Origin of the sequence: Flavobacterium sp., from assembly GCF_039595935.1 — a bacterium.
Taxonomy (GTDB): domain Bacteria; phylum Bacteroidota; class Bacteroidia; order Flavobacteriales; family Flavobacteriaceae; genus Flavobacterium.
This window is the reverse complement of the sequence record NZ_JBCNKR010000006.1, coordinates 2,635,074-2,692,744: the sequence shown is the minus strand read 5'-3', so window position 1 is coordinate 2,692,744 and position 57,671 is coordinate 2,635,074. Positions and strand designations below refer to the sequence as shown.

The following is a 57,671-nucleotide window of genomic DNA, read 5'->3' as shown; positions in this document are numbered from 1 at the left end:
CAACAGCCCAATCGTGTGGTAAATCTAACTTTCGCCAGGCGCGGTCATCAAAATCTTTTGCCGCCGGACCATCACCAAATCCGGTTTTGGTTAAATAAGAGAAATAACCCTCTGCATGTCCGAAATCTTTTTGTGTATCATATATGTGACCGAATGAAAAACGCCAGTCTTTATCTAGTAAAATTTGTTCTCTTTCTGATTTATTCTGAGCCAAAGACAAACTGGAAATCACAAAAACAGAAAGTAAAAGAGTTCTTTTTAAGGAATTCATTTTCATAAAAAAGCGGTTAGGTAAAGTTAGAAGGCTAAAATTATGATATAAAAACGACTTAGCTTAATAGTATTTTGTCAAAAACTGCACAATAACGTTCTGCAATATGCCTGAAAATGGTGCTTAAAAATTTAGAATCATTCTATTGGCTATACTTTTTAAAATGATTTTTAATTGATGTAATTTTATATAAAAATTTCAAAAACAGAGAGTATATGAGTGTTATTAAAGATGAAAAAAAGCTTCTTAGCACCATTAAACGTATCGATGAAAAGATCGATAAGAATAATGATCAAAAGATTTTGGCCTTTTTTGAATCTCTTGGATTAACAGAAAGAGAGGACGTTCCCAAGAATTTTCTGGATTGGGACACGATTCTTATTATCGTACCCGACCGCCACATTTCGCATGAATTAAAATACTATAAATTCTCTATATCAAGACTTTTCTTTGTAACAAATCCGTATGCAGATCAAATTCATATTTATGATTTTGACCAATGGAAAAACGTTACCCGAAATAAAACACAATTTCAGATAAGAGAAATGATGAAAACGAATTTTGGCGGTGTCAGGAAAACTACAACAGAAAAAGATTAATCATTTTTATGATTTAAATCAAAAGTCCATTTCAATCGATTTGGACTTTTTTTTATGTTTTTAAATATCGCAAATCTGTTTTTCAAATAACGAAATACAGTTTTTTTTCTCTGTAATACATTTAAAATCATTAAATTTCAATGCCTCAAAACAAAGGCATATTCATTGCTTATTCTTCAAGCAAAATGTTCTTTAATTTTTTAAAAACTTCATTTATGGAAACAAAATTCGATATCGTTGTTATTGGTTCTGGTCCGGGCGGGTACGCTTCGGCAATTCGTTGTTCACAATTAGGTTACAAAACGGCTCTTGTAGAAAAATATAAAGCGCTGGGCGGAACGTGTACCAACGTAGGCTGTATTCCCACAAAAGCATTACTCGACAGCACAGAACATTATCATACAGCTGAAACCAAATTTGCAGCTCACGGAATTCTAACTGGAAAATTGGATTTAGATTTTCAACAGTTAATTAAAAGAAAAGGTGAAGTTGTAGAGCAGAATATTGCCGGACTTAACTTTTTAATGAAAAAAAATAAAATTGAAGTTTTTGAAGGAATTGGTTCTTTTATCAATAATTCAGAAATCAGTGTAAAGCATAACGACGGAAATTCTACTAAAATTTCATCTACTTATTTTATTATTGCAACAGGCTCAAAACCAGCTACAATTCCCGGAGTTGAGATTGATAAAAAACGTATTATTACCTCAACAGAAGCACTTTCATTACCCGAAAAACCAAAAAGCATTATTATTATTGGCGGAGGCGTAATTGGTGTTGAAATGGCTTCTATTTATGCCAGAATTGGTGTTGAAATTACTATAATAGAATATTTTGACAGCCTGATTCCAACTATGGATAAAGACCTCGGAAAAGAACTTAAAAAGATTTTTACCAAACAAGGCATCAAAATTTTATTAAGTCATAAAGTACAATCTGCTAAAAATAATGGCAAAAATGCAACGGTAAGTTTTTTAGATGCTTCTAATAATCCCCAAGAAATTACAGCCGATTATTGTTTGGTTGCTGTTGGAAGAAAACCCTATACAGAAGGTTTAGGCTTAGAAAATACTAATATTGAAGTCGATCCAAAAGGCCGAATCGTAACTAATGAAAAACTGCAGACAAAAGTCGAGAATATTTATGCTATTGGCGATGTTGTTGCCGGAGCCATGCTGGCACACAAAGCGGAAGAAGAAGGCATTTTTGTCGCCGAAACTATCAACGGGCAAAAACCACATATTAATTATAAATTAATTCCCGGCGTTGTTTATACCTGGCCTGAAGTTGCTTCTGTGGGTTATACCGAAGAAGAACTGAAAGAAAAAGGAGTTGAATATCGTGTTGGAAAATTTCCTTTTTCGGCCAGTGCACGTGCAAGAGCAGCTATGGAAAAAGAAGGTTTTTCAAAAATTTTATCTGATCCTAAATACGGTGAACTTCTGGGTATGCATGTAATTGGTCCGCGAGCAGCCGATTTAATCGCCCAAGGTGTAATAGGAATGGAATATGAAGTTACAGACGAAGATATGTTCAGAATTTCATACGCTCATCCAACTTATTCTGAAACCCTAAAAGAAGCTTATATGATTGCTTCCGGTCAAGGAGCTATTAATATTTAGCTTTTGTTTGTTTCAGGTTTTAGGTTTTAGGTTATTTGTAGCGACTAATCTTTGTCAAAGTTTGAAACTTTGACAAAGATATTATAACGTGAAACTTGAAACTTGAAACCTGAAACAAACAAAAACTCAAAATAATCACTGAGCTGTCAGCAAACTATTAACCATATCTTCTAAAGCTTTTCCGTGAATATTTTTAGCCAGGATAATTCCGTTTTTATCTATTAAAAAGTTTAACGGAACTGATTGAAGCATATAAGCTCCAACAACCGGAGACTGCCAGTATTTTAAATCACTTACTTGTATCCAAGGCAATTTTCCTTTTGCGATTGCACCTAACCAAAGCGGTTTTTTAGTATCCATCGAAACGCTGTAAATCGAAAATTTATCTGGATAAGCAGCATACAATTTTTGCAAAGTCGGCTGTTCTTTTATACAAGGTCCGCACCACGAAGCCCAAAAATCAATTAAGGTTAAAGAACCTCTTAAAGATGAAAGTGCTACATTTTCTCCTTTCGTATTTGGCAGATCAATTTCCGGAGCGATATCTCCAACATCAACGCCTACAACCTGTGCTTTTGTATTGGTAATTACACAACATAAAAATGCTAAAATTAGTAGAGTTTTTTTCATAAATGATTAAGTTTATTGGTTTGGGGAACATTTTTAATACATAAAACAAATATAGGATTTCTCTACCTCTATCATAAAATTATGCTAAAAATATTTTTCTTAATTGGTATATCGGGAAAAGTCGATATATTTGCAACATGGAAAATATAGAACTTTTTAAAGCCTTGTCAAACAAGTCCAGACTGCAAATGCTGGAGTGGCTAAAAGAACCTGAAATAAACTTTCCCGGCCAGCTTGAACATGGCGGATTTGAACACGGTGTATGCGTGGGACAAATTCAGGCCAAAGCCGGTTTGACACAATCAACCGTATCAGAATACCTGTCTATTTTGCAACGCGCGGGTTTTATCGAAGCCAAACGTGTTGGACAATGGACTTATTATAAACGTAACGAAGGTGCCTTTGAAGCACTCAGTAAATTAATTCAATCTAATTTGTAAAATTACTATGAGTACAAACAACCTGTTTTCGCCATTTAACCTGAAATCGTTAAATCTGAAAAACCGAATCGTAATGGCGCCAATGACGCGCTCTTTTTCTCCAAACGGAGTTCCAACTGATGATGTAGCAGCTTATTACCAAAAAAGAGCTGAAGGAGAAGTTGGTTTAATATTATCTGAAGGAACTGTTATCGACAGACCTTCTTCATCAAATGATGCAAATGTTCCGCATTTTTATGGTGAAACATCTTTAAACGGATGGAAAAAAGTTATTGACGGAGTTCACGCTGCGGGCGGAAAAATGGGACCGCAGATCTGGCATATGGGAATTATGGATAATCACCATTCAGGATGGGTTCCGCCAGTTCCTTTTGAAGGCCCTTCTGGATTAAACCGTCCTGATTTTAGAAACGGTGTTGCCATGACCGAAAAAGATATCGAAGATACCATTCTTGCTTTTGGTAAAGCTGCGGCTGATGCTAAAAGATTAGGTTTTGATACGATCGAAATTCACGGTGCGCACGGTTATTTAATCGATCAGTTCTTTAGAGCTGAAACTAATTTACGTGAAGATATTTATGGTGGAAAAACTTTACCGGAACGTAACCGTTTTGCTATTGAAGTTATCAAAGAAATTAGAAAACAAGTTGGGAATGATTTTGCGGTTATTATGCGCTTTTCTCAATTTAAACCTTCTGATTACAATTATAAACTAGCTAAAAATCCACAGGAATTAGAAGCTTGGCTTACGCCGCTTGTTGATGCCGGAGTTGATATTATACATGCTTCGCAACGCAGATTCTGGGAACCTGAATTCGAAGATTCTGATTTGAATTTTGCAGGATGGGCTAAAAAAGTAACGGGAGCTCCAACTATTACAGTAGGTTCTGTTGGTCTTTCAAGTGATTTCTTTGGTGCTTTTGCCGGAGAAAGTTCTGAACCAACTTCTTTAGAAGAACTAAACAGACGTTTCGACAGAGGCGATTTTGATTTGGTTGCTGTTGGTAGACCTCTTTTATCTGATCCTAGCTGGACTGCTAAAATTAAAGCAGGAAAAACTGATCAGTTAAAAGGTTTCAGTAAAGAAGCTTTGGGTGCATTGGTTTTAGAATAATTTTTTAAGATGCTAAGGTTCTAAGATTCTGAGGTTCTAAGTTTTTTTATTTACCTCTATAGATTTTTAGAATGAAGTTAAATACAAAAGGGATAAACAATTATGTTTATCCCTTTTTTGAATATCTATAACTAACAAATTAGAAATTCAATATTTTTATGGCAGTAATTAAGGCTTTACTTAAAATCTCTATCAAAGTAATTTATATCCTAGAACCTTAGTTGCTTAGAACCTCAGAACCTTTCTTTCTCTGAAATTTATTCTGAAGCCAGTTCCTAACAGGTTCGTCATATAATTTTAAACATAAATACGCCAATAAAATACTAGCTATTAAAACTCCTATTCCTAATGGATAACCTTCCTGAAGAGAGACTTTATTATCGACAACCCAAGCTGTATACCAGTAAATTAATGGATAATGTGTAATGTAAATAGGATACGAAATATCGCCTAAAAGCTTACAGATTTTAGCTGAAAATGGACTTTTAATCTGTCCGCCTGCCCCTATTGCAACGATAACCGGAAAAACTAAAATGATGCAGAAAGATTCGTATAAACCGTTTATCCATAAAGTGTCTTCATTTCCAAATCTTGGCAGTGCCAAAACAATTGTGATTAAAATACTGCAAACCCAGAATGCACCTTTTATGTGAATTAGTTTTCCTAAACGGGAAAGCAAAATTCCGGCAAAAAACGGATATAATAATCGGGTGAATCCAATATTCATTTGTTCCAGATTTAAAGACCACCCGCCTATAACATCGCCTTTGGGGCCAAAAACCGTGTAATTAATTAACAGTCCGGCAAATATCAGCACGAAAACTGACAGCACTTTATTCGAAAATCTGCGAAAAATTAGGGCGTACAAGATGTTTGCGATGTATTCGAAAAAAAGTGACCATGCCGGACCATTTAAAGGATGCATTTCTCCCCAGCCTCTGATTTCCATTGATGGTGGAATTGGCAGAAGAGTGAAACCTATAAGCATTGTTACAATTACTTTCCACACTTCCATTCCTGCAATTTGTGGAAACAATATATCTGAGGCCTGAAAATAGTAAAATACAGCACCAATGATCATTCCCATAATTACCATTGGCTGAAGGCGGATTAATCGGCGTTTGTAGAATTCCCATTGCGTCATTTTCCCCCAACGGTCGTCATACGCATAAGCGACAACAAATCCGGATAAAAGAAAAAAGAAATCAACGGCTAAATATCCGTGATTGATAATTTGTACAAAACGATTTCCTCCGCTAAATGATTCAAAAATGTGAAAGGTAACAACTAATATAGCCGCAACTCCACGCAAACCATCCAGAATTTCGTAATGTTTTTTTGCTTTAATATACATTTGGTTGATAGTTTATAGTTGGTGGTTGATGGTTAATTCATAATTAACCATTAACAATTATTACTGGTGATTTTTAAGCCATTCTAATCTTCTTTGATCTGGCAGATGTTTTACAGAGAAGTTTTCGAATTTAGCTTCAAAACCTTTTCCGTCAGGTGATGCAGCCATTAATCCAACCATAACAGGAGTATTATCTTGCAAAGGCGCATTTCTTGTCATGATATAATTTTTATCATCAAAAGAATAAAAGACCTCAACAGCATCCAATCTTCTCACAACTTTAATCCATACGAATGGCGGCGCTTTTTCAAGAGTTAACACGCTCCAATCGCTTTTATCGTGTGTTACAACGGTGCTGATATTGAATTTTCCGTCAACAAATTCTACTCCTGTTTTAATGTAATTTTTTTCGTCAACACGGATCATTAAACCCATTTGGTCAAAACGTGCGATATAATTTCCGGTAATTTTTACTTTAGCTTCAAATTCTCCGCCGTAAGTTGCATAATAAAACGGTGCATCATCAACCGTGAATCCATAGTGAGAAATTCTCCAGTAATCGCTGTTTGCTGTTACATTCATGACTAAGGCATTGTTTTTAATTTCCCATTTTTCAGGTTCATTAAACCATTGCATTTTTTCAAGGCTTTGTGCTGAAATTTTTTGCGCTAAAAACAAAAAAACGACACCAAGTACAATTTTTTTCATAGTAAATAATTTAAACAATAAAGTTTTTATCTTTTCACCATTAAGATATTAAGGATCATTAAGTAAAGCTTATTTTATTTCTTTGAACACATTAAGAAATTAAGTTCAAAGCTTAATTAACTTAATATCTTAATGGTAAAAACATCTAAACGGTAAAACTCAAAAAGCAAAGCTGCAACTTTTTACACTTGCAGCTTTACAACCAACCAAATTTAGAAATAATGAAATTATTGAAGTGAGAAGCCCACTTTAGATTTTATATCAGTTGAAGATGCACCAACGATTGCTTCAAAAGCTCCCGGTTCTGCAACCCAGTCGTGTTTTTTATCATCGAAGAAACTTAAAGCCGTTTTGTCGATTGTAAACGTAACTGTTTTCTCTTCTCCTGCTTTTAGGGCAACTTTTTCAAATCCTTTTAATTCTTTTACCGGACGAGGTAATGAAGATTTTAAATCGCTGATATAAAGCTGAACAACTTCAGATCCTTCTCTGTTTCCGGTATTTTTTACCGTTACAGAAAATGTGATTTTATCATTGCCTGACATTTGTTTTTTGTCAGCAGTTACTTTTCCGTATGCAAAAGTCGTATAGCTTAATCCGTGTCCAAAAGAGAATAATGGTTTTATTTTGTTTTTGTCTGCCCAACGGTATCCAACAAAAATTCCTTCATTATATTTTACTTCGTCTCCGCCCGGGAATTCTCCTAAAGCGTGTGCTCCGTTATCAGATAATTTTACTGGGAAAGTGAAAGATAATTTTCCAGAAGGATTTACATCTCCAACTAAAACTGAAGCCAAAGCATTTCCTGCTTCTGTTCCTAAAAACCATCCCTGAACAATTCCCGGAACTTCTTTTACCCACGGCATTGCTACTGCATTTCCAGAAATGTTTACGTAAACAATATTCTTATTTACTTTTGCTAATTCGCTGATTAATTTATCCTGACCATAAGAAAGTTCTAATCCTTTACGATCGTGTCCTTCATCATCCTGATTTGGAGCTTTATTTAAACCTCCAATAAATAATACAATATCAGCATCCTTAGCTACTTTTAAAGCCTCAGCAGTTAATTCAGCAGGAGAACGTTTTTCTTCTAAACTTACTTTTGCAACCACTCCGTTATAATTACTTGTTGGGTCTCCCACATAACCACGAGCGTATACAATTTCAGCCTGATTGCCAATTCTTTTCTTTAAACCTTCAAGCGGCGTAATTTCGTAACGTGCTTTTAGAGAAGAACTTCCTCCCCCAACAGTCATCATTTTAATAGCATTTTCTCCAATTACAGCAATCTTTTTAGTTTTAGAAAGATTGATTGGCAGAATATTATTATTGTTTTGTAGTAAAACAATTCCTTCCTGAGCGATTTTTAAACCTGCTTTTGCGTGTTCTTCTGTTCCAAAAGATCCAAAAGGACGATTTCTATCCATTGTAGTAAGGAAAGCCAAACGTAAAACACGACGTACTTTTTCGTCTAATTCTTTTGTTCCAACTTCACCTTTTCTGATCATTTCAGAATATGGTTTTGCTAAGTAATAATTGTCATATGCATTACTTGTTCCCCATGAAAGTCCGTTTGTCCAAGAACCAAATTCCATATCCAAACCATTATGAATGGCTTGTTTTGTATCATTTACTCCTCCCCAGTCAGAAACTACAACTCCTTTAAAGCCCCATTCTCCACGAAGAATATCGTTTAATAAATATTCGTTGTGGCAGCATTGCTGACCTTTATATTTATTGTAAGCTCCCATAATCGCCCAAACTTCACCTTCTTGTACAGCCGCTTTAAAGGCCGGAAGATAGATTTCGTACAAGGCACGATCATCCACTACAACATTTACAGTATTTCGGTTTGTTTCCTGATTGTTTAGGGCAAAATGTTTAACGCAGGCAGCAACTCCATTTGACTGAACTCCTTTAATATAAGGAACCACCATTTTTGAAGTTAAGAAAGGATCCTCTCCCATATATTCGAAATTACGTCCGTTTAATGGGCTTCTGTAAATGTTAACTCCAGGTCCTAATAGTACGTTTTTGTTTCGGTAACGTGCTTCTTCTCCAATTGATTTTCCGTATAAAGAAGCTAATTCTTTATTCCATGTTGAAGAAAGTGCCGTTAAAGCCGGAAATGCAATACAAGAATCATTTGTCCATCCTGCCTGATCCCATTCGTCCCATTTTACTTCAGTACGAATTCCGTGTGGTCCGTCGGTCATCCAGTTTTCCGGAATTCCTAAACGTTTTACACCAGGTGAACTAAATTTAGACTGCGCATGAATTATGGCAATTTTTTCTTCGGTTGTCATTCGCGAAAGCGCATCTTCTACACGCTCATTAATTGGCTTTTTATCATCAAGATAAACCGGAACTTTATTTTGTGCATTCAATCCGAATGAACTCAATAAAACTAAAACAACGATTGTTTTAACGTTTTTAAACATAACTATTAATTTATTTAAGCATTCAATTTTTGGTAGAGATACAAGTGGTCAATTGTACCTTTAATAATATTGTAAAGCTAAAACGTTATAGTTCGTTTTGAATTTTTAAACGAAAAAAAGTAGTGAATTAAAAATTTAAAATATTGACTATCAGTTTTTTAATAAAAAATAAACATCAAAAAAAGTAGTGATTTTAAAACGAATCTTTAGATTTTCAACGTAATTAAACCGATTTTCATGACCATTTCTTCAAAATCATTTCTCGAAACGGCAGCTTTATTTCTGGCTCTTGTTCGATAATTGTAAATTGTACTTAAAGAGTAACGAAGAAAGGCTGCAATTTTTACGCTGTCGTTAATTCCTAAACGAATTAAAGCAAAAATTCTAAGCTCGGTATTGAGTAATTCTCCTTGTTTTAAAACTACTTGTTCTTCTTTAATTAAAAGCGCATTGAAGTCTTTTACAAAAGTTGGATAGAGATTCAGGAAAATAATATCAAAGTTTTTATACAATTCTTCCAATTCAGTATCAACCAAAGTAGTTGATTTTAGCATTTTGTAGATTTCGTCAAATTGTTTTGCCGTTGCTTTTTTATTTAAAATGATGCGGTAATTCTCCAGTTTATTAATGTAAGTTGAACAAAGGCTGAAAAAATGCGCAATATATTCTTCTTTAATATGATTTGACTCTGATAATTGTGCGTTACGTTCCTGTAATTGATTATTAGTTTCGGTAATATCCTGATTTAATTCGGCCAGTTTTTGACTCGTTTCATACAATTCTCCACGAATTCTCGAAACTTTTTTCATTTGTTTGTAAACGTAAATTACAGCAATGATCAAAAATACCGAAAGAATACTGATACAGATTAAATACAACTGCAATTCGGTTTTTCGTTTGGCTTCTTTTTCTAAATAAACAGTATTAATGATCGAATAAACTTCTGACATTAAAAGCGTTCGAAACTGCACATTGCAATAAAGCGCATCTTCAATAGCCGATTGTGTAAGTTTATAAGCCATGTCGACATCTTCTATTTCATAAAAAACTAAAGCCAGTTCCTGCAGCGAAGCATTGTCCTTATTGGCATTTTTAATATCTGCAGTTGCAGAAAGCGCATAATACTTTTTTCGTAATTCCAACTGATGTGTATGCTCATAAATACTTCCAAGTAAATATGTTATCATGGCATATTGCGGATCTGCTTCTTCAGTATTTTTTAGCAGATTCATTAAATCTTTTTGGGCACCAATAAGTTTTTTATGATACATATCGTGCTGAATTTTATTGATTTTGTAGTTCATAGATTTTGGATCTAAAACCATCAATAAAGAATCACGGTATTTTTGAATCTGCTCTAAATAATGTATGCTGTAGCTGTTTGCGGCATAATGTTCGAAAAATTCGCGATAGGAAACATAATAATTCGGAAGCAGCGATTTTGACAATTTATTTTTGTCAATACTTTTTAAAATCGCTTCTGATTCGCGGTATTTTCCGGAAGATGAATAAAGGGTAACTAATTGAAGATTGGCTAAATCGGCTAAATCTTTGTCATGAAGTTCATCGGCAATTTTCAAATTCTTTTTTACATATAAAATAGCTGAATCTGAATTGAATTTTTGGTATTCTGTATATAACGTTTTGTTGTAATTGTACTCCTGCTCTTTCGTTAAATTTTCAGATTTGATTTTCTTGAAATTGAGAATTCTTTCTTCTTTTAACTGAACATAATGTTCTTTGTTTTTTAGCGCCAGATTTAATTTGTCTATAATATCATCCGTACTTTCCGAAGCAAAAACCGGAAAGCTGATCAACATTATTAAAAGTAACAAAAATGATTTTTTCAACTGAGTAAAAATAAATGAAACGTACAAATATAATAAAGTGTAAATAGAAAAATGAATTATTTATCAGATCAGAAAAATAAACGGAAACCTGGTATTGTTTTCATAATTTTGTTTGAACTGAATTTTTAATTTAAACCTATAGAAAATGCCAAATTTCATTATTGACTGCTCAGAAAATGTATTACGATTAAAATCTGCAGATGAAATTATGCAGGAAGTTTTTGATTCAGCTTTATCTACCAGTCTTTTCACTGCGTCTGAAATTAAAGTGAGAATAAATTCTTTCTCCTATTATAACAACGGTGGCACTTTAGATGATTTTATTCATGTTTTTGGATACATTATGGAAGGACGAAATGAAGAACAAAAAAACAATTTATCTAAAATAATTGTAACGAAATTAAAAAGTATTCTTCCTGAAGTGAAGTCAATTTCTATGAATATTGATGATTTTCAAAAGGCCGGTTATTTTAATAGTAAAATGATTTGATTTTGTTTTTTAGTATAAATAAATTTATTGCATTATTTAATTGTTATAACAAAAACATCAAACACAATCTTGTCATTCTGAGGAACGAAGAATCTTCGTTAGTAATTCCGTAAACAAAATCGACAATCTTTGTCGAGTCACTTACGAAGATTCTTCGTTCCTCAGGATGACAAACTTTGCGTTATAAATCAAACTTTGTCAAAGTTTAAAACTTTGACAAAGTTCCTCTAAAAACTTACAAACCTTATATCACTTATATGGTTTAAAAAAAATTACACCGCAATTGGCGCCGCCAGACAACTCTCCGGAATATCAAAAGCGTTTACCAATGCAACCGCATCCGGGCGAATATCCCAGCAAAGCTGATTGACAATTTTACGGACTGCTTTGGTTTTCACAGCTTCCATATAACCGTCTTCAAGATACCAAGCTTTGTTTTTTTCTATCTGCGAAAGCGCATATAATTGATATAATTTGGTTAAAATATTTTTTGAATTCTGATCTTCAATCGCTTTGATTGCTTCCTGAAATTGCTCTAAAACAATACGTTCTAAATACGCCTGCGCAACGTCAATCATTTGATGCTGAACCACATTAAAAGCATCATAAGCTTCTAAACCACCATCAACTAATTTCTTTATACGTCGCGCTGCCGAAGCCAGAATTGTTTTTTCTCTGTGAACAAAAGCCTGTAAATGAAATTCGCCATCCAATAAATGTTCGTCATCTGACCTTCTTGTTGCGATTGGATTTTTTTCTGTAATCGCCGTTTTGGCATTTTCATAAACATAATTGATGATGCCCAAAGATCCCATTTCTCCAAAAGATTTTCTAAATTCAGACAAACGGTTTTTGGCCACTAATTGCATTAAAACGGTATTATCTCCTTCAAAAGTGGTGTAGATTTCAGTATCATTTTTTAAAGCATCGATTCGGTTTTCAGATAAATACCCTTTTCCACCACATGCTTCACGACATTCTTGCAGAATATCTCTTGTACTCCAGGTTGAATAAGATTTCATTCCAGCTGCAAGCGCTTCGATTTCCTGCATTTCTGCTTCTGTCCTGTTCAAAAATCTTTTCGTCAGATATTGAAGTGCAAAATGAACGGCGTAGGTTTTAGCCAAATGCGGCAACAATCTGCGCTGATGCATTCTGTAATTTAAAATCGGAACTTCTGATCCGCCTTCAGGGCCAAATTGTCGACGTTGGTCGCTGTAGCGAATGGCAATTGTCAATCCAGATTTGGCTGCAGCCAAAGCCGAACGCGGAATCCCGATTCTTCCTCCAACCAAAGTGCCTAACATGGTAAAAAATCTTCTGTTATCACTCGGAATCGGACTTTCAAATTCTCCTTTCTCATTTACAGATGCAAAACGATCGAGCATATCTTCTTTCGGAATCACAACATTATCAAAACTTATTGTTCCGTTATCAACTCCGTTTAAACCCATTTTATGTCCGCAATCGCCTATCGTAACGCCTTTTACGACATTTCCGTTTGTATCTCGTAACGGTACTACAAAAGCATTTACGCCATAATCATGTCCATCGATAATCAGCTTTGCAAAAACTGTTGCTTTTTGTCCGTGAACTGCTGCGTTTCCGATATATTCTTTTTGGGCATTTTTATTTGGCGTATGAATCGTAAAAGTCTGATCGTTATGATTGTAAGTTGCTGTAGTTTCAAGACCTTTTACGTTAGATCCGTGATGTGTTTCGGTCATGGCAAAGCAACCCGGAAGTTTTAAAGAACCAATATCTTTTAAGTATTTTGCATAATGTTTTTCTGTTCCAAGAGACTGAACGCTCATTCCCCAAAGTCCAAACTGAACTCCAAATTTTATCACTAAACTTAAATCGTGATAACTCAGCGTTTCCATAATGGCAAAATAATCTTCTACATTTCCTCCGCCTCCATATTCCTTTGGATAGGCCATGTTTCCTAAGTTTTCATCGGCTAGAATTTTACACCAATTGTAAACCGTTTGACGAAAAATATTAATATCTGTAGAAGTTTCATAAGCAAATTCAGGTCTTGAAATAACTTCCTTAACTCTTTTTATAATTGGTGCTTCTTTTCCGTCCAGAAATTCGGTTATTTTTTTAATATCAAAATTGCTGGTGGTCTGCGAATTTGCAGTAAAAGAACCGGCTTTTGTTTTGAAGTTTTGAAGTGCTTCTTCGCCTAAAATTCCGAGGTCATTTTCGAGTTTTGTAAAATCTGATTCTAAGGATGAAATATCCAAATCTTTATCTGAAAGAGCTACAGCAATATCAAAAATAGATTTTATGGATGACTTATCCTGAATGCTTTTTTCGATGTCCAGTTTCCATTGCGCAACTTCATTTCGCGAAGGCGGATTTGAAATGTCTACTTTAGAAAGCAGATATTCCTGTTCTTCGGCAGAAAGTGCTTTTTGGGATTTTATAAATTCCTGTAATGTGGCAAATTCTTTTTGAGTCAAAAGATCATCAGACCACACTAAATAAAATAACGGAGTAAAGGCTTGCAGCTTGGCTGGTTTCATATAATAGAGATTCGGTTATAAATTATTTATTTGCCACAGATTACACAGATTAAACGGATTTTTTTTGTTGAAGATTAGCCACGAATTCACGAATTTTATTTATTTGACAATTCGTGAATTCGTGGCTAAAAAAATCATTTTACTGCATAAAAAAGCAGGAATGAAAAATACTCATTCCTGCTTAAAAATCCTGTTAAGATTCTCGTAATTTTATACCTTAAACCAATAAAAATACAGAGTTACTTTATTGAGAATCTTTAGAGGACAGGATATATTTCTGTTTTATGGCAAAAATATGATTGGAATTAAAAACTAACACTGCAATAAAAATAATGCCATAAGCACTGATTTGCAAAGCGCTGATTTTTTCGTGATAGACAAAATTTGCCAATAAAAAAGCAATCATCGGATTAATGTTTAAAAGCATTCCAACGGTCGATGAGTTGATTCCTGAAAGTGCGTACAGGTTTAGAAACAACGGAATAATCGTAAATGCAATTGCGATGGTTTCTATACAGAAATAAAACTTAAATTCGGTTGGGATTGGTCCGCTGTATTCCGGATAAAACGGAAATAAACATATCGCTGCCAATGTAATATGAAACGTGAGGACAATAAATCTGTCAAAAGCTTTATTAACTCTTTGACTCACCAAATAACAAGCGTAAGTTAAACCAATAATAATACTGAAAAACATATCCATAATATCGGCGTAAGATAAAAGCAGACAACCAAAAATGCTTAAACCAACTGCCAGCCATTGCGTTTTTTCCAGTTTTTCTTTTAATATAAAAAAGGCTAGCAAAGTAGTCAAAATTGGGCATACTAAATACGCCAAAGAAGTTGCTTTAACACTAACATGATTCATTACATAAATAAATGTAAACCAGTTTGCCATTAAAAAGAAGCTTCCGCCGATATTCAATAAAACAGCTTTTTTCTTTTCTGAAGAAGATAATCCTTTGAAAATATTTAGAGTTTCCTGCAATGCTTTTCTTTTAAACAAAAATGTTATTAAAAGCATTAAAATACTGCAGCTAAAAACACGATAAAATAAAATATCGAGTGCAGGATAATCGTGAATAGGTTTTAAAACCAAACTGAAAAATCCCCAAACGGTGTAAGCGGTAATAGCTGCGATATAATATTTTGTTGGTTTCACGACTGTTTTTCTTTTATTTTTTTGATGAAACAAATTTCTAAAAAATAAAATAGCAATACAGATACAGTTTTTGTAAATTGCAGCATAACAGTTTATTTTTATGAAGAGTTCAAATTACTTATACCTACAGTTTGCCGATGTTATAGAAAATCAGATAAAATCGGGACTTTTGAATGTTGGAGACAAACTGCCTTCTATACGCGAAGTCTGTGCTGAAACGGGTTACAGCATGAGCACCGTAAGCAAAGCATATTATGAAGTTGAGAGTCGATCACTGATTGAATCGCGTCCGCAATCTGGTTATTATGTGAGCAATATTTCAGCAAGAATAATTACAGAACCTTCTGCAAGCAGTCCGATATTAAAATGCGAAAATATTGATCGGGAGGATTTAATTGATCAGGTTTACGGTAATATGATGGATAAAAATATTACGATGCTTTCGTTGGGTTTTCCGTCAAATGAACTTCTTCCTATTGCAAAACTGAACAAAGGAATGGTTCAGGCGATGCGTCAATTGCCTAACAGCGGAACGAGTTATGAAGAGGTACAAGGTAATTTGAATTTAAGAAAAGAAATTGCACGCTGGTCTTTTAACTGGGGTGGTTCTTTAACAGAAAGAGATATTATTACAACTCCCGGATGCACTAGTGCCATATCGCATTGTTTAATGACGTTGACAAAACCGGGAGATACTATTATCACTGAAAGTCCTGCTTATTTTGGTATTTTACAATTGGCTAAATCTCTAGGCTTATATATTATGGAATTGCCAACCAATATGACAACCGGAATAGAATTAGATGCCTTGAAAAAAGCTCTTGCCACTAAAAAGGTTAGGCTTTGTTTATTAATGAGTAATTTTAGCAATCCCTCGGGAAGTATGATGCCTGTTGAACATAAAAAAGAGGTTGTAAAATTGATGGAGTTTTATAATATCCCACTTATTGAAGATGATATACACGGTGATTTGTATTTTGGCTCCAGCCGACCTACTAATTGCAAAACCTATGACGAAAGTGGTATTGTGCTTTGCTGCAGTTCTGTTTCTAAAACTCTGGCGCCGGGTTATCGCGCAGGATGGGTTTCACCGGGAAAATTTAAAAAAGAAATTCTTCGAAATAAAATTTACCACACACTGTCCTCTCCTACTATCACACATGAAGTTGTGGGCGATTTTTTAAAAAATGGGCGTTATGAAAATCATCTTCGTAAAATTCGTCAAATCTTAAATCAAAATTGCAATAATTATATCAATACGGTTTTAGAATCTTTTCCAGAGGGAACAAAAGTGAGCCAGCCGCAAGGAGGTTTTTTTCTTTGGGTCGAATTAGATAAAAAAATTGATACAGCTTCGTTTTATCATTTGGCTATGAAACATAACATCAGTATTGCGCCGGGAAGGATTTTTTCTTTTCAGGATCAGTTTTCGAATTGTATGCGTTTGAGTTTTGGACTTCCGTGGAGTAATGAATTAAGGGAATCTATTAGAACTTTAGGCAGATTGGCAGCGAAACAATTGTAATCTTTGCGCTTTTTTCTATTTGACATAGCCCGTGGTTTCAACCATGGGAGAGCATAATTTTCAAAAACAACTACATGTCCCCGTGGTTGAAACCACGGGTTATGTTTAGGTGATTTGTATTTCAAAAAAACTTAGAACCTTAGCAACTTAGAATCTTAGTATCTCTAAAAAAAACCGGACAGCATAACTAACAACACTGTCCGGACAACAATTAATTAAAGAAGACCAAAATTAAGGCTTTATAGAACGAAGTAAGCGTCTTTTTCTACTTTCTTAGCTTCGTCGTTTATTTCAAATTCTTTTAGGATATCAAATTCGCTTTGATATTCGTTGAGCATTTGTTTGATGTTTTTTTCAATTGTATTGGCAATTGTCGTAACAGGCGTATCTGTAGGTCTGTTTTCAAAAGGATCCTGTAAATGAATTGCCATTCTTTCGATCAAAAAGAAAGCTGCGGCAATTGCTGTAATTAACGGAATCGCAAACCAGCTTAATACACTTGTTAATCCAAAAGGCAGTAACAAAATAAACAAACATAAAGTCAGTCTAATATACATGCTGTAGGTTGTTGGGAAAATCGTATTCTTGATTCTCTCGCATTTACCCATTTCATCGCATAATCGCGATAATGTATTATCGATTTCTACCTGCTGATACATGTTGATTTTTTTCTCGTTTTTAGCATTTTTAAGATCGCGTGCATGCAGCATTAAGATAGCATTTGGAACGTTTTGATGGTTCTTGATGTATTTAATTTCTTCTTCGCTCATTAAACCTTTTAAGGGTTTTATCGCATCTTTATTTCGAAGTGCCTGACCTAAACTGTAACACCATGCGATTTGTCTTTTGGCAAAGTTTTCTTTGAATTCGCTTGCTTCTACAGAAAAATCAGGATCTTTATAAAAAGTCAAAACCTGACGAATTAAGGTTCTGGAATCGTTTACAACGGCTCCCCAAACGATTCTGGCTTCCCACCAGCGATCATAAGCCTGATTTGATTTAAAGGCTAATAATAATGAGATAATCGTTCCAATCATCGTTGGAATCGCAATTGGAATATCTACGGGAAGGTTAATAAAATAATGGTGAAATATTTCAAATAGTACGGTATAAGCCAATACTAAAGCAATTTCGACTTTAATTTTCCCGAGAACGTACTTCATTGGTATTCTTTTTCTTAATAACATATTTTCGGTTTTTAATTAAACAATTTGTGCCGTTAGGCACTACATATTGGTAGAAAACAAAAAATTGAAAATAAATTCAATCGTGCCGTAGGTACGAAAGAACTAACATTGCGTACCTACGGCACGCTTATGAAATTCCGCATATATTACTGGCTACCGATATTGTGCCTAGCGGCACATTTTAAATCAAGATTTGTATTAAGATTACTAGATCTGATTTTGAAAAAAACTAAACCAACTCTTCATATAATGAAAGCACCGGAAGTCCCAGTTTTTCATTAATGTTTTGTTTTTTTACTTTCTTAAATTTGATTTTTTCTCCTTTTCTTGTTTCTACCAAAAGGTCTATTTCATATTTTGAAATGGCTTCGGTTAAATATGGTGCAGCTTCTTCGAAATTATCATCAATTTTAGAAGTCTGGCTTACAATTTCATAAGAGAAATTTTCATTCAAAAACTGCTGAACATCTTTTACATGAACATTAGCAGAACTGTTTTCTATATAAAGTGCTTTTGTAAAATCTTCTTTAAATTCATTTCCTAAATGCAGAATCGGGCATTTTTGATTTCCTGCTAATTGCACTAAATATTGATGAATACGCTTAGTTTCCTGTTTATAAGAATGCGTCAGAATGACTAATTTTACAGAGAAATGCTCAATAATTCCTCTAAAAATTGGAGATGAAAGTCCGTATTGATTGTGAATTTTAATTTTGCAGTTTTTAGTATGATCAATCATGTATCTGCAAGTCTCTAAAACTTCTTCCTGACTTTTGGTAAGTCCGGTTCTCATTTCACGTAAAAAACTAGATGATGAAAAGGCATCCGGTGTTTCAGATACCATCATTAAAACAATTTCACAGTCTGACTCTTTTGCCTGGCTAATTGCTGATTTTACAGCTGAAATCGTATCATCTTTTAGAGTAGTAGGGATCAGGAAATTTTTCATATGTATAATCTTTTAGTTTATACATACAAAGTAACTTCCTGAATATTAGAAGGGTCTTAATCTTAAATTAGAATTTTCTAAGATTCAACATTAGAATTTTTAATATTGATTTTTTTCGTTTTTTCTTTCTTAAAAATAATTGTTACAATCGTTCCTTTATTTTGTTCCGACTGAACTTGTATTTCTCCGTCATGCATGCGAATGATTTTTGAAGCCAACGGCAATCCTAAACCGTAACCAATATATTTGGCGGCAATTTTTCCTCTAAAGAAAGGCTCGTACAAATGCGGAATATCTTCTGGCGGAATTCCGATTCCGATATCATTTATCGAAATTTTGATCGCATCCTGATTTGCCGAAAGTGTTACAAACACTTCATTATTATCAGAGTACTTTACGCCATTGGTAATGATGTTATTAATTGCCAGTTCTAAAAGCGGTTTATTACAAGGAATTAAAAGCAAATTAGAATCTTTTGGTGCAAAATTCATTTTAACACTCACACGGTTTTCCGGATAAATCTTATCTAAATCTGATTTTACGTCCAGTAATAATTCATCGATTCTGGCAATGTCCAAAACTTGTTTATTTCCGTCGTAACCTGTCTGTGTTAATTTTAATAAACTTTCGGTAAGATTTCCTAATCTTGATGCCTGACTGTAAATGTTTTGCAATGATTCTACATATTCTGCCACTTCACGTTCTTTCAGCAGCATAATTTCGGCTTCGGCAATAATAGTTGTAATTGGCGTTTTTAATTCGTGTGAAGCATTATTGATAAAATTAGCCTGAATTTCAAATGAAGTTTCGAGTCGGTCGAGCATATCGTTGAACGTTTCTGTCAAGTCTGAGATCTCATCAGAATTCTTAACTTCCGGAAGTCGGTTATGAAGATTTGACGCGCTGATTCTGTTTACTTCTTTGGTAATTCTTGCAACAGGGTTTATAACTCTTTTAGCCAGAAAACGACCTAAAAAGAAAGCAAGCAGAATAAATCCGATTCCGCCAAAAACCAATATTTTTATAATGTATATAGTTGTCGTTTTTCCTCTTCGGTCACGTGCGCCAACAATTACAATGTATTTTTGATCTCTTTCTGTAAAAACCTGACCCAGATAATATTTGCTGTTGATTTCAAAATAATCTTTTCCGGTTTGAAGGATATTAGTATAGAATTCATTGGGAAGATTTAGTTTTGTGTTATATTCAAAACTATTGGCACTGTTTATTTTAAGAACATATTCTTCTTCTTCAATAAGTTCTTCAAGTCCGTTTTTCTTTAAATTACTATAGTATTTGATTTTTTCCGGATCATGTTGAAAATGTATTGACGCGACAATTTTTGCCCTGTCATCTAATCTTTTTAAGAAATGATAGCGGTTATTTTCTCTAAATAAAACGAATACTATTACACTCAATAGCAATGTACTAAAGGTAGAAAGTGCTACATAAGTAAACGTAATTTTTTTTCTAATATCCATTTTATGTCTTTATAACATAACCTAAACCTTTCATGGTATGAATTAGTTTGGTTTTAAAAGGTTTATCAACTTTTTTCTTAAATAAGTAATATATACATCGACAACATTGGTATTCATATCAAAGTTGATATCCCAGACGTTATCTAAAATCTGGTCGCGGGAAACAATTCTTCCGGCATTTTTACCGAGATAATACAGCAATTTAAACTCTTTTGCCGTTAAAATTATCGGTTCGCCATCTCTTTTTACCGTTTTGGCACGTCCGTTAATTTCTAAATCGCCAATGGTAATAACGTCGATTTTATCGGTTTCCTGATGCGCTCTTCTGTTGAGAGCGTTTACTCTTGCGTCGAGTTCGCCAAATTTAAAAGGCTTAACCAAATAATCATCGGCGCCGGAATTAAGTCCTGTTACAATATTTTCTGAAGTTCCTAAAGCAGTTAAAAGTAAAATTGGAACGAAATTTTTGCTGGCGCGAAGTCTTCTGCAGATTTCGATTCCGTTAATATCCGGCAGCATAACGTCTAAAATGACAACATCAAAGTTATAATTATGAATCATCTCCAAGGCAGTTTTACCATCGAGAGCGACACTTACTTCGTTGTTGTTTTCCGCAAATCCTTTTCTTAAAATAGATAAAAGATTGGGTTCATCTTCGACTATTAGTAACTTCATATAATTTGTATATACAACAAAAATAAGGATTGACTTCAAAAATAGTACTCATAACGGATAGAAATTATGATTTAATTATGAACAATTACGATTGAGACACAAAAAAAGCAGCCTGATTTGGCTGCTTTTTGTTAAATATTTTCGTTTAACTCAAAATTTTATTACTTCTTAAAATTAAAGCTCAAAACTGCTCCTAATCCAAATTGAAAAGTAGAAACATAATCTTCAACTGCAACTGGTCCATACCAGTATGTCCAATAATAACTGTCTCCAACTGCAGCTGACATAGATTGTAAGTAAGCATTAATATTTACAGAAACTATTGATGCTGTTTTAATTTTTACGCCTCCTTTAATATCCCAGGCAAAGTAAGTTCCACTACCGCTTTGAGGCGTTTCAACAATACCAACACCCGCACCCGCACCTAAATAAGGCAGAAGATTTGTACCGGTATCAAAATAATGTGTAAAATCTGCAAGAATGAAGTTAAATGCTCCTTTATCATCACTTGAATTTAGTTGAGTGCCTAATGGACCATACACTGGTATTTTAACATCTGTTCTTAAATATTTTACCTCAAATGAATTATTTGTTGAAAAGAAATACTCAAATCCTGCTCCGTATTGAAAACCATCTTCAATTGTTGCAGAATAACCGTCATATTCCAACTTATCTGAAAAGTTATAACCACCATACAAATTAAGTGAAAATGACCTTGCATCCTGAGCCTGCATTCCTATCACCGACAGAAACGCAGCTAATAATAAACTGTACTGTTTCATAAATTATGTGTTTGAAAGTTAAATGGTTAGCCAAATTTAATATTTTTTATTGTAATTTCTTACATTTTTAAATATAAAATTCACAATATCAAATACTTACACTAAAAAAAAAAAAAAAAAACATGCTATTTTAGAAAGTTTCCCCGGCATTAAGATAAAATCCTTTCGAATTATTTCCCCAGGCATTATCGACAACTAAATTCGTACGTGTTTTTTTGTCAATTAATATTCGAAGTCCAAGTCCGGCTGATGGCTGAATAGCATGAAAAAGTGATACATCATTATCTTTGTTGCTTGCCGTTACAAAATTAGTAAAAGCCACACCGCTAAGCATTTGATTACAGGTTATGGGAAATCGAAATTCAGTTGAAAGGTATATAAGTCCATTTCCTCTAAATAATCCCTGTGTATAACCTTCTCCGCTCCTGCTGCGCTGATCCCAGCCTATTGCAGGCAAATTTAAATACGGAACTTCGCCTCTGGTAACAAATTGTCCGTAAGCCCAGATTCCGAGAATATATCGCTCGTTTTTCTGCGAAAGGGGAATGAAATTTCGATATTCTGCATACAAAACGTTGCTGTATTTCTGGTTATGGAATAAAACCGGATTGAAACGATAATTGATATTGGCAAACCAGCCGTGGGAAGAATTCACCTGATTATCGCGTGAGTCGTAAACAAGATTTAAACTTACTCCGGTTAAAAAATATTCTAAATCATCAAAACCGTGTTCTTTACTATAGTTATAATGATAGGTAAAATTTCCGTTTTCGACATCTAATTCTTTGTCTTTTATATTGGTATACCAATCGATATTGACACCTCCGCCAAAATAAAAATTCTTCCGCACTTCAAAAGAGGCGGTTTGATGAAATTTGAAATAATTATAATCCATCGCCTGCGCCAAAGAATCAATGCTGAAATTAGAATCCTGATCGCGTCTTGGCGGAATTATATCTGTTCCGAGTCCGTAATTTGGTTGTGAAAAAATATAAAGCCGATAATCTCCGCTGAGAAAGATTCGGTTATTTTTGAGCAGAATATTGTTTTTTACATTTATCAGCCATTGTTTTTTTACGGTATAAGTTATTCCCAAATTAGCTACCGAATATTTATCTGATTCTTGTTTTCCTTTGAAAGTATATTGCGCGACGGCACCAAAAAAGAAACCGGTTGCCGGCTGTGAACCAATTGCGGGAATTACAAGGAAGAAATTGTTTTTAGTAGGTTTTACAACTAAAGTGGAATCACTTTTTTTGAAGATTTCAAAAATGGTTTTAGGCGGACATATTTCTTTATTCTGAGAATTTGTTTCCGTTTGTGCGATTAGAAATAAAGGAAATAGAAAAAGCAGAACTGTGATTTTAATTTTATGCTGAAAACTTATTTTTTTTAATAATTTCATTCGGCAAAAATTTTAGTTTCTATTTAGAAGATCAAACCTCTTGTAAATATAATTCATTTTCAACACTTTACACAATTTAATTCTAATTAAGAAATAGAAAAAACCGTCAAAATTAGATGAATAGATATTATATTTTTTATAACTAATCTGTTTTGTGATAAATTTTTAATGAATTATATCTTTTTAAAAATAGATTTGATGTCCTTTTTTTATCATAAAATTCTAAATTTTTGTTTACAAATTTTCCACAATATTTTGGGTAAAGTAGTATCTTTTCAGTCTCAAATAATTATTAAAAGAGTTGAAAAAAGAAAGCGAATATTTTCTTGATAAAGAATACAATACTATTATTTACGCCAAAGACGATCTTAACTTTAAAGACTTTGAAGGCTGCGTTTTTAATAATTGTAATTTTTCTGCCTGCACTTTTTTAGCTGTTACTTTTATCGACTGTGTTTTTAACGATTGTATTTTCAGCGAAGCTAAAATTAATTATGTGGCGTTAAGAACGGTTACTTTTAATCGATGCGAAATTAAAGAAGTGAATTTCGCTATGTGTGATAAACTCATTTTCGAAGTTCATTTTAATGACTGTATTCTGGACTTTTCGAAATTTTATACTTTAAAATTAAAAGGAACTCCCTTTACCAATTGCAGTTTGATTGCCGTTGATTTTATGGCAGCTGATCTCACAAGTGCTATTTTTGATAATTGCGATTTGTACCGTTCAGAATTCAACAAGGCCATCGCCAACAAAGCCGATTTTAAAACGAGTTATAACTATACAATTGATCCGTCTAAAACTAAATTGAAAAAGGCTGTTTTTTCTTTGAAAGAAGTAAAAGGGTTATTGTTTAAGCATGATGTTATTGTGAGTTGAATAATATTTAATTTTAACAAAATAAGATAAATGAAAAAACTAGCTATTCTTCTTTTTTTAATCTTTCATTTAACATACGCGCAAAAAACTACTAAATTTAGAGATATTGGAGTAATATTTTCCGAAAATTATAATTGTTATCTTTTTGAAAATTTGAAACGTTTTACCCCAACTTCAAATGAAATTAATGAATTAGAAATTTTATTAGGCAAGAATATAGAAATTATCAATACTAATAAATTCAATCCATTAATACATAAAAATTTAAATAACTACAACAGACAATATTTTGGCATTTTTAACGAGAAAGGCCAAAAGATTATTTATGTAAATTTTCTCTGGAGAGAAAATACAGACCATCCTTTTAACAGAAACAAAAAAGAAAAATGGAAAACTGAATGGCAGGATATTTCAGATGGCGGAAGTTATTATTGGAATATAAAATACAATTTAATCAATAAAACTTTTTTTGATTTCCGAGTAAATACCCTTGGTTAAATTAGAGCTTTTTCCCCATTACATAATCCTCCATCAAATATCCATTTCCAATTTCAATGTCAACGGTTTCCTTAATTTCAAAACCTAATTTTTTATAGAAATTTAAAGCCGTATTAAAACGGTTTACATTTAATAAAAGGTTTTTTGAATTGTTTTCTAAAGCCATTTTTTCAATGGATTCAAAAACTGTTTTTCCGTAACCTTTTCCCTGTGTTTCCGGCAGAAGATAAATTTTATGGATTTTTGTAATGGCTTGATTGTTATAATTATGCTCAATTCCGATAAAACCAATCGTAGATTCTGAATCAGAAATTAGATAAAACAATTGTTCTTTATTCTCTATTTGCTTTGTTAGAGCTTCATCAGAATAAATTAAATCTAACATATAATCTAATTGTTCTTTTGTCAAAATTTCGCCGTAAGTAATTGGCCAGGTCATATTTGTGATTTTTTGAATTGTTTTTATATCACTTAAACCTGCGTCTGAAATAGTAATCATATTGAATTCTGAAATATTTTAATTTGTATAAACCTGATTTTCCTGCTCGCTTACGCGGATGAAGGTTGTTCGTTTTGAAAGTTCTTTTAGCCTCGGAGCGCCTACATACGTACAAGTACTGCGTAATCCTCCCAAAATATCCAGAACGGTATGAATGACATTTCCCCTAAACGGAACTTTTACTGTTTTTCCTTCACTTGCTCTGTATTCTGCAACTCCACCTGAATGTTTTTCCATTGCCGTTGCCGAACTCATTCCGTAAAATTGTTTGAATTTTTCACCGTTTATTTCGATAAGCTCACCTCCGCTTTCGGTGTGTCCGGCAAGCATTCCGCCTAACATTACAAAATCAGATCCTGCACCAAAAGCTTTTGCAACATCACCCGGAGTTGTACAGCCTCCATCACTGATAATGTGTCCGCCTAAACCGTGCGCGGCATCTGCACATTCGATAATTGCAGAAAGCTGTGGATAACCAACTCCTGTTTTTACACGTGTTGTGCATACAGAGCCCGGTCCAATACCAACTTTTACAATATCGGCTCCAGCCAAAAGTAATTCTTCGGTCATTTCACCTGTTACAACATTTCCGGCAATAATTATTTTATCCGGATATTGTGTTCGGGTTTTCTTTAGAAATTCAACAAAATGCTCTGAATATCCGTTAGCAACGTCAATACAAATAAATTTCAATGAAGGATTTGCTGTAATTACTTTTCCAATTTTCTCAAAATCTTCCTGTCCTGTTCCGGTGCTTATCGCAATATAATTATAGAAATCTGGTGTGGCATTTTTTAAGAAGTTATTCCATTCTTCTAAAGTATAGTGTTTATGAATTGCCGTGAAAAGTTTTTCTTTTGCTAAAACCTGAGCTATTTCAAAAGTTCCCACTGTATCCATATTGGCGGCCATAATTGGAATTCCTGTCCACTCTGAAGTACTGTGCAAAAACTTGAAATTTCGTTCTAAAGAAACTTCAGATCTGCTTTTGAGCGTTGATCTTTTTGGTCTGAACATTACGTCTTTAAACCCAAGCTTTAAATCCATTTCTATTCTCATAATTGAAAATTTTGGTTACTTTCAAATGTAATGATTTTAGAATTTAGATTGTAGATTTAAGATTTAAAATGCGTGTTAATTTTGGCACGCGGATGATACGCATTCACTTCGTGAAAACGCGGATTTGATGCGGATTTTTATTCTAAATATTTTACATTAAGGAAACCTATTTTATATTCAATCTTTAATGTATCGTTATTTCGCAATTTGTATAAAGACTTCAGCTTTCTTTTTAATCTTATGGAATCTATTTTGTTTAGTAGATCTTCAGACAGAATAAATTCTTTCTTATTATCATAAATATGAAATACTTTATTCTCATCATTCCTCAAAACAACATAGTTTTTACTGATTTTCTCAGCTTTTGTTTTGGAATTAAAATATAGTAAAACATTATCTGTTAATCGTTTAGAAGAAATAACAACAAAAAGAAAAACTACAAAAATGGAGAAAAAGAAAGTTTTATTAATTACATTCTTTTTCAATCCGATGATTAAAAATATTATAAATAATATCGATGGTAAAACAAATGAATATTTGCAAGATTCTTTCTTAAAAGCATCAATATCACTGTAAAAATATTTTCCTTTAACATAAGGATCTAAATAAAATACTTGCAATGCGACTATAATCCCAATAATTAAATATAACATTAAAGTAGGCCTCGATAGTTTCATATTTTGCCTGAATTAATTAATCACTATACCTTTTACCCGTGAATCGTTTCGTTTTTTCCGTAATTGGTAATAATTGATTCTTCAAAAGCCAGCCATTCTCTCCAGCGTTTTTCAACATCAATTCCTACTCCGTATTTACGTGCGTAAGTAATGAAAGTCGTATAATGTCCTGCTTCGCTTTCCATTAATTCTCTGTAAAAAACGGCAAGTTCTTCGTCCTGAATATTTTCAGAAAGTACTTTAAAACGTTCGCAGCTTCTGGCTTCGATCATTGCAGAAAACAATAATCTTTCTACAAGACCCGAAACCCGGCTTCCGTCTCCGCTTCTTTTCATGTATTGGTATAATTCGTTTACGTATTCATCTTTACGTTCACGTCCTAATTTTAATCCTCTTTTGATGATGATATTATGTACTTGTTCAAAATGATCTACTTCTTCTTTTACCAAAGCCAGTAAATCTTTAACCAAATCCTGATGCTCCGGATTGTTTGTAATAATCGTAATCGCATTTGTTGCGGCTTTCTGCTCGCACCAAGCATGATCTGTTAAGATTTCTTCTATGTTTTTCTCAACAATATTTACCCATCTTGGGTCGGTTGGCAATTGTAATCTTAATACGCCCATTTTATTTTTTGTTTAAGGTTTATTTGTTTAAAGTTTCAAGTTTTCTTTTCTAAACGAAAAAAGTTTAAAGTTTCATAATACGTTTATTTTCGCATTACAAAACTTTAAACTTAAAACCTGAAACTTTAAACTAATTAATATGCAAAAATTGGTCTTTCGCTCATTAATTCGTTTACTTCTTCAGCAACTTCTTCGATAAGATCTTCGTTTGTATGATCTGTAAGAACTTTATCAATTAAAGCTACGATTGTTTCCATATCTTTTTCAACTAAACCACGAGTTGTGATTGCAGCTGTTCCAACGCGAATTCCAGAAGTGATAAATGGTGATTTATCGTCAAAAGGAACCATGTTTTTGTTTACTGTAATTTCAGCTTTTACTAATGCGTTTTCAGCTTCTTTTCCAGAAATATTTTTATTTCTTAAATCGATAAGCATCATGTGGTTATCTGTTCCGCCAGAGATAATGTTGTAACCTCTTTTTACGAAAGCATCTGCCATTGCCTTTGCATTTTTTTGTAATTGCATTGCGTAAGTAAAGAACTCATCTTTAAGAGCTTCACCAAAAGCAACCGCTTTAGCAGCAATAATATGCATTAAAGGTCCACCTTGATTTCCTGGGAAAACAGCTAAGTCTAATAATGAAGACATCATTCTGATTTCTCCTTTTGGAGTTGTTAATCCTTGTGGATTTGGGAAATCTTTACCCATTAAAATCAAACCTCCACGTGGTCCTCTTAGTGTTTTATGTGTTGTTGTCGAAACAATGTGGCAATGTGGAATTGGATCGCTTAATAATCCTTTTGCAATAAGACCAGCTGGGTGCGAAATATCAGCAAATAAGATCGCTCCTACGCTGTCTGCAATTTGTCTGAAACGAGCAAAATCCATATCACGAGAATAAGCAGAAGCTCCAGCGATGATTAATTTTGGCTGTTCTTTAGTAGCAATTTCCTGAATTTTATCATAATCTAAACGACCAGTTTCAGCATCTACACCGTAGAAAACCGGACGGTATAAACGTCCTGAGAAGTTTACTGGTGAACCGTGAGTTAAGTGACCTCCGTGTGATAAATCAAAACCTAAAATAGTATCTCCAGGATTTAAACAAGCGTGATAAACTGCTGTATTTGCCTGAGAACCTGAGTGAGGCTGTACGTTTGCATATTCAGCTCCAAACAATTCTTTAGCTCTGTCAATTGCAATCTGCTCAATAACGTCAACTACTTCGCAGCCTCCGTAATATCTTTTGCCAGGATACCCCTCAGCATATTTATTAGTTAATACAGAGCCGGCAGCCTGCATTACCTCATCACTTACAAAGTTTTCAGAAGCAATAAGCTCTAATCCGTGAATTTGTCTTTCTTTTTCTTCTTGTATAAGATCAAAAATTTGTTCGTCGCGTTGCATTTTTTCGTTTTTCGTTAATTTCCTGCAAAAATACAAAAAAACGTTTGTGATACTGTTAGATTATGATATATTTGACATGTAATTTTTCAACAAATAATTAACATCTAAACATGCCAATAACCGCCAACGATACTAAAAGAAAATCATGGTTAGAAGTGCCAGAAAATAGCGACTTCCCCATTCAAAATATTCCTTTCGGTGTATTTCTTACCAAAGAAAATGTCGTTACCGTAGGAACGCGAATTGGCGATTATGCCATAGATTTAGGGGCTTTACAGCAACTAAACTATTTTGAAGGAATAGATTTAACCGATGATATGTTTATGCAGGATACGCTGAATGATTTTATTTCTGACGGAAAAAAAACATGGCGTTTGGTGCGAAACCGCATCGCTGATATTTTCGACGAGAACAACCCTCAGCTTAGAGATTCAACAAAAGACCGTGATATTGTTATTTTTAATATTGAAGATGTAGAGATGCAGCTTCCGGTTTTAATTGGAGATTATACCGATTTTTATTCAAGCCGCGAACATGCTACAAACGTAGGTAAAATGTTCCGTGATCCTGAAAATGCATTACTGCCAAACTGGCTTCATATTCCGGTTGGATACCACGGAAGAAGTTCTACAATTGTTCCGTCTGGAATTCCGGTTCACAGACCAATGGGACAAACTTTACCTCCTGGAGGAGATTATCCTGTTTTTGGACCATCACGTTTAGTAGATTTCGAATTAGAAACTGCTTTTATTACCACTGATGTAAACGTAATGGGCGAAAATATTTCGACTTACGAAGCCGAAGATTATATTTTCGGGATGGTTTTACTGAATGACTGGAGCGCGCGTGATATCCAGAAATGGGAATATGTGCCGCTGGGACCTTTCTTAGCTAAAAACTTTGCATCGTCAATTTCTCCATGGATTGTTACTATGGATGCTTTAGAGCCTTTTAGAACAAAAGGACCTAAACAAGATCCGTCACCGCTTCCTTATTTACAGACAAAGGGTAAAAAAGCTTTTGATATTCATTTAGAAGTTTCATTAAAACCTGAAGATGCTGTTGAAGAAACAGTAATTTCGAGATCAAATTTTAAATATTTATACTGGTCAATGGCTCAGCAGTTAACACATCACACTTCAAACGGATGCCGAATTAACTCTGGCGACATGATGGGTTCCGGAACTATTTCCGGGCCAACTCCTGACAGTTTTGGTTCTATGCTTGAATTGACTTGGGGAGGTAAAAATCCATTAAAATTAAAAGACGGCAGCGAACGTAAATTTATCGAAGATAATGATACGGTAATTATTCGCGGGTTCTGTGAAAATGCAGAAGTAAGAATTGGTTTTGGAGAAGTTTCAAGCCAGCTTTTACCTCCTTTCATTAGACAATGAAGAGTAGATAAAGATTCTGAAAAGATATAGAAATAAAAAACCTTGGCATTCACCAAGGTTTTTTTATTCTTTATGTTTTAATCTCACAAAATCGCAGAATTTTTAAACCATATAACTAATTTAAGTTCATTTAATTAGACTTTAATTTCTTGTATCACTTATATGGTTTCATATATTAAGCAGGAATCTGCTGGCTTAAACAATGTAATGTCCCGAATCCCCAAATAAAATCAATACAGCTTATTCCGATTACTTCTCTGTCTGGGAAACATTCTGATAATATATTTAAAGCTACACGGTCGTTGCTGTCATTAAATGTTGGTACTAAAACACAATTGTTTAGAATTAAGAAATTAGCATAACTTGCAGGCAGTCTTAGATCTTCAAAATCTACACGTTTTGGCATTGGCAAAGCTACAATAACAGGAGATTTTCCGTTTTCTAGTTTTGCGTTTTGTAAGCGTTTTAAGTTGTCCTGTAAAGGTTTATAATTTGAATCGTTTTTATCAGTTTCTACAATTGTTACAATTTTATCTTCGTTTACAAATCGGCATAAATCGTCGATGTGTCCGTGTGTATCGTCACCTTCAATTCCTTCACCCAACCAGATTACGTTTGTAACACCAAGATATTCTTTAAAAACAGCTTCGTAATCTTCTTTTGTAAAACCTTGATTTCGAACCTGAATCGTTGGATGCATTAAACATTCTTCAGAAGTTAAAAGAGTACCTTTTCCGTTTACATCAATCGCGCCGCCTTCAACAATTACCGGTTTTCCTTTATACATTACCTGCGTTAACGGAACATCAATGAAATCAGCTACTTTTCCGGGTACAAATTTATCTAACTGATAGTTTTTATATTTTGCCCAGCCGTTAAAATTGAAATTTAATGCTTCTCTTTTCGAACCATTTTTAACGATAATTGGTCCAGAATCGCGCATCCAGCTTCTGTTGGTTTTGTGAATTATGTATGAAACGTTTTTAATATTCACTCGGGCTCTTTCAAGCATTTCGGCAACTTTTTCTTTTAGCTTTTCATCGGCTACAACCAAAAAAACAGTTTCAAAAGCGGCTACTTTTTTAATAAATTCTACAAAAGCCCATTGAACAGCTTCGTATTTTCCCGGCCAGTCATTACCATTATGCGGAAAACACAATACAATTCCTTGCTGCTTTTCCCATTCTGCTGGAAATCTTCTATTATTTGTTGACATAAAAGGTTCTATTTTTTGAAAGTGTACAAAGATAAGCATTCGTTAGGATTATAAAACACCTCAGTCAAAATCATCTCAAATTTCACAAATAATATCTTCCAAAAATTAAGTTAAAGATTAAATAATAAAGGCTTAATATTCGCTCCAAACTTGGTAATTACATTTGGCGAAACTAAAAAACTAACAAATGAAAAAAGTAAGCCTTTCATTATTAGCAGCTTTATTTTTAATGACAAGCTGTAATAACGATGAAAACTCAAACAACGAAGAACAAGAAGTTGTTGTAAATGAAAATCCTGCCACTTTTAAAGAAATTGGTTCTATAACAATTGGCGGAGAAGCCGCTGCCGAAATCTCTGCATACTGCGAAAAAACAAAAAGACTTTTTACGGTTAACAACAGCGGAACAAATCAAATTGACATTATCGATTTAGCCGATCCTACTAAACCAGTAAAAATTGGTAAAATTGATTTAACTGCTTACGAGGGAGCTTCAAACAGTGTTTCTGTTTTTGACGGAAAACTGGCTGTGGCATTAGAATCAACTGTAAATAAACAAGGAAATGGAAAAGTAGTTATTTTTAATACTTCTGATTACAGCTTAATAAAACAAGTTACTGTTGGTGCTTTGCCTGATATGATTACATTTTCTCCAGATGGGAAATACATTATGACTGCTAATGAAGGTGAACCAAATACAGATTATTCACAAGATCCAAACGGAACAATTTCTATCATTGAAACAACCAATTATACAGTTACTACTCTTGATTTTAGCTCTTTTGCAAGTCAGGCAGAAACTTTGAAAAAAGACGGATTTAGAGTTTCAAAATTTGCTAAAAGTTTTGCTCAGGATATCGAACCGGAATACATCACTATTTCAGATGATTCTAAAACCGCTTGGGTAACTTTACAGGAAAATAATGGGGTTGCAAAAGTTGATTTAACTTCTAAAACTATTACTGCAATTTATCCGCTTGGTTTAAAAGATTTTAATAATGCGGATAATGCAATTGATGTAAGTGACAGCGACAGTAAAATTGCATTTAATCCGTGGAAAGTAAAAGGAATGTATATGCCGGATGCAATCAGTCATTTTTCTGCTAATAATGTTCCCTATTTTGTTACGGCCAATGAAGGTGATGCTAGAGAATATAATGCTTATACAGATATTAAGCGTATGAAAAACATGACTCTTGATGCAACAGTTTTTCCAGATGCTGCTAATTTAAAACTAGATGCTAATTTAGGAAGATTAAACCTTGTTGCGGATATGGGTGATACTGATGGCGATGGAGATTTAGATGAAATGGTAAGTTTTGGTGCCCGTTCTTTCTCAATCTGGAATGGTAATACAGGAAAAATCGTTTATGACAGCAAAAATGATGTTGACAAAAAAACAAATGAACTAGGAACTTATGATGACAAACGCAGTGACGATAAAGGTTCTGAACCAGAAGCGGTTTATGTGGCTAAAATGGGTTCTCAAAACATTTTGTTTGTTGGTCTTGAAAGATCTGATGCTTTTATGACTTATGATGTTACAAATCCTAATGCACCTCAATATTTACAAACTGTAAAAACAGGAGATGCTCCGGAAGGAATTCTTTTTATTCCTGCTTCTAAAAGTCCAACAAAAAGAAGTTTACTTGTAGTAAGCAGCGAAGGCGACGGAAGTATTAAAATTTATCAGCCAGACTTGAAATAACTAGAATTTTTTAGAATTGAAAAGGGTAAAATTTAGATTTTACCCTTTTTTTTTATCAAAAATCAAATTTTAATTAACGCATTTTCAGCTTTATAAGCCAAACAATGGGAATTATATAAAGCAGAATAGAACATATTCCCAAAAAGCGAGCCCTACTTTTGCTAAGAGTTTAAATAAAAGCCGAATTAAATATTTGATATTATGAAAAAGAAATTAGCATCTGTATCCCTTTTACTATTAGCCTTTGCAGCAAATGCACAAATGACTACTACGTCTACAAAACCAGCTGTCGATCAGCCTGAATATAACAAATGGTCTATTGAATTGAATGGTGGTGTAAACAAACCAACTCGAGCAATGACTCCTGGTTATGCAACAGAAAGTTTGAATTTATTTCACGGAGATTTAGGTGTAAGATATATGTTTAATCCAAAGTTTGGTGTAAAACTGGATGTGGGTTATGATCAATTTAAAGAAAAAAGCAATACTCCGGATTTTGAAAGCCGCTACGTTAGAGCAAGTTTACAAGGGGTTATTAATGTTGGACGTGCTTTGAATTTTGAAAGCTGGACGAATACAATTGGTATTTTGGCACATGGAGGTTTTGGAGTTTCGCAAATTAGTACTGAAACTGGTTTTGGCGGACAAGATTATATGGCACACGGAATTGCTGGTTTAACCGGGCAAATTAAGTTGAGCAACAGAGTGGCATTGACAGGTGATCTTACCGGAATTATTAATGGAAGACAAAACTGGAATTTTGACGGAATGGGAAATACTACTACAGGTTCTTTTGACGGGATTTTACTAAATGCTTCTGTTGGTTTGACTTTCTATTTAGGTAAGAATGAAAAACATGCTGACTGGTATTCTGAAGAAAATGAAAGATTAAACAAATTAGAAGACAGAGTTACCACTATCGAAACTAATCTTATTGATACTGACAAAGACGGAGTTGCTGATTTGTATGATTTAGAGCCAAACACAATTGCAGGAGTTGCTGTAAATACGAAAGGACAATCTATTGATAATAATCAAAATGGTGTGCCGGATGAATTGGAAAGCTATTTAGATAAAACGTACGAAAAGAAAGGTAACGGAGCTACTAATAATACTGTTGAAGAATTAATTAATGGAGGATACGTAAATGTTTATTTCGATTTTAATTCATCTAAACCTACAAATGCTTCTTTATCCGGTGTTGATTTCTTAGTAAAATATCTTAAAAATAATCCTGGAAAATCAGCTGATATTATTGGTTATGCAGATGAAATTGGAAAAACAAGTTATAATACTGAATTATCAAGAAAAAGAGCTGAAGCTGTGAAAAAAGTTGCTGTTAATGCAGGAATTGACGCTTCAAGACTAAATGTTGTTGCTAACGGAGAAGACACTTCGGTAAACAAAAATTCTAAAGAGGCACGTCAGATCGTGAGAAGAGTTACTTTCCAAGTGAAGTAAATTATATATAGATTAAAAAAGGCGGTTTCAATAATTTTGAAACCGCCTTTTTGTTTTATATCAAAATAAATAATTATTTATCGATTGCTCTTTTTGTTATGTCTCCAAAAGCATCAATTCTTCTATCTCTGAAGAATGGCCAGTTTTGACGAACATTTTCCTGTAAATCTAAATCAACCTCAGCAATTAAGATTTCTTCTTTATCATGAGAAGCCTGAGCTAAAATTTCTCCTTGTGGTCCAGCAATAAATGATGCTCCCCAAAATTGGATTCCTTCAGTTCCTTCAATATACTTTTCAAGTCCGATACGGTTTGCAGCTGCTACGAAAACACCATTTGCTACAGCATGTCCTTTCATAACATTCATCCATGCACCGTATTGGTTTTCTCCGTATTGTTCTTTTTCTTTTGGATGCCATCCAATTGCCGTTGGATAAAATAACACCTCAGCTCCTTTTAAAGCTGTAATTCTTGCAGCTTCCGGATACCATTGATCCCAGCAGATTAAAGTTCCAACTGTTCCTTTTTTAGTTTCGATTGCCTGAAATCCTAAATCACCTGGCGTGAAATAAAATTTTTCATAAAAATGCGGATCGTCCGGAATGTGCATTTTGCGGTATAAACCAGCTTCTGTACCATCTGTATCGATGATATACGCACTGTTATGGTAAATTCCCGCCATTCTTTTTTCGAAGAAAGGAACAATAATTACAACTCCTAATTCTTTTGCCAGTTCGCTAAAAGCAATAAATGAAGTACTGTAAAGTGGTTCTGCTAATGCAAAATTATCTACGTCTTCGCTTTGGCAGAAATAGTGACTGCTATATAATTCAGGCAGTAAGATAACCTCAGCTCCCTGACTTGCAGCATCTCTTACCCAGCTGATACATTTTTTCAAATTGTTTTCGGCTACATCATTCAGATTTAACTGAATTACCGATATTTTATATTTTCTTTTCGACATGACATAAAATTTAGAGTGCAAAAATAGTAATTTTTGAAGGAATGACAAAGGCCATAAGTTTTATATAACTACATATAGTTCTATCAAAAAAGAAAAACCATTTTACAAAGATTTAAAATTTCAAATCTTTGTAAAATGGTTTTATACCTCAGAATTATGTTTAAATTATTCGATAACGACTTTTTTAATAAGGAATTCTGTTTCCGATTTTCTGAATTTGATTTCAAAAGTTCCTTTTGCAATTGGAGAAAATGTATAAACTGTATGCAAAGCTGTAGGTGTTTGGTTTGCACAAGTTTCTATAGGATATTTTGCTTCTACTTGAAATCCTTCTTCTTTACCTATAGAAGTATCACCAATTCTATCAAATTGGCCACAAGCATTATCAACAGTATAAGAAATATCAAAATTAATATCAACACCAACTTTTCCTGTACCCGGACCGCTAATTGCAGTAACATTTGCTGCTCTGGAAGTAGTTTGTGGCGTTTCTTTACTATTATCATCACTGCTGCATGAAACTAGAAAAACAGTTAAAAATAATACTGCTAAAACTGATTGTAATCTAAAAATTCTCATATAAAATTAGTTAATTGTTTATTATTAAGATGGCGCTAAAATACAAAGGTTGCTTTAATAAATGCTAAATTTTATCACAACGTAAAAATAAAAGTCATCTTATCTTAACTAAAAGTTTAATTATTGCATTTAGGCTATTTTTTTAAAACTAAAAAAAGCGTCAAATATTATACTAATCAATTATAACTTTTTGAATTAAAAATTTTGTGTCTGATTTTTTATTTTTATATAATTGTAAAAAGTTAGACTTATATGAAATAATTAATTGCAAAAAACATTTTTTTTAAGCTGTAGTCTCTTTCTTTTTGAAAAGCTTTTTTAATAGATTTATAATTGCTAAAGTAACAAACCCTAAACCCAGCCCAACAACAAATTCCTTAATAATAGCAGGAATATTTATTTCTTCTGATAAATGATGAAAATAAGGAATGTAATGCACAAAAATACCTCCGGCAACTAATATTAAAGCAATTGTACCAATAACTGTTAAACTTTTAATTACTAACGGAAGCGCTTTTACTAAAATATTTCCAATAAATTTTGAGATACTTTTTTCTCTTTTACTAAATTTAATCAGTTTGTACCCAGCTTCATCCATTCGCACGATAAGAGCCACGATACCATAAACCCCGATCGTTGCTACTACAGCTATTATTGAAGTTACAATGATTTGCTGCATGATAGGTTTACCAATAACAGTTCCAAGGGCGATAATTACGATTTCTACAGATAATATGAAGTCGGTTACAATTGCTGATTTTATTTTACCTTTTTCTGCTTCCAGGATTTGTTCTTCAGTAAGTGTTTCTTCGGTAATCCCTTCTGACTCTTCATGTTCATGAGGAAAAATAAATTCGTAAATTTTTTCTGCCCCTTCATAAGCCAGAAAAAGACCTCCCAGAACCAAAATTACAATAATTGCAATAGGAAAAAATGCACTTAATACAAATGCAATTGGAAGAATTATTACTTTGTTTAATAATGAACCTTTGCTGATTGCCCACAAAACCGGAAGTTCTCTTGATGATGCAAACCCGGAAGCCTTTTCGGCATTTACGGCTAAATCATCTCCCAAAATTCCTGCTGTTTTCTTTGCTGCAACTTTACTCATTACCGCAACATCGTCCATAATTGCTGCTATATCGTCTAATAGTACGAAAAAACCTGATGCCATTATTTTATTTTTTGTTTTAAAATTTAGTTGTGCGAATCTAAGACTTTTTATCCTAATCTCTTTAACGATAAGGGGATTTAATTTTTAACTGCACTGTCCTAATAATACCCAAAGAATGATAAAAACTATAATGGTTCCGAAACAGCCTCCGCCTAATTTTTTCGCTCCATATCCTGCCAGTAAACCTCTAAATATATTGTTCATGTTTTTTTGTTTTTAAATTAATAATTTGCTGATTTTTATAATTTTAAAATTCAAGTTTTCTTCAAAATTTATTGTTATAAGAATTACACAAAAAGTTTCATTATTTACGGATATAAAAAAAGCATCAGTCTTGCGACTGATGCTTCTCCGATTTAATAATTAACTAAACAAATAACTATTAAACTTTGTGTGTCTGGTTTCTAAAAACCAATTTTCCATCAAATGCATCTAATAAAATAATGCTGTCTGTTGTAATATTTCCTGCCAAAATCTCTTTTGACAATTGATTTAAAACTTCTCTCTGAACGACACGTTTTACGGGTCTTGCTCCAAAATGCGGATCATAACCTTTGTCTGCCAAATAAGCAATTGCTTCTGGAGTCGCATCCATTGTAATGCCTTGCAATGCCAGCATTTTGGTAACGCTCTTCAATTGCAGACTCACAATTCTGGAAATATTCTCTACTGTAAGTGGTGTAAACATTACAATTTCGTCGATACGGTTGATAAACTCAGGACGAACAGTTTGTTTTAACAATCCTAAAACTTCGTTTTTAGCTGCTTCTGTTGCAGCTTCAACGCTTCCTTTTAGGTTTTCAAATTTCTCCTGAATAATATTACTTCCCATATTTGAGGTCATAATAATAATCGTATTTCTGAAATCAGCCAGACGTCCTTTATTATCTGTCAAACGTCCTTCATCTAAAACCTGCAATAAAATATTGAAAGTATCCGGATGTGCTTTTTCGATCTCATCTAATAACACTACAGAATATGGTTTTCTACGAACAGCTTCGGTCAATTGACCTCCTTCATCATAACCTACGTATCCCGGAGGCGCACCAACCAAACGGCTTACGCTGTGACGTTCCTGATATTCGCTCATATCAATACGAGTCATCGCGTTTTCATCATCAAAAAGATATTCTGCCAAAGCTTTTGCCAGCTCCGTTTTACCAACTCCGGTTGTTCCTAAGAATAAGAACGATCCAACAGGTTTTTTCATATCCTGCAAACCGGCACGGCTTCGGCGTACAGCGTCACTTATTGCTTCTATCGCTTCTTCCTGACCTACTACACGTTTGTGCAATTCATCTTCCAAATGCAATAGTTTTTCTCTTTCCGTCTGAAGCATTTTCATTACCGGAATACCTGTCCATTTTGCTACAACTTCGGCAATATCTTCTCTGGTTACTTCTTCTTTGATTAAAGAATTTCCAGATTGAAACTCCAGCAATTGTTTCTGCAAATTTTCCTGACGTTCCTGAGCTTCTTTTATTTTTCCGTAACGAATCTCAGCCACTTTTCCGTAATCACCATCACGTTCTGCACGTTCTGCTTCGTATTTAAAGTCTTCAATTTCGTGTTTTACAGCCTGAATTCCGTCAACGATATCTTTTTCCTGTTTCCATTTTGCATAGATTTCGTTGCGTTCTTCTTTCAGGTTGGCCAATTCCATACCTAAAATTTTCAGTTTGCTTTCCTCTTTTTCACGTTTTATGGCTTCAATTTCAATTTCCAACTGCATGATTTTACGATCCAAAACATCTAATTCTTCAGGTTTTGAATTGATTTCCATACGCAATTTAGAAGCCGCTTCGTCCATTAAGTCGATGGCTTTATCCGGTAAAAAACGGTTTGTAATATAACGCTGAGATAATTCTACAGCGGCAATAATCGCTTCGTCTTTAATCTGAACTTTATGGTGTGTTTCGTATTTTTCCTTAATTCCACGTAAAATCGAAATGGCACTTTCTGTATCCGGTTCATCGATTAAGACTTTTTGGAAACGTCTTTCAAGCGCTTTATCTTTTTCGAAATATTTTTGATATTCATCTAAAGTTGTGGCACCAATTGCTCTTAATTCTCCACGAGCCAAAGCTGGTTTCAGTATATTAGCCGCATCCATTGCGCCTTCTCCTCCACCCGCGCCTACAAGTGTGTGAATCTCATCGATAAACAAAACAATATCACCTTCTGCTGCTGTAACTTCTTTTACAACCGATTTTAAACGTTCTTCGAATTCTCCTTTGTATTTCGCTCCGGCAATCAAAGCTCCCATATCAAGTGAGAAAACGATTTTTTCTTTTAAGTTTTCCGGAACGTCTCCATCCACAATTCTGTGCGCTAAACCTTCTGCAATCGCCGTTTTACCAACTCCTGGCTCACCAATAAGCATTGGATTGTTTTTGGTTCTACGAGTCAGAATCTGCAAAACACGACGGATTTCTTCATCACGACCAATAACCGGATCTAGTTTTCCTGTTCTTGCTAATTCGTTTAAGTTTTTAGCATATTTATTTAGTGAATTATAGGTTTCTTCTGCCGAAGCCGAAGTTACTCTTTCTCCTTTACGAAGTTCTTCGATTGCCGCTTTCAAACCTTTTCCTGTAACTCCCTGATCTTTTAAGATTTGAGAAACTTTACTTTTTGAATCGAAAATTGCCAAGATTAAATGCTCGATCGAAACGTATTCGTCGTTCATTTTTTGTGCGATGATTTCTGCTTCGTTTAGAGCTTTGTTTGCGTCTCTAGAAAGCATAACATCTCCTCCGGAAACTTTTGGAAAACTCTGAATTGTACTGTCCAAAATCTGAAGAAATAATGGAACGTTTACATTTAATTTTTTCAAAATAAAAGGTGCAACGTTTTCATCAACTTCAAAAATAGCCTTGAAAATGTGTTCATTTTCAATTTGCTGCTGGCCATTTCGCTGTGCTAATTGCTGCGACAACTGAATGGCTTCCTGCGATTTAATAGTAAATTTATTTATATTCATATCTTTATATTTTGATTGATTTTTTTGTTTTAAATATTCGATAACATTAAAGTTAAGACTTATTGAGATACATTTTTAACTCAAAAGATTTAACTTTGCTATCCAATATTCAAAATATATTCCATAGTAAAAATAAAGACAAAATGACGTATAAATTCTGCTTTTTATCAAATTTAAATGTCAAAAAGTCATAAAACAAGCCAAATATGAGTTTTTTTAATTCAATCTTCGGAAGTTCAGAGAACTCAGAAGCTCAAAAAAGTAACGTAAACTGGACAGAATTAACAGATATTCTTCAGTTGATGGAAATTGAAGCTATTTCTCAGGAAAAGCCAGTTGTAATTTTTAAACACAGTACAAGATGCAGTATCAGCCGTATGGCCTTAAAACAATTTGAAAGAGAATTCGATCTTGAAAATGTTGTTGATGCTTATTTTCTTGATCTAATTGCGCATAGAGATATTTCAAATGAAATTGCGAGCCGATTTGGAGTTTATCACGAATCGCCACAATTAATTTTAATTAAAAACGGAAAAGCTGTTTATGATGTTTCACATAGTGATATTGATGCCCAAGCGTTGAAAAGTAAAGTTTAATACTCTTAAAACTTATTAAATGGATGTTCAAACGGTTTATCAAAAGACAATATTATTCGCAGCAAAAAAACATTTAGAAAACAATCAGACTATTACCGATTCTGATCTTCCATATGTTATTCATTTGAGTAATGTAACAATGGAAATCCTGATTGCTTCGAATCATACTAAAGATTTCGATTTAAATTTTACAACTCAGGTAGCTTTATTGCATGATACTTTAGAAGACACCAATACTACGTTTGAAGAACTGGAACGAGAATTTGGATTAGAAATTGCCGAAGGAGTTTCTGCTCTTACAAAAAACAGCAGTTTACCTAAAGATGAAAGAATGCCGGATAGTTTAAACCGAATTTTAAAGTTAAGAAAAGAAGTCTGGGCTGTAAAATTGGCTGATAGAATTACCAATTTGCAAAAACCACCAAAAACCTGGGATAATCTTAAAAGAAGAAATTATAAAGCTGAAGCCGAAATCATTTTAGAAAAACTAAAAGATGGAAATGCTTATTTAGAAAACCGTTTAAGGGCTAAAATAGAAGAATACGAACAATATCTTGATTAAGATTCTTCATAAAAACAAAAAAACGCTGAATCAAAAATTCAGCGTTTTTTTTATAATTAATAATTAACCATTCACAATTAACAATTAATTAAAAGCTTTCGCCAGAACCGCCGCCGCTAAAACCTCCGCCACCAAATTCCATTGGAGATTCTACTTTTGCTTCTGGTTTCATTCCTAAAGTAGAGGCTACAATTAGGGTTTCGGCATTTAAAATAGCATTTGAATGATTGATTCTATCCGGTTTAAAAGTCAAACCAGATTCTTTATTTTTTAGTTTTTGAATGGAGAAAAATGCAATGGCAAATAATACCAGTCCTCCTATCGTTAATGCAGCTTCAATTGGCAAAACTGAATAATAAAATCGGATTGTAAAAACAGTAAAAGCTAATGTTGCAAAACTAATCCACAACATTATTCTGTCTTTCGTTTTTAACGCCTGAAATAAATAAACAGCCGGCACAATAAACGTGAAGGCATAGAAGAAATAAGAAAATGGAATATCCTGACCAGGCTTAACGTCAACTCCCAAAAGTTCTGCAGAAAGTTCTCTTACAACCAAATAATTACAGGAAAGATAAAATAGAATCAAACAAAAACTATTGGCTAATAAAAGTCCGTTGTAATAATAAGATTCTTTTAAGTTTTTAATTCTGTTTTTGATAAAAAAATAAAATCCTGCTGAAACTAACATTGTAATAAACGGTAAAATTGTTTTACCAATAGTTCCTATTTCAAACATTCCTAAAAATAGAACTACAGATGAAGCCAAACAGAAAACGAGCATTGATAATAAATGCAGATATCTTCTGTAAGCTAAAAAAGAGGCTATTGAAACAAAAATAGCAGTCAATATTTCAACATAAGAGTTTGGCACAGAATTATAATCATCTGAGTAGAAATTTTGTCTATAGTAATATTCCGCAGAAATAAAAACAGCAGCCCCAATATTTAAAAGAATACCTAAAATAAAAGCATCATCAAGACCATGTCTGTAATAATTATTATTTGCCAAAATTTCTGCTCCAACAATACCAATTATGGCAAAAAGATAAAAGCAAATATTAAAAAAATAATGTTCAGAACTGCCTCCGAACAATCCCATTAAAGATATTACGCCACAAATAGACAAATACAAAAATGCCCCTAAAAGAAAAAAACCTAAACGAACCAAAATATTATTCTGAATTTTAAAAGAAGGCAGTTCATCTCTAATAATTTTCTTTTGCTCTTTGCTTATAAACCCTCCATCTTTAAGAGAATCTGCTTCTTCTGTTAAAAATAAATTGTTTAATAATTTTTTATCGTGTGCTATCATTATTCGGCTGTTTCTTTGTTAAACTTTTTAATCAATTTTATAAACATAACTATCGAGCCAATAAAATAGGCTGGTAAAAGTAAAATAAACATTACCCAAAAATCATCAAAATCAACATGTTTAAATAGGTTAAAAAGAAAAATATTGAACCCTATATAGGCATAAATAATCATGAAAACATACAATGAAATTGCTTTAAGCTGATAACTTACTTTATAAAAATAGTATGATGAAGCTGCTAAAATGATACTGAAAAAGATCCAGCTTACATCATAATCATCATACATATTACTTATTGAAGCCACACTGATTAGATGAAGTGCAAATGTTAAGTATATTAATGTAAAATGTGTTTTAAGTTTAATTTTAAAACTATAAACCGTCCATAAAATCAATAACGCTCCGAGTAAAATAGCTGAATAACTTAAACTTTGATTGGCATAAAAATCATTATTGCCATTAAAAAGTTCCTGAGGTGTTACTGTAAGTCCTACGTATGCAGCCAAACCTGTTACAGCAATTGTCAAAACACTTTTATTATCAAAATAATACGCACATACAAAACTGACGATGGTTGGAACTAAAGTAGCCAAACCGTAATGTGTACCAAAAGCTTTATACTGAACCTGAAGATATCCTATAAAAATACAGGTAAGAACATTTGCTGTCAACACTATATATTCCAGAAAATGACTCTCTGTTGTAGTTTCGGCTTTTTTAAAGCCAATTGAATTTTTAAAACAATAGTAAAAACAACCGCAGGTAAGCGCAAACAAAATAGATAGTAAAGCTATATGTCCTATACTATCAATGTTATCATAAATCAGGATTCCGATTCCTGAAGTGAACATTAATACCGAAATCGAAAGCAGTAATTTTAATTCTATATTAAGCGAAAATATGTTTCGGCTTCGATATTCTATTATTTCTTCAAACTGATTTTCAGTAATTAGATTTTTCTCATAAAGTTGCTGCGTGGCCTGCCCGTCAAATTGCGTCATATTTTTAATTTAAAAATGATCAATTCTCAAATTTAGAGAATTAGGTCGAATTTCCTTAAAGTAGAAATACTTTATTTTATAGAAATAAAAAAACCGATTTGCTGTAAATCAACAAACCGGTTTATAAATCGAAAATTAAAGTGCTTAAAAAGCGGCTTCCATTTTATCTTTTATCGCATCAAGGCATAAATTATTGATACTGCCTTCGTGCGTGTGCTTTGTTTCTTTTGGAGATTTGTAAGTTCCTGCTTCCAATTGTTCAGCAACTGCTTTGTACGCATCTCTAAATGGCATTCCTTCAACTACCATTTCATTTAAAGTATCTACAGTAAACAAATAATCGTATTTTTTATCTTCTAAAATATGATCTTTTACTGTAATATCTTTAATTGAAAATATTGCAATATCTAAACAAGATTTTAAAGTTTGAATCGCTGGAAACAAACCTTCTTTTAAAAGTTGCAAATCTCTATGATAACCACTTGGAAGATTATTTGTAATTAAAGTGATTTCATACGGAAGCGCCTGAATCTTGTTGCATTTTCCTCTGATTAATTCGAAAACATCTGGATTCTTTTTATGAGGCATAATACTAGAACCTGTTGTAAGATGCGCCGGAAGTCCAATAAAATCGAAATTCTGGCTCATATACAAACAAACATCCATTGCAAATTTTGACAACGTTCCTGCAACGCTTGTCATGGCAAAAGCAACTGTTTTCTCTGCTTTTCCACGGCTCATTTGCGCTGCAACGGCATTGTATTTTAAAGTTTCGAAACCTAACTCTTGAGTTGTAAATGTTCTGTTGATCGGAAATGAACTTCCGTAACCTGCAGCTGATCCTAACGGATTTTGATCTACAATTTTTGAGGCTGCATTCAGCATTGTAATATCATCAATTAAACTTTCAGCGTAAGCTGAAAACCACATTCCGAATGATGATGGCATTGCGATTTGCAAATGCGTATATCCTGGTAATAGGACATTTTGATGTTTTTCTGCCGATTCCATCAACAAGTCAAACAACGTTTTCACTTGTTCTTTTATAGCCTTTAATTCGTCTTTTAAATACAAATGAACGTCTACTAAAACCTGATCGTTACGAGAGCGTGCCGTGTGGATTTTCTTTCCTGCGTCGCCCAATTTTACCGTTAGAAGATATTCTATTTTAGAATGAACATCTTCAAAACTGTCTTCGATTTCGAAATTACCTACTACGATATCTGCAATGATTTCGTTTAAAGCATCAACTAAAGAGGTTGTTTCTTCAGCTGTTAATAAACCAATTTGTCCCAACATTTTGGCGTGTGCGATTGAACCTAAGGCATCGTATTTTGCTAAAACCAAATCCAGTTCACGGTCATTTCCAACAGTGAATTGTTCAATTTGTTTATCTGTTGGTATTCCTTTTTCCCAAAGTTTCATAAGATGTATGTTTTTGTTTCACAGAGTTACTCAAAGGATCTCAAAGATTCACAAAGTTTCATTTTTACTTTATGTTTCTTATTTCCTAAGTGCCCTAGCCCCGATAGTAGTGGAAATCCTTTTGTGCCGGGGTTCGGCACAAAAGATTGAAACGGATAGCGGGATTAGCTCCTAAAAAATATTATAATTTAAAGAAATCGGTTAGTATTTTAATATACAAATCGACTCCTTCTTCAATTTCATTTACAAAAATAAATTCGTCTGCTGAATGTGAACGTAATGTTTCTCCTGGTCCTAATTTTAAAGACTGACAACTTAAAACGGATTGATCTGAAAGCGTTGGCGAACCATACGTTGTTCTTCCTAATGCAATTCCAGCCTGAACTAAACCGTGCGAAACTGGAATAGACGATGCATTTAAGTGCATTGATCTTGGCGTTACTTCTGCGTTTACATTTGCTTTAACCACTTCTAGAATTTCAGCATTTGTATAACGATCTGTTACGCGAATATCTACTACCAAATCACATTCTGAAGGCACAACATTATGTTGTTTTCCTGCATTAATCTGCGTTACGGTCATTTTTACCGGACCTAAAACATCTGAGATTTTGTCGAATTTATAGTTTTTAAACCATTCCATTACCGGAATTGATTTGTATAATGCATTATCATCGTTTTGATGCGCGGCGTGACTTGCAGTTCCTTTTACTTTTACATCTAAAACTAAAAGTCCTTTTTCTGCAACTGCTAATTGCATTAAAGTCGGCTCGCCTACAATTGCGCAATCTAGTTCTGGTAAACTTTTTAAAACGCTGTTTAAACCATTTTTCCCACTGCTTTCTTCTTCCGCTGAAGCTACAATTACAATATTGTGAGAAAGTTTTTGATTTTCGTAGAAATGTACAAAAGTTGCTAATAACGAAACCAAGCAACCTCCTGCATCATTACTTCCTAAACCAAATAGTTTTCCGTCTTTTTCAATTGCTTTGAATGGATAGTTTGTATATGCCTGATTTGGACGTACTGTATCGTGATGTGAGTTTAGTAAAAGTGTTGGTTTGTTTTCGTCGAAATATTTGTTGAAAGCCCACACATTGTTGTTTTCTCTTTTGAAAGGAATTTCATTTTGATTGAACCAATTTTCGATTAAAAGAGCCGTCTGATCTTCTTCACTTGAAAATGAAGGGGTTTCGATTAAGCTTTTTAATAAACTAATTGCTTCCTGGGTAAGCGTATCTATATTTTTCATTTCTATTAGGTACTGAGATGCTAAGATTCTAAGGTTCTAAGTTTTCTCTAAACTTATGTCACTATAGTCAATCTTAACCTAAATTTAATTGGCGCAAATTTCTTAAATTAATATTTAAAAGTACCGCGAAACTCCGTTTTTTTGCCACTAATTACACGAATTTTCGCAAATTATTTTTTTGTCGCAGATTTAAAATCAAAATGAACTTTTTAATGTTCTTCTAAAATTATTTTCTCTTTTAACAGCAGAAATTAATGTCAATTCGTGGCAGCATTTTTATAATGTAATCGTTGTATGCGGAATATCTGAATTTTGGAGCATTTTGTGATGGCCAATTTTGATTTTCTGCACACCTCTTGATAAACTATTGAAACAGTTATCCAGCTTCGGAATCATTCCGGAATGGATTACTTTTTCTTCTTTTAATTTATTATATAAGGCTTCGTTGATTTCTGTAATCACAGATGAATCGTCTTCTGAATCTTGCAAAACGCCTTGTTTTTCAAAACAATATGTCAATGTAACATCAAAAACTTCAGATAGAGCAATTGATAGTTCACTTGCGATTGTATCGGCATTAGTATTTAATAGCTGTCCGTTTTTATCGTGTGTGATGGCACAGAAAACGGGAACAACTCCAGCTTCCAATAAAGTTGCCAATAACTTGGTGTTGACTTGTTTTACATCGCCTACAAATCCGTAATCGATTGTTGGGTGATTTCTTTTTGTGGACTGAATTAAATTTCCGTCAGCTCCTGAAAAACCAATTGCATTATTGTCTTTTGCCTGCAATTGAGCTACAATATGTTTGTTGATTTGTCCTGCGTAAATCATGACCACAACATCAAGCATAGGAGCATCAGTAATTCGGCGTCCGTCAATCATTTGCGGAACCAAACCAATACTCTGAGCCATTTTCGTAGCCGATTTTCCACCGCCGTGAACTAAAACTTTATAGCCTTCTATTTTAGAAAAATCAGTTAAGAATTGTTCTAATTCTGCTGGATTATCGATGATGTTTCCACCTATTTTTATTACTGATACGTTCATTTCTTTTAAGGTTCAAAGAGACAAAGTGACAAAGTTGCAAAGTTTTTTTACAAGGTTTAAGCCTCTGTCACTTTGTAACTTTATTTCTTTGTCACTTAAATTTACAATTTCTTCAAAATCTTTTGTAAAACTAATTGTGCTGAATACGTTCTGTTATTTGCTTGCTCGATTACGATTGAATTTTCGCCATCAAGAACTTCGTCGCTTACAATTACGTTACGACGAACCGGAAGACAGTGCATGAATTTCCCGTTGTTGGTTAAGGCCATTTTTTCAGCCGTAACTGTCCAATTTGAATCGCTGTTGGTTACTTTTCCGTAATCGTTGAAATTACTCCAGTTTTTTACGTAAACGAAATCAGCATTTTCGAAAGCTTTATCTTGATCGTACTCGATTGTACAGTCTTTTGTGATTTCTGGACTTAGCTCATAACCTTCTGGGTGCGTGATTACAAAATCCATATCCTTTTGCATTTGCATCATTTCTACGAATGAATTGGCAACTGCTTGAGGCAAAGCTTTTGGATGCGGCGCCCAAGAAAGAACCACTTTTGGTTTGTTTTTGTGTCTAGGTTTGAATTCTTCCATTGTAATTGCATCTGCCAACGATTGTAATGGGTGACGAATAGCGCTTTCCATATTTACAATTGGCACTGTAGCATATTTCAAGAATCCTGAAATTACAGTTTCCTGATAATCTTTTTCTTTGTCAACTAAACCTCCAAAAGCACGAATGGCAATAATATCACAATATTGCGAAACTACTTCTGCAGCTTCTTTAATATGTTCTGAAGCGCCAGAATTCATAACTGCTCCATCTTCGAACTCCAATGTCCATCCTTCATTGGTAAAGTTCATTACCATAACGTTCATTCCTAAGTTCATTGCCGCTTTCTGAGTACTTAAGCGCGTTCTTAAACTTGGATTGAAGAATAACATTCCAAGAGTTTTATTCTTTCCTAAACTCTGATTTTTAAGCGGGTTCTTTTTGATTTTGATCGCTTGTTTTACCCATTTTGATAATGAGTTGATTTCTTTTATTGATATATAGTTCATTTGTTTTTTTGTTTAATCGGTTAATCGTTGATTTGTTTAATTGTTTTGTTGCTTAAACAAATCTAACTTTATCCTTTTGCTTTTTTATGTTCATTTTCTAATCGATTAACCGAATTAACGATTAAACAGTTAAACGATTTTCGTAAAAGGAATCTCGTCCTTCAACGCCTTTAAAATAAAATTATCATTCAATCCATTTACAATCCAGGTTTCGATGTTGGCTGCTTTTGAAATTGCGGCCGCTTCTATTTTAGACTGCATCCCTCCTGTTCCATGTGATGATTTTGATTCTCCGATTTCTTTTTCTAGCGTTTTTAAATCATTTACCAATTTAATTGTTTCTGGAACTTCATTATGAATTGATTCTTTCGTGTAAATTCCGTTTGTGTTGGTTGCAATTATCAGAATATCAACATTTAGTAATACCGCAGTTAAAGCCGCTAATTTGTCATTATCTCCAAACCGAATCTCATCTGTGGCAACGGTATCATTTTCATTGATAATCGGAATGTAATTGTTTTTGACTAATACATTAATCGTATTTACAATGTTCTTTTGGGTCTGTTCTTTTTCAAAATCAGAATAAGAAAGTAAACACTGCGAGGTATTTAATCCTAAATCTTTAAAATTCTCATTGTAAATCCGCATCAAATGTGGCTGTCCGATTGAAGCTAAAGCTTGTTTTACAAAAACATCTTTATCTTGGTTATCCAGTTTTACAAACTGTTTTGCTGCCGCAATTGCTCCAGAACTTACTATGATAAATTCATATTCATCGTTTAAAGCCGCAATCTGAACTCCAAGATCTTCAATCTTTCCCCGCGAAATATGATTGGTTTCTTTGGTTAAAGTATTACTTCCTATTTTTAATAAAATCCTTTTTTTGCTCATTGTTGTTGTTTTGTTGCGATTTTTTAACCGCAAAGTGCGCAAGGTTTTTTTATGTTGTTTGTGTTTACAAAACGCTAAGTTCGCAAAGCTTTATCTACAGTTAAATTCCAATAAATAAATTCCAAATTCCAATAATCTGATATCAAAAATCGTTAATCACCAATCTAAAATCTGAACTCTAAAATTATCTTATTTGTCCTTCTCCGTAAACATACCATTTATTGGTTACTAAATGCTGTAAACCAATTGGACCTCTTTGGTGCAATTTATCAGTGCTTATCGCTAATTCTCCACCAAGACCAAATTGTCCGCCATCTGTGAAACGAGTTGAAGCATTTTGGTAAACTGCTGCTGCGTCTATTGATTCCATAAACTGCTGTGCAACATTGTTATCTCTCGTAATAATTGCTGCTGAATGTCCTCCGCAGTATTTATTAATCATATCAATGGCATGATCTTGAGAATCAATAGTTCCGATTACGATTTTATAATCTAGAAACTCTTCATACCAAATATCTTCGTTTTCTATTGCTTTCGTGTTTTCAAAATTTTCTAAAGACTTATCAACGATAACTTCTACTTTTGCTTCGATTAAAGCTTCGATTAACATAGCTGTAAACCCTTCAAAATTTGGAAGCTTAGAATTTATCAAAACTTTATCTAATGCATTACAAGCTGATATTTTAGCAGTTTTAGCATTTAAAATTACTTTTAAAGCTAAATCTGTATCTGCATCTTCATGAACGTAAACAAAATTATTTCCTCGCCCGCTTACAATTACTGGGCAAGTGGCATGCGCTTTTACAAATTCGATAAGTTTTTCTCCGCCTCTCGGAACTATTAAATCGACTTTTTGAGTTGGTTTTTCTAAGAAAGCCTGAGTTTCTGTTCGGTTATAATTCAGATATTCCACCCAATCTTTTGAAACTCCGTTTTCTTCTAAAGCTTTGTGCCATAGACTTACGATTTTCAAATTTGATTTTAAAGATTCTTTTCCTCCTTTTAATAAAATCTTATTTCCGGATTTAAAAGCGATTCCACCTGCTTCGATTGTAACATCCGGACGAGATTCGTAAATAATTAAAATCGTTCCGAAAGCGGCAGTTTTATTCACCACTTTTATACCATTATCATGAGTAAAATGAAAACGTTCAACTCCAACGGGATCTTCCTGTGAAGCTAACTGATTAAGTGATAAAATCATTTCATCAACTTTTTTATCATCTACTTTCAGGCGTTCTTCCATCGCTAAATCTGAACCGTCGTAATCGGCAAGATCTTCCTGATTCGTTAGGATTATCTCATTCCGCTCCTGCTCGACCAGCTTTGCCATAGTCCGCAAAACTAAATTGCGTTTTTCAATTGATAATGGATTCATAATTTCTAATTGGTTGGTTGTTTTTTGGCGGTTAATTAAAATCTAATTTGTGTTGATAAAAGTAAATCTGCAAATAAAACCCCATAATAAAGTACAATATTCGCTACTATCCATATTTTCTTTTTTAAACTATTATTCAAAGAAAAGTATATCTGTAAAACCTGCATTATCAACAAAATAACTGAACCTAATACAACCAAAATATACATAAAAAAAAGAATTACGCTAATTTCTTCTGTGTACTTCAAAACAACAAACAGACTTTGAATATTTTTAATTAAAATTGCCCAAAAAATAATAAACAAATAAACTATTGATTGAAATTTGAGAAATGGAAATGAAATTAAATAACTATTTTTCATTTTGACTTAATTTTAAATCCAACAGCTACTTCTGTTAAATCATGTTCACTTACTCTTAATTGATAGGAGAATATCAAAGAATCATAACATTTACATTCTATTTCTTTCTCAATTAATGGCGCATATTTTTTAATTTTTTCCCTGATAAAAGAATCACTTTTAATTTCAGTTAGATCTATTTTAAAATTGTTAAGAGAATCTAGTTTTTGATTCTCACAATCTCTCAAATACCATAAATTAGGTTCATTATTATAGGTATAAATTTCTGTTCTTTCGATTTTATTAATCTCTTCATCCATCTTTAATAAAACCTTTTCAAGTCGCTCAGAAGGAATATATTCAGGAGCTCTTCTCATTCCCCAAACAAATGGGTTCAAAAAAAGCAACATTGGTAGTAAAATGCTAATTATTAACAATGCTACCCAAATATATTTTAATACTTTCATTAGTTTTTAAGTTCTTCTAAACTTTCTTTTAAAGCTTTTACAAACGTATCGATATCTGCTTTTTTCACAGTCAACGGCGGTAAAATTCTTAATAGGTTTTTATTGTTGGCGCTTCCTGTAAAAATGTGTTTTTCGATAATTAATTTCTTTCTTAAAGCAGCTACATCAAAATCAAACTCAACTCCAAGCATTAAACCTTTTCCTTTTACTTGTTTGATTCCCTCAACTTCTTTGATTTTCTCTAAGAAATATTCATAAACTTCATTTACATTTTTCTGTAAATCTAGTTTTTCAATTACATCTAAAACCGCAATTCCTGCTGCACAAGACAAGTGGCTTCCGCCGAAAGTTGTTCCTAATAATCCGAAACTTGCTTCGAATTTTGGAGAAATTAAAATGGCTCCAACAGGAAATCCGTTCCCCATTCCTTTTGCAACTGAAATAATATCAGCGTTGATTCCGTGGTGTTGGAACGCGAAGAATTTCCCGCTTCTTCCATATCCTGATTGCACTTCGTCTAAAATTAAAACCACATCGTGTTTTTTACATGCTTTTTCTAAAGCCTGAAAAAATTCTGTTGTTCCTTGGTCTAAACCTCCAACTCCCTGAATTCCTTCAATAATCACTGCTGTAACATCACCTTTAGCTAATTCAGCTTCAACTAAGTCGATTTGGTTTAAAGGTAAAAAAGTAACTACTTGCTGTGCGTTAATCGGCGCAACAATTTTCTTATTATCAGTAACGGCAACGGCTGCAGAAGTTCTTCCGTGGAAAGAATTATCAAAAGCCACAACTCTTGATTTTCCGTTATGAAAAGAAGCTAATTTTAAAGCATTTTCGTTTGCTTCAGCTCCAGAACTGCATAAAAACAGTTCGTAATCTTCAAGACTTGAAAGTTTTCCTAATTTCTGCGCCAATTCCACCTGTAAAGGATTCTGAATGGCATTAGAATAAAATCCTAAATTATCAATTTGATTTTTAAGTTTTGCTACATAATCCGGCTGTGTGTGTCCAATAGAAATCACACCATGTCCGCTGTATAAATCTAAATATTCTACTCCTTTGTCATCAATAATTGTACAATCTACTGCTTTTACTGGAGTTATGTCGTATAATGGGTAAACGTTGAATAAGTTCATTTTTTGTTTTGTTTAATTGTTTAATCGTTGATTTGTTTAATCGATTAACCGAATTAACGATTAAACGGTTAACCAACAATCTAAAATCCGCTTGGCCTCAAATTTAAACCTGTAGTTTCTTCTAATCCGAACATTAAATTCATGTTTTGAATTGCTTGTCCTGAAGCACCTTTGGTTAAGTTATCTATAATTGATGTTATGAGAACCCGGTTTCCTTTTTTCAATAAACTAATAATACATTTATTCGTTTGTACCACCTGTTTCATGTTGATGTTTGTTGTGGTAATGGTTACGAAAGGTTCGTTTTTGTAGAACTCATCATATTTAGCAACCAATTGTTCCAAACTATCATCACATAATGTATAAAGCGTTGCAAAAATTCCTCTTGGAAAATCTCCTCTGTTCGGAATAAAAAGCAATTCGCTGTCAAAATCATCCTGCAGCTGAACCAAACTTTCTGAAATTTCACCTAAATGCTGGTGTTCAAAGGCTTTGTAATGTGACATATTATTGTTTCTCCAGCTGAAATGAGAAGTTTCGGCAAGACCTACGCCCGCTCCTGTGCTTCCTGTTGTAGCATTAATATGAACATCATTATTTAACATATTATTTTTAGCTAATGGCAATAAAGCCAACTGAATAGCTGTTGCAAAACAACCTGGATTTGCTATATAATTTGCTTTTTTGATTTCTGCTTTGTTCAATTCAGGTAAACCGTAAACAAAATCTTTTCCTTGAAAATGAGCATCTTTATTCAGTCTGAAGTCATTTCCTAAATCGATAATTTTCGTGTGACTTGCAAATGCATTTTCTTCCAAAAATGAAATTGATTTTCCATGACCCAAACATAAAAAAACCACATTTACATCTGGATTTATTATATCTGTGAAATTCATTTCGATATCGCCCATCAAATCGTGATGCGCTACAGAAAGTGGCTTTCCAGCATTTGTTGTACTGTAAACAAAATCGATGTTTACTTTTGGATGATACATTAAAATTCTGATAAGTTCTCCGGCCGTGTAGCCCGAACCACCAATAATTCCGACATTAATCATGATCTAATTTGTTTACAGATGAGAATATGTTTTGTGCATTTCCTAAAATCTTGATAAATCCTTTTGCATCGTCTGATGTCCAGGCATTGTTCATTTCTCCGTACTGACCAAAACCTGTGTTCATTAAATCATTTTCAGATTCGATTCCGTCAAGTGAGAAATGATATGGTTTTAATGAAACTGTTACGGTTCCATTTACTGTTTTTTGAGTGTCTTGCAAGAAAGTTTCAATATTTCTCATAACCGGATCTAAGAACTGACCTTCGTGAAATAACATTCCGTACCAGTTTCCTAATTGTTCTTTCCAGTATTGCTGCCATTTTCCAAGAGTATGTTTCTCTAATAAATGGTGTGCTTTGATGATAATTAATGGAGCTGCAGCTTCAAAACCAACTCTTCCTTTAATTCCGATAATAGTATCTCCAACGTGAATATCTCTACCAATTGCATAAGCACTTGCCAGCTTTTCAAGAGCTACAATATTGTTTGATGGTTTATCTGTTTTTCCGTTTAAACCAACTAATTCTCCCTGCTCAAAATGAAGCGTTACTTTTTCTTCACCTTCTTTTTGCAATTGCGAAGGATACGCTTCACTTGGCAATGGCTGACTTGAAGTTAAAGTTTCTTTTCCTCCAACACTTGTTCCCCAAAGTCCTTTATTGATAGAATATTGTGCTTTTTCCCAAGAATAGTGAACTCCGTTTTGAGCCAAATAGTCAACTTCTTCTTGTCTTGATAATTTTAAATCTCTAATTGGAGTAATGATTTCGATTTCTGGAGCAATAGTCTGGAAAATCAAATCGAAACGAATTTGGTCGTTTCCTGCACCAGTACTTCCGTGCGCGATTGCAGTTGCTCCTACTTTTTTTGCATATTTTATAGCTTCAATTGCCTGAAAAACACGCTCTGCACTTACAGATAATGGATATGTATTGTTTTTTAATACGTTTCCAAAAATCAAGTATTTGATAGCTTTATCGTAATATTTATCTAAAATAGTTAAGTTAGCATGTTGTGCACTTCCTAACTCATAAGCTCTTTTTTCAATAGCTGTTAATTCTTCAGCAGAAAATCCTCCTGTATCTACAAGAACAGTGTGAACTTCGTATCCTTTTTCATTTTTTAAATATTTCAAACAATACGAGGTATCTAATCCTCCGCTATAAGCTAATACTACTTTTTTCATTTTTTATAATTTAGGCTAATACTTTCGTATGTAGCAGTTTGAGATTTCTTTTTGATTAAATTTTGAATAAAAAAATAAATGACAATATTTTGTTTAAGAATAAAGCCTGTTTAATTTTTTTAAGTCTGCTTAAAACAGCCTCATTAAAAGGATGTCTTGGCGGTGTTTTTTGTTTTTCTTTTGGGTCGTATAACATTCCGGTACAAAGACACATTTTGTTTTGTTTACTTTGCAGAATTTCAAAATTAGTACAGGTTTTACAGCCCGCCCAGAAACTCGGATCGGTTGTCAATTCTGAAAATGGAACTGGTTTATAACCTAGTTCTGAGTTAATTTTCATAACCGCTAAACCAGTTGTAATTCCGAATATTTTAGCGTCCGGATATCTTTGTAAAGAATAATCAAAAACTTTCGATTTGATTTTTTTTGCCAAACCTAAACTTCTGTAATCAGGATGTACAATTAATCCTGAATGCGCTACGAATTTTCCGTGTTCCCAGCTTTCGATATAACAAAAACCTGCAAATTTTCCATCGGCCAGAGCAATCATTGCATCACCATTCGACATTTTTTTCTGAATGTACTCAGGAGTTCTTTTAGCAATCCCTGTACCTCTTAACAAGGCAGATGATTCTATAGTATCGCAAATTTCCTGTGCGAATTTGAAGTGTTCTTCCTGGGTAACAACAATAGAGATCTTCATTTTCAATAATTGAAGTTAGAGTTAAAAATTAAAGCATATTGATTCGTTTGAAATCCAGAATTGAATCCAATAAAATTAAGCAAAACAGAAGTAACATTCTCAAAATCAAAAACTTGATCAAGAAAATTTACAAAATAATAAATACTTTTAGGATATGTTTGTCCAATGGACAAATTATGTGATTTCAAAATGAAAAATGGATATGAATAAATATACGGCTATAAAACTCAGTGAACACTATAGAGATAGCGTCCGTACTTCGGGAGAAGTAATCGGTGAGTTTGTCCGTGACAAAGAAGTTGTATGTAAACTTATTTTATTCATCGGTGCAAAAGTACATTATTTTTTAATTCACAAAACAAAAAATTAAAATTCTAACATTTTTTTAATGAAAAGTTATTTTTTGAAAGATACTGAGATTCTAAGTTGCTAAGGTTCTAAGGTTTTAATTTGATTACGCAAACCTGAAACCTGAAACCTGAAACCTGAAACCTGAAACTTGAAACCTGAAACTTGAAACCTGAAACTTAAAACTTGAAACAAAAAAACAAAACCCGATAACTATTTCTAATTATCGGGTTTTGAATATTTCTATTTTAAATAATTACTTTTTCGTAAACGGAATTACTTGTCCGTTTCCTGTAAGTGTCATATCAAAAGCTGTTTTGGCTTCGTTAAATTTGAATTTTAATCCGGCTCTTTTTGATTCAAATGTATCTTTTTCACCTGCTACCGGAGAAAGAGTGAATTGTGGATAATTTGGAAGTTCTGCATGCAGAGTGCTGTTTTTCTCCGTTAATTCAATTGTTAAAGGAGATTTAGCAGTAACATAACTTCCCAGATATCCATCCAGAATAATATCTTTTTCAATTTTTCCGTTTCCCGCTTTCCAAACATTATTACTGTCGTTATAATCTGGAAAAGCGTTGTCTGGATCTAAAGTAATACTTTCAATTTCTTCAGTTGAATTGTGTTTGAAAGACCAGTCGTTATTACGCTGCCAGATTTCCACAGGTAATTTAACTCTTGTTACTTTTCCGCTTTTTGTTTTAACGTCTAAAACAATTGGCATTGGCATTTTGTCAAAGTTTTCAACATTGATAATTACACCTTTTGCCGGATCGTTTTTCACATATTTAATCCAATTGATTCCTTGGTCAAAACGCCAGTTGTTTACAAACCAGCTTCTCCAGAACCAGCTTAAATCTTCTCCGGCAACATTTTCTATTGTTCTAAAGAAATCATCCGGAGTTGGATGTTTATAAGCCCAGCGCTCAACATAAGTACGTAACGCTTTATCAAAACGCTCTTGTCCTAAAACCTGTTCTCTTAAAATAACTAAACCTGCACTTGGTTTTACATAACATAAAACACCAATATTAGCTTCTTTCATGTTATCTGGAGAACTCATAATTGGCTCTAATTTTACACCTGTAATGTATTCAGCATCTTCGTGTAAGTTTGAAGCAGGCTGTTTGTACTCACCATTATTAAAGTCATATGAACTTACAGAATTGATAAAAGTATTAAAACCTTCATCCATCCATGCAAAATAACGCTCATTTGAACCTACAATCATCGGGAACCAAATGTGTCCGAATTCGTGATCTGTAACTCCCCATAAATCATCTGTTTTCGATTTCCATCCGCAGAAAACAATTCCTGGATATTCCATTCCGCCTTCGTTACCTGCTACGTTTGTTGCTGCAGGATAAGGAAATTCAAACCATCTTTTAGAATAATTTTCGATAGATGCTTTTACATATTCAGTTGAACGTCCGTAAGCATCTCTGCCTGCACTTTCTACAGGATACGCAGATAATGCCAATGATTTTTTACCGCTTGGTAAATTGATTTTTGCTCCATCTAAAATAAAAGCTGGTGACGAAGCCCAAGAAAAGTC

At 33.5% G+C, this 57,671-nt stretch carries 50 protein-coding genes and 2 pseudogenes (2 of these 52 cut by a window edge); 14 read left to right on the top strand and 38 right to left on the bottom strand.

Annotated elements, in window-relative coordinates; all coding sequences use genetic code 11:
- On the bottom strand, nt 1-277 hold the 5' end (the start) of the coding sequence (gene galA / locus ABDW27_RS21420) for a beta-galactosidase GalA (RefSeq protein ID WP_343697757.1). Its footprint begins 2,546 nt before the window's first position; only the first 277 of its 2,823 coding nucleotides appear in the window; its start codon is at nt 275-277; its stop codon lies off the left edge, out of view.
- Between the two features lie 209 nt (nt 278-486).
- On the opposite strand from galA, the gene ABDW27_RS21415 reads away from it, so the two are divergent.
- Together ABDW27_RS21415 and lpdA are read left to right on the top strand one after the other, a co-directional pair.
- On the top strand, nt 487-870 hold the full coding sequence (locus ABDW27_RS21415) for a hypothetical protein (protein WP_343697756.1): 384 nt from the start codon (nt 487-489) through the stop codon (nt 868-870).
- A gap of 215 nt (nt 871-1,085) precedes the next feature.
- On the top strand, nt 1,086-2,492 hold the full coding sequence (lpdA, locus tag ABDW27_RS21410; RefSeq protein WP_343697755.1) for a dihydrolipoyl dehydrogenase: 1,407 nt from the start codon (nt 1,086-1,088) through the stop codon (nt 2,490-2,492).
- Between the two features lie 135 nt (nt 2,493-2,627).
- Here the strand turns inward: lpdA and ABDW27_RS21405 are convergent, their stop codons facing one another.
- Nucleotides 2,628-3,122, bottom strand: coding sequence for a TlpA disulfide reductase family protein (locus tag ABDW27_RS21405; RefSeq protein WP_343697754.1), 495 nt, complete (start codon nt 3,120-3,122; stop codon nt 2,628-2,630).
- 137 nt (nt 3,123-3,259) lie between these two features.
- Between ABDW27_RS21405 and ABDW27_RS21400 the strand changes: the two genes are divergently transcribed.
- Complete coding sequence (locus ABDW27_RS21400) at nt 3,260-3,562, top strand: metalloregulator ArsR/SmtB family transcription factor (protein WP_073414322.1); 303 nt, start codon at nt 3,260-3,262, stop codon at nt 3,560-3,562.
- A 7-nt stretch (nt 3,563-3,569) separates the two neighbouring features.
- Complete coding sequence (locus tag ABDW27_RS21395; RefSeq protein WP_343697753.1) at nt 3,570-4,676, top strand: NADH:flavin oxidoreductase; 1,107 nt, start codon at nt 3,570-3,572, stop codon at nt 4,674-4,676.
- 217 nt (nt 4,677-4,893) lie between these two features.
- Here the strand turns inward: ABDW27_RS21395 and ABDW27_RS21390 are convergent, their stop codons facing one another.
- The 4 genes from ABDW27_RS21390 to ABDW27_RS21375 form a co-directional block, all read right to left on the bottom strand.
- Nucleotides 4,894-6,030, bottom strand: coding sequence for an acyltransferase (locus ABDW27_RS21390; RefSeq protein WP_343697752.1), 1,137 nt, complete (start codon nt 6,028-6,030; stop codon nt 4,894-4,896).
- Nucleotides 6,031-6,090: 60 nt separating this feature from the next.
- Nucleotides 6,091-6,738 (bottom strand): DUF1349 domain-containing protein, encoded by a 648-nt coding sequence (locus ABDW27_RS21385; protein ID WP_343697751.1) that lies wholly within the window; start codon nt 6,736-6,738, stop codon nt 6,091-6,093.
- 227 nt (nt 6,739-6,965) lie between these two features.
- Entirely contained in the window at nt 6,966-9,182 is a 2,217-nt protein-coding gene (locus ABDW27_RS21380; RefSeq protein WP_343697750.1) for a glycoside hydrolase family 3 C-terminal domain-containing protein, read from the bottom strand.
- Between the two features lie 206 nt (nt 9,183-9,388).
- Complete coding sequence (locus tag ABDW27_RS21375; RefSeq protein ID WP_343697749.1) at nt 9,389-11,002, bottom strand: DUF6377 domain-containing protein; 1,614 nt, start codon at nt 11,000-11,002, stop codon at nt 9,389-9,391.
- 175 nt (nt 11,003-11,177) lie between these two features.
- On the opposite strand from ABDW27_RS21375, the gene ABDW27_RS21370 reads away from it, so the two are divergent.
- Entirely contained in the window at nt 11,178-11,522 is a 345-nt protein-coding gene (locus tag ABDW27_RS21370; protein ID WP_343697748.1) for a 5-carboxymethyl-2-hydroxymuconate Delta-isomerase, read from the top strand.
- A 272-nt stretch (nt 11,523-11,794) separates the two neighbouring features.
- On the opposite strand, the gene ABDW27_RS21365 is transcribed toward ABDW27_RS21370, so the two are convergent.
- Both ABDW27_RS21365 and ABDW27_RS21360 read right to left on the bottom strand, forming a co-directional pair.
- Complete coding sequence (locus ABDW27_RS21365) at nt 11,795-14,053, bottom strand: acyl-CoA dehydrogenase (RefSeq protein ID WP_343697747.1); 2,259 nt, start codon at nt 14,051-14,053, stop codon at nt 11,795-11,797.
- Between the two features lie 244 nt (nt 14,054-14,297).
- Complete coding sequence (locus tag ABDW27_RS21360) at nt 14,298-15,215, bottom strand: EamA family transporter (RefSeq protein WP_343697746.1); 918 nt, start codon at nt 15,213-15,215, stop codon at nt 14,298-14,300.
- Nucleotides 15,216-15,315: 100 nt separating this feature from the next.
- Between ABDW27_RS21360 and ABDW27_RS21355 the strand changes: the two genes are divergently transcribed.
- The gene (locus ABDW27_RS21355; RefSeq protein WP_343697745.1) at nt 15,316-16,740 is read left to right on the top strand and encodes a PLP-dependent aminotransferase family protein; all 1,425 of its coding nucleotides are present in this window, start codon (nt 15,316-15,318) and stop codon (nt 16,738-16,740) included.
- Nucleotides 16,741-16,979: 239 nt separating this feature from the next.
- Here the strand turns inward: ABDW27_RS21355 and ABDW27_RS21350 are convergent, their stop codons facing one another.
- The 6 genes and pseudogenes from ABDW27_RS21350 to ABDW27_RS21325 all read right to left on the bottom strand — a co-directional run bounded on the left by ABDW27_RS21350 (nt 16,980) and on the right by ABDW27_RS21325 (nt 23,219).
- The gene (locus tag ABDW27_RS21350; protein WP_343697744.1) at nt 16,980-17,927 is read right to left on the bottom strand and encodes a bestrophin family ion channel; all 948 of its coding nucleotides are present in this window, start codon (nt 17,925-17,927) and stop codon (nt 16,980-16,982) included.
- 229 nt (nt 17,928-18,156) lie between these two features.
- Entirely contained in the window at nt 18,157-18,876 is a 720-nt protein-coding gene (locus ABDW27_RS21345) for a hypothetical protein (RefSeq protein WP_343697743.1), read from the bottom strand.
- Between the two features lie 77 nt (nt 18,877-18,953).
- A complete protein-coding gene (locus ABDW27_RS21340) occupies nt 18,954-20,357 on the bottom strand; it encodes a HAMP domain-containing sensor histidine kinase (RefSeq protein WP_343697742.1) in 1,404 nt (467 codons plus the stop codon).
- Between the two features lies 1 nt (nt 20,358).
- Nucleotides 20,359-21,032 (bottom strand): annotated as a pseudogene (locus ABDW27_RS21335) (response regulator transcription factor).
- A gap of 161 nt (nt 21,033-21,193) precedes the next feature.
- The gene (locus tag ABDW27_RS21330) at nt 21,194-21,814 is read right to left on the bottom strand and encodes an outer membrane beta-barrel protein (protein ID WP_343697741.1); all 621 of its coding nucleotides are present in this window, start codon (nt 21,812-21,814) and stop codon (nt 21,194-21,196) included.
- Nucleotides 21,815-21,944: 130 nt separating this feature from the next.
- A complete protein-coding gene (locus ABDW27_RS21325) occupies nt 21,945-23,219 on the bottom strand; it encodes a BamA/TamA family outer membrane protein (RefSeq protein WP_343697740.1) in 1,275 nt (424 codons plus the stop codon).
- Nucleotides 23,220-23,520: 301 nt separating this feature from the next.
- Here ABDW27_RS21325 and ABDW27_RS21320 point away from each other — a divergent pair, with 301 nt between their 5' ends.
- Complete coding sequence (locus ABDW27_RS21320; RefSeq protein ID WP_343697739.1) at nt 23,521-24,099, top strand: pentapeptide repeat-containing protein; 579 nt, start codon at nt 23,521-23,523, stop codon at nt 24,097-24,099.
- A 30-nt stretch (nt 24,100-24,129) separates the two neighbouring features.
- Complete coding sequence (locus ABDW27_RS21315; RefSeq protein ID WP_073414284.1) at nt 24,130-24,597, top strand: hypothetical protein; 468 nt, start codon at nt 24,130-24,132, stop codon at nt 24,595-24,597.
- A 1-nt stretch (nt 24,598) separates the two neighbouring features.
- Here the strand turns inward: ABDW27_RS21315 and ABDW27_RS21310 are convergent, their stop codons facing one another.
- From ABDW27_RS21310 to glyA, 5 genes are all read right to left on the bottom strand, one after another.
- Nucleotides 24,599-25,096 (bottom strand): GNAT family N-acetyltransferase, encoded by a 498-nt coding sequence (locus ABDW27_RS21310; protein WP_343697738.1) that lies wholly within the window; start codon nt 25,094-25,096, stop codon nt 24,599-24,601.
- Between the two features lie 18 nt (nt 25,097-25,114).
- The gene (locus tag ABDW27_RS21305) at nt 25,115-26,155 is read right to left on the bottom strand and encodes a GMP reductase (RefSeq protein WP_343697737.1); all 1,041 of its coding nucleotides are present in this window, start codon (nt 26,153-26,155) and stop codon (nt 25,115-25,117) included.
- Between the two features lie 137 nt (nt 26,156-26,292).
- Nucleotides 26,293-26,832, bottom strand: coding sequence for a hypothetical protein (locus ABDW27_RS21300; RefSeq protein WP_343697736.1), 540 nt, complete (start codon nt 26,830-26,832; stop codon nt 26,293-26,295).
- Nucleotides 26,833-26,864: 32 nt separating this feature from the next.
- Nucleotides 26,865-27,458, bottom strand: a complete 594-nt coding sequence (locus ABDW27_RS21295) for a tRNA-(ms[2]io[6]A)-hydroxylase (protein WP_073414278.1) — start codon at nt 27,456-27,458, stop codon at nt 26,865-26,867.
- A gap of 134 nt (nt 27,459-27,592) precedes the next feature.
- Nucleotides 27,593-28,867, bottom strand: coding sequence for a serine hydroxymethyltransferase (glyA, locus tag ABDW27_RS21290; RefSeq protein WP_343697735.1), 1,275 nt, complete (start codon nt 28,865-28,867; stop codon nt 27,593-27,595).
- 110 nt (nt 28,868-28,977) lie between these two features.
- Here glyA and fahA point away from each other — a divergent pair, with 110 nt between their 5' ends.
- A complete protein-coding gene (gene fahA, locus ABDW27_RS21285; RefSeq protein WP_073414274.1) occupies nt 28,978-30,264 on the top strand; it encodes a fumarylacetoacetase in 1,287 nt (428 codons plus the stop codon).
- A 175-nt stretch (nt 30,265-30,439) separates the two neighbouring features.
- On the opposite strand, the gene ABDW27_RS21280 is transcribed toward fahA, so the two are convergent.
- Nucleotides 30,440-31,480 (bottom strand): agmatine deiminase family protein, encoded by a 1,041-nt coding sequence (locus ABDW27_RS21280; RefSeq protein ID WP_343697734.1) that lies wholly within the window; start codon nt 31,478-31,480, stop codon nt 30,440-30,442.
- A 187-nt stretch (nt 31,481-31,667) separates the two neighbouring features.
- On the opposite strand from ABDW27_RS21280, the gene ABDW27_RS21275 reads away from it, so the two are divergent.
- Nucleotides 31,668-33,188 carry a choice-of-anchor I family protein gene (locus tag ABDW27_RS21275; protein ID WP_343697733.1) on the top strand — a complete coding sequence of 507 codons (1,521 nt, stop codon included), beginning with the start codon at nt 31,668-31,670 and terminating at the stop codon, nt 33,186-33,188.
- A 201-nt stretch (nt 33,189-33,389) separates the two neighbouring features.
- The gene (locus tag ABDW27_RS21270) at nt 33,390-34,649 is read left to right on the top strand and encodes an OmpA family protein (protein WP_343697732.1); all 1,260 of its coding nucleotides are present in this window, start codon (nt 33,390-33,392) and stop codon (nt 34,647-34,649) included.
- Between the two features lie 73 nt (nt 34,650-34,722).
- Here the strand turns inward: ABDW27_RS21270 and ABDW27_RS21265 are convergent, their stop codons facing one another.
- The 4 genes from ABDW27_RS21265 to clpB all read right to left on the bottom strand — a co-directional run bounded on the left by ABDW27_RS21265 (nt 34,723) and on the right by clpB (nt 40,349).
- The gene (locus ABDW27_RS21265) at nt 34,723-35,613 is read right to left on the bottom strand and encodes a carbon-nitrogen hydrolase (RefSeq protein WP_274253161.1); all 891 of its coding nucleotides are present in this window, start codon (nt 35,611-35,613) and stop codon (nt 34,723-34,725) included.
- 165 nt (nt 35,614-35,778) lie between these two features.
- Nucleotides 35,779-36,192, bottom strand: a complete 414-nt coding sequence (locus ABDW27_RS21260) for a hypothetical protein (RefSeq protein ID WP_343697731.1) — start codon at nt 36,190-36,192, stop codon at nt 35,779-35,781.
- Between the two features lie 283 nt (nt 36,193-36,475).
- Nucleotides 36,476-37,366, bottom strand: coding sequence for a DUF808 domain-containing protein (locus ABDW27_RS21255; protein ID WP_343697730.1), 891 nt, complete (start codon nt 37,364-37,366; stop codon nt 36,476-36,478).
- A 382-nt stretch (nt 37,367-37,748) separates the two neighbouring features.
- Nucleotides 37,749-40,349, bottom strand: coding sequence for an ATP-dependent chaperone ClpB (clpB, locus tag ABDW27_RS21250; RefSeq protein WP_343697729.1), 2,601 nt, complete (start codon nt 40,347-40,349; stop codon nt 37,749-37,751).
- A 206-nt stretch (nt 40,350-40,555) separates the two neighbouring features.
- On the opposite strand from clpB, the gene ytxJ reads away from it, so the two are divergent.
- Entirely contained in the window at nt 40,556-40,945 is a 390-nt protein-coding gene (gene ytxJ, locus ABDW27_RS21245; RefSeq protein WP_343697728.1) for a bacillithiol system redox-active protein YtxJ, read from the top strand.
- Nucleotides 40,946-40,964: 19 nt separating this feature from the next.
- The gene (locus ABDW27_RS21240; RefSeq protein WP_343697727.1) at nt 40,965-41,507 is read left to right on the top strand and encodes an HD domain-containing protein; all 543 of its coding nucleotides are present in this window, start codon (nt 40,965-40,967) and stop codon (nt 41,505-41,507) included.
- Nucleotides 41,508-41,595: 88 nt separating this feature from the next.
- Here ABDW27_RS21240 and ABDW27_RS21235 read toward each other — a convergent pair whose 3' ends face one another.
- From ABDW27_RS21235 to ABDW27_RS21175, 13 genes are all read right to left on the bottom strand, one after another.
- Nucleotides 41,596-42,822 carry a hypothetical protein gene (locus ABDW27_RS21235; protein WP_343697726.1) on the bottom strand — a complete coding sequence of 409 codons (1,227 nt, stop codon included), beginning with the start codon at nt 42,820-42,822 and terminating at the stop codon, nt 41,596-41,598.
- Nucleotides 42,822-43,823 carry a DUF2157 domain-containing protein gene (locus ABDW27_RS21230; RefSeq protein ID WP_343697725.1) on the bottom strand — a complete coding sequence of 334 codons (1,002 nt, stop codon included), beginning with the start codon at nt 43,821-43,823 and terminating at the stop codon, nt 42,822-42,824. The genes ABDW27_RS21235 and ABDW27_RS21230 overlap by 1 nt, the downstream gene beginning before the upstream one ends.
- Nucleotides 43,824-43,967: 144 nt before the next feature.
- Nucleotides 43,968-45,248 (bottom strand): argininosuccinate lyase, encoded by a 1,281-nt coding sequence (gene argH, locus ABDW27_RS21225; protein WP_343697724.1) that lies wholly within the window; start codon nt 45,246-45,248, stop codon nt 43,968-43,970.
- Nucleotides 45,249-45,429: 181 nt separating this feature from the next.
- A complete protein-coding gene (locus ABDW27_RS21220) occupies nt 45,430-46,500 on the bottom strand; it encodes a M20 family metallo-hydrolase (RefSeq protein WP_343697723.1) in 1,071 nt (356 codons plus the stop codon).
- A gap of 276 nt (nt 46,501-46,776) precedes the next feature.
- Nucleotides 46,777-47,550 (bottom strand): acetylglutamate kinase, encoded by a 774-nt coding sequence (gene argB / locus ABDW27_RS21215; protein ID WP_343697722.1) that lies wholly within the window; start codon nt 47,548-47,550, stop codon nt 46,777-46,779.
- 101 nt (nt 47,551-47,651) lie between these two features.
- Nucleotides 47,652-48,605 carry an N-acetylornithine carbamoyltransferase gene (locus ABDW27_RS21210; protein WP_343697721.1) on the bottom strand — a complete coding sequence of 318 codons (954 nt, stop codon included), beginning with the start codon at nt 48,603-48,605 and terminating at the stop codon, nt 47,652-47,654.
- Nucleotides 48,606-48,734: 129 nt separating this feature from the next.
- A complete protein-coding gene (proB, locus tag ABDW27_RS21205) occupies nt 48,735-49,496 on the bottom strand; it encodes a glutamate 5-kinase (RefSeq protein ID WP_343697720.1) in 762 nt (253 codons plus the stop codon).
- Between the two features lie 184 nt (nt 49,497-49,680).
- On the bottom strand, nt 49,681-50,877 hold the full coding sequence (locus tag ABDW27_RS21200) for a glutamate-5-semialdehyde dehydrogenase (protein ID WP_343698148.1): 1,197 nt from the start codon (nt 50,875-50,877) through the stop codon (nt 49,681-49,683).
- A gap of 355 nt (nt 50,878-51,232) precedes the next feature.
- A complete protein-coding gene (locus ABDW27_RS21195; protein ID WP_343697719.1) occupies nt 51,233-51,682 on the bottom strand; it encodes a hypothetical protein in 450 nt (149 codons plus the stop codon).
- Nucleotides 51,682-52,821, bottom strand: coding sequence for an aminotransferase class III-fold pyridoxal phosphate-dependent enzyme (locus ABDW27_RS21190; protein ID WP_343697718.1), 1,140 nt, complete (start codon nt 52,819-52,821; stop codon nt 51,682-51,684). The genes ABDW27_RS21195 and ABDW27_RS21190 overlap by 1 nt, the downstream gene beginning before the upstream one ends.
- 80 nt (nt 52,822-52,901) lie before the next feature.
- The gene (gene argC / locus ABDW27_RS21185; protein WP_343697717.1) at nt 52,902-53,879 is read right to left on the bottom strand and encodes an N-acetyl-gamma-glutamyl-phosphate reductase; all 978 of its coding nucleotides are present in this window, start codon (nt 53,877-53,879) and stop codon (nt 52,902-52,904) included.
- The gene (locus ABDW27_RS21180; RefSeq protein WP_073409232.1) at nt 53,872-55,065 is read right to left on the bottom strand and encodes an argininosuccinate synthase domain-containing protein; all 1,194 of its coding nucleotides are present in this window, start codon (nt 55,063-55,065) and stop codon (nt 53,872-53,874) included. Before ABDW27_RS21180 ends, argC begins: the two co-directional genes overlap by 8 nt.
- A gap of 55 nt (nt 55,066-55,120) precedes the next feature.
- A complete protein-coding gene (locus tag ABDW27_RS21175; protein WP_343697716.1) occupies nt 55,121-55,768 on the bottom strand; it encodes a GNAT family N-acetyltransferase in 648 nt (215 codons plus the stop codon).
- A 202-nt stretch (nt 55,769-55,970) separates the two neighbouring features.
- Here ABDW27_RS21175 and ABDW27_RS21170 point away from each other — a divergent pair, with 202 nt between their 5' ends.
- Nucleotides 55,971-56,138, top strand: a complete 168-nt coding sequence (locus tag ABDW27_RS21170) for a hypothetical protein (RefSeq protein ID WP_343697715.1) — start codon at nt 55,971-55,973, stop codon at nt 56,136-56,138.
- A gap of 234 nt (nt 56,139-56,372) precedes the next feature.
- Here the strand turns inward: ABDW27_RS21170 and ABDW27_RS21165 are convergent.
- Nucleotides 56,373-57,671, bottom strand: a pseudogene (locus tag ABDW27_RS21165) (M1 family metallopeptidase) (it continues 973 nt past the right edge of the window).

Excerpts from the sequence above, each read along its gene's own strand:
- argB (WP_343697722.1), bottom strand. The coding sequence starts at position 47,550 with ATGAACGTATCAGTAATAAAAATAGGTGGAAACATCATCGATAATCCA.
- ABDW27_RS21310 (WP_343697738.1), bottom strand. The coding sequence starts at position 25,096 with ATGATTACTATTTCAGACGCAGGTTTAAGTGATATAAAAACAATTCAA.
- fahA (WP_073414274.1), top strand. The coding sequence starts at position 28,978 with ATGCCAATAACCGCCAACGATACTAAAAGAAAATCATGGTTAGAAGTG.
- ABDW27_RS21345 (WP_343697743.1), bottom strand. The coding sequence starts at position 18,876 with ATGAAAAATTTCCTGATCCCTACTACTCTAAAAGATGATACGATTTCA.
- ABDW27_RS21380 (WP_343697750.1), bottom strand. The coding sequence starts at position 9,182 with ATGTTTAAAAACGTTAAAACAATCGTTGTTTTAGTTTTATTGAGTTCA.
- clpB (WP_343697729.1), bottom strand. The coding sequence starts at position 40,349 with ATGAATATAAATAAATTTACTATTAAATCGCAGGAAGCCATTCAGTTG.
- ABDW27_RS21190 (WP_343697718.1), bottom strand. The coding sequence starts at position 52,821 with ATGAACTTATTCAACGTTTACCCATTATACGACATAACTCCAGTAAAA.
- ABDW27_RS21220 (WP_343697723.1), bottom strand. The coding sequence starts at position 46,500 with ATGAAAAATATAGATACGCTTACCCAGGAAGCAATTAGTTTATTAAAA.
- ABDW27_RS21355 (WP_343697745.1), top strand. The coding sequence starts at position 15,316 with ATGAAGAGTTCAAATTACTTATACCTACAGTTTGCCGATGTTATAGAA.
- proB (WP_343697720.1), bottom strand. The coding sequence starts at position 49,496 with ATGAGCAAAAAAAGGATTTTATTAAAAATAGGAAGTAATACTTTAACC.
- ABDW27_RS21210 (WP_343697721.1), bottom strand. The coding sequence starts at position 48,605 with ATGAACTATATATCAATAAAAGAAATCAACTCATTATCAAAATGGGTA.
- ABDW27_RS21240 (WP_343697727.1), top strand. The coding sequence starts at position 40,965 with ATGGATGTTCAAACGGTTTATCAAAAGACAATATTATTCGCAGCAAAA.
- ABDW27_RS21195 (WP_343697719.1), bottom strand. The coding sequence starts at position 51,682 with ATGAAAGTATTAAAATATATTTGGGTAGCATTGTTAATAATTAGCATT.
- ytxJ (WP_343697728.1), top strand. The coding sequence starts at position 40,556 with ATGAGTTTTTTTAATTCAATCTTCGGAAGTTCAGAGAACTCAGAAGCT.
- ABDW27_RS21340 (WP_343697742.1), bottom strand. The coding sequence starts at position 20,357 with ATGGATATTAGAAAAAAAATTACGTTTACTTATGTAGCACTTTCTACC.
- glyA (WP_343697735.1), bottom strand. The coding sequence starts at position 28,867 with ATGCAACGCGACGAACAAATTTTTGATCTTATACAAGAAGAAAAAGAA.
- ABDW27_RS21385 (WP_343697751.1), bottom strand. The coding sequence starts at position 6,738 with ATGAAAAAAATTGTACTTGGTGTCGTTTTTTTGTTTTTAGCGCAAAAA.
- ABDW27_RS21315 (WP_073414284.1), top strand. The coding sequence starts at position 24,130 with ATGAAAAAACTAGCTATTCTTCTTTTTTTAATCTTTCATTTAACATAC.
- ABDW27_RS21270 (WP_343697732.1), top strand. The coding sequence starts at position 33,390 with ATGAAAAAGAAATTAGCATCTGTATCCCTTTTACTATTAGCCTTTGCA.
- ABDW27_RS21375 (WP_343697749.1), bottom strand. The coding sequence starts at position 11,002 with ATGTTGATCAGCTTTCCGGTTTTTGCTTCGGAAAGTACGGATGATATT.
- lpdA (WP_343697755.1), top strand. The coding sequence starts at position 1,086 with ATGGAAACAAAATTCGATATCGTTGTTATTGGTTCTGGTCCGGGCGGG.
- ABDW27_RS21390 (WP_343697752.1), bottom strand. The coding sequence starts at position 6,030 with ATGTATATTAAAGCAAAAAAACATTACGAAATTCTGGATGGTTTGCGT.
- ABDW27_RS21265 (WP_274253161.1), bottom strand. The coding sequence starts at position 35,613 with ATGTCGAAAAGAAAATATAAAATATCGGTAATTCAGTTAAATCTGAAT.
- ABDW27_RS21350 (WP_343697744.1), bottom strand. The coding sequence starts at position 17,927 with ATGTTATTAAGAAAAAGAATACCAATGAAGTACGTTCTCGGGAAAATT.
- ABDW27_RS21230 (WP_343697725.1), bottom strand. The coding sequence starts at position 43,823 with ATGACGCAATTTGACGGGCAGGCCACGCAGCAACTTTATGAGAAAAAT.
- ABDW27_RS21175 (WP_343697716.1), bottom strand. The coding sequence starts at position 55,768 with ATGAAGATCTCTATTGTTGTTACCCAGGAAGAACACTTCAAATTCGCA.
- ABDW27_RS21405 (WP_343697754.1), bottom strand. The coding sequence starts at position 3,122 with ATGAAAAAAACTCTACTAATTTTAGCATTTTTATGTTGTGTAATTACC.
- ABDW27_RS21280 (WP_343697734.1), bottom strand. The coding sequence starts at position 31,480 with ATGTCAACAAATAATAGAAGATTTCCAGCAGAATGGGAAAAGCAGCAA.
- argH (WP_343697724.1), bottom strand. The coding sequence starts at position 45,248 with ATGAAACTTTGGGAAAAAGGAATACCAACAGATAAACAAATTGAACAA.
- ABDW27_RS21330 (WP_343697741.1), bottom strand. The coding sequence starts at position 21,814 with ATGAAACAGTACAGTTTATTATTAGCTGCGTTTCTGTCGGTGATAGGA.
- ABDW27_RS21300 (WP_343697736.1), bottom strand. The coding sequence starts at position 26,832 with ATGAAACTATCGAGGCCTACTTTAATGTTATATTTAATTATTGGGATT.
- ABDW27_RS21325 (WP_343697740.1), bottom strand. The coding sequence starts at position 23,219 with ATGAAATTATTAAAAAAAATAAGTTTTCAGCATAAAATTAAAATCACA.
- ABDW27_RS21255 (WP_343697730.1), bottom strand. The coding sequence starts at position 37,366 with ATGGCATCAGGTTTTTTCGTACTATTAGACGATATAGCAGCAATTATG.
- ABDW27_RS21275 (WP_343697733.1), top strand. The coding sequence starts at position 31,668 with ATGAAAAAAGTAAGCCTTTCATTATTAGCAGCTTTATTTTTAATGACA.
- ABDW27_RS21180 (WP_073409232.1), bottom strand. The coding sequence starts at position 55,065 with ATGAAAAAAGTAGTATTAGCTTATAGCGGAGGATTAGATACCTCGTAT.
- argC (WP_343697717.1), bottom strand. The coding sequence starts at position 53,879 with ATGATTAATGTCGGAATTATTGGTGGTTCGGGCTACACGGCCGGAGAA.
- ABDW27_RS21260 (WP_343697731.1), bottom strand. The coding sequence starts at position 36,192 with ATGAGAATTTTTAGATTACAATCAGTTTTAGCAGTATTATTTTTAACT.
- ABDW27_RS21295 (WP_073414278.1), bottom strand. The coding sequence starts at position 27,458 with ATGGGCGTATTAAGATTACAATTGCCAACCGACCCAAGATGGGTAAAT.
- ABDW27_RS21400 (WP_073414322.1), top strand. The coding sequence starts at position 3,260 with ATGGAAAATATAGAACTTTTTAAAGCCTTGTCAAACAAGTCCAGACTG.
- ABDW27_RS21305 (WP_343697737.1), bottom strand. The coding sequence starts at position 26,155 with ATGAGAATAGAAATGGATTTAAAGCTTGGGTTTAAAGACGTAATGTTC.
- ABDW27_RS21235 (WP_343697726.1), bottom strand. The coding sequence starts at position 42,822 with ATGATAGCACACGATAAAAAATTATTAAACAATTTATTTTTAACAGAA.
- ABDW27_RS21370 (WP_343697748.1), top strand. The coding sequence starts at position 11,178 with ATGCCAAATTTCATTATTGACTGCTCAGAAAATGTATTACGATTAAAA.
- ABDW27_RS21395 (WP_343697753.1), top strand. The coding sequence starts at position 3,570 with ATGAGTACAAACAACCTGTTTTCGCCATTTAACCTGAAATCGTTAAAT.
- ABDW27_RS21365 (WP_343697747.1), bottom strand. The coding sequence starts at position 14,053 with ATGAAACCAGCCAAGCTGCAAGCCTTTACTCCGTTATTTTATTTAGTG.
- ABDW27_RS21170 (WP_343697715.1), top strand. The coding sequence starts at position 55,971 with ATGAATAAATATACGGCTATAAAACTCAGTGAACACTATAGAGATAGC.
- ABDW27_RS21415 (WP_343697756.1), top strand. The coding sequence starts at position 487 with ATGAGTGTTATTAAAGATGAAAAAAAGCTTCTTAGCACCATTAAACGT.